This is a genomic window from Delftia sp. K82, from assembly GCF_002193035.1.
Taxonomy (GTDB): domain Bacteria; phylum Pseudomonadota; class Gammaproteobacteria; order Burkholderiales; family Burkholderiaceae_C; genus Comamonas; species Comamonas acidovorans.
Window position 1 is genome coordinate 1 of sequence record NZ_MYFL01000004.1, and the last position, 56,648, is coordinate 56,648.

Consider the following 56,648-nt stretch of genomic DNA (forward strand, 5'->3'; position numbering starts at 1 on the left):
CTTGCATTGTAGCACGTTTTTTAACGTTCTTGCAAAACCCTGGAAGCTTCACTTTCCAGACATTTGCATGTCATCGAGTGCAGGGGCGCAATTCTAGCACCAATCCTGGCGGATGACTGGCGTCATCCGCCAGGATTTTTTCAGGCCGTCGCCAGAGCCTGTTCCAGGGCATCGACGAAGAGGCTGGCCACGTCGCAGCCGGTCTGGTCGTAGATCTCCTGGAAGCAGGTGGGGCTGGTCACATTGATCTCGGTGATGCATTGCCCGATGACATCGACGCCCGCCAGCAGCAGTCCACGCTCCATGAGGATGGGACCGATCTCCTCGGCCATGGCCTTGTCGTGCTCGCTCAGTGGCTGGGCCACGCCCTTGCCGCCCGCTGCCAGGTTGCCACGCACTTCGTTGCCCTGGGGGATGCGTGCCAGGCAGTAGGGAACTGGCTTGCCTCCGATGACGAGCACACGCTTGTCGCCCTGGGTGATCTCAGGCAGGAACTTCTGCACCATGACGCTGCTGGCACCGCCCTGGTTCAGGGTTTCGATGATGCTGCCCAGGTTGCGGCCATCGGCGCCGACCCGGAAGATGCCCATGCCGCCCATGCCGTCCAGCGGCTTGAGGATGATGTCCTGGTGCTCTTCATGGAAGGCACGGATGTCCTGTGCACTGCGGGTGACCAGGGTGGGGCCGATGAATTGCGGGAATTCGAGGATGGCCAGCTTTTCCGGATGGTCGCGCAGCGCCCTGGGCTTGTTGAAGACCTTGGCGCCTTCACGCTCGGCCTGTTCGAGCAGGTGCGTGGAATAGAAGTATTCGGAATCGAAGGGCGGGTCCTTGCGCATGAGGATGGCGTCAAAGCCTGCCAGTTCAGCCAGCCCCTCCTGGGTTGTCTCGAACCACTGCTGCGCATCCCCCGTGAGTTGGATGTGCCGTACATGGGCGACGACCTTGCCGCCACGCTGCCAGGAAAGCTGCCTGGGTTCACAGGCCACGATGGAGTGGCCGCGCCGCTGTGCCTCCCTCATCATGGCGAAGGTGGTGTCCTTGTAGGTCTGGAACGATTCGAGCGGATCGGCAACGAAGAGGATTTGCATGGCTTGTGTGCGGAAGGCGGCGGCCCGTGCCTCGCCTATATATAGGAAGCAAAAGGGGGTGCCCGGGCCTGGGCCGCATGTCAGATGGCCCGTGCACGTCGGTAATGTTGCACAAATAGCGCCAGGCTGCCTGCGACCACGCCCCAAAACGCCGAGCCGACTCCGGCTATCACCACGCCGCTGAGCGTGACCAGGAAGGTGATCAGCGCCGCCTCCCGGTGCTCCTCTCCCTGCAGGGCCGTGGCCAGGCCGCTGCCGATGGAGCCCAGCAGGGCCAGCCCCGCAATGCAGACCACCAGTTCCCTGGGGAAGGCGGTGAGCAGCCCTGTGACCACGGCGCCGAAGATGCCGATGACTATATAGAAGAGGCCGCAGACGGCCGCCGCCGTATAGCGGCGTGATTTGTCCTCATGGGCCTCCGGCCCCATGCAGATGGCGGCGGTGATGGCGCTGAGGTTGAGTGCATATCCGCCAAAGGGGGCCAGCACCAGGGTGGCGATGCCGGTCATGCTGATGATGCGGGAGATGGGCAGGTTGTAGCCCGTGGCGCGGATGACGGCCACGCCGGGCAGGTTCTGCGAGGCCATGGTGACGACGAACAGGGGCAAGGCCAGGCTCACCAGGGCGGGCACGGAGAACTCGGGCATGGTGAAGACCGGCCAGGCAAGGCCTGCATGCACGGCAGACCATTGCATCTGGCCGGTGAGCGCCACCCAGGCGATGGAGACCGCCAGCGTGGCGATGACCGCATAGCGCGGTGCCAGGCGGCGCGACAGCAGATAGGTCAGCAGCATGACCAGCACCAGGGGCAGCGCGTGCCTGGCGGCGGCAAAGGCCTGCATGCCGAAGTTGGCCAGTACGCCCGCCAGGAGGGCGGCAGCGATTTCCATGGGAATGCGGTTCATGACGCGCTCGAACCAGCCTGTGGCACCCACCAGGATGATCAGCCCCGCGCTGATGATGAAGGCGCCGACGGCCTCGCCCATGGAAAAGCCTCCGGCAAGCCCCGCCGTGGCCAGCACGGCAGCGCCTGGCGTGGACCAGGCGACCATGACGGGCATGCGCAGTATCAGCGAGGGCAGCAAGGAGCACAGGCCCATGCCCAGCCCCAGCGCCCAGACCCAGGAGGTGATCTGCTCGGGTGTGGCATGGAAGGCCTGGGCGGCCTGGAAGACCAGGGCCACCGAGCTGGTGAAGCCCACGAGCACGGCCACGAAGCCGGCCGCAAAGGCGGAGGGACTCAAGTCACGGAGAAAGCGCATCGCGCGATTCTGTCACCACAGTCGCGGATCGTGCGATGCGCGGGCGACGCCTACAGCTCGATCTTGGAGCCCAGCTCCACCACGGAGTTGCTGGGCAGGTGCAGGAAGTCGGAGACACGGCTGGCGTTGCGGTGCATCTGGGCGAACAGCTTTTCGCGCCAGGGCGCCATGCGGTGGCTGATGCGCGGGATGATGACATCGCGCGACAAGAAGTAGCTGGTCTCCATGGCGTCGAGCTGGCAGCCCCGGGGGCGCAGCAGAGACAGCGCCGCCGGCACGTCGGGTTCGTTCTTGAAGCCGTAGTTGATGATGACCTGCCAGCAGTCGCTGCCCAGGGCCTCGATCTCGGTACGCTTGTCCAGGCCCACCCAGGGAATTTCGTGGTTGCGCACCGTGACGAAGATGTTCTGGCTGTGCAGCACCTTGTTGTGCTTGAGGTTGTGCAGCAGGGCGTTGGGCACGGTGCCAGGCTCGCCGGACAGGAAGACGGCCGTGCCCGGCACCCGCGCCGGGGGATGGCGCCAGACCGATTCGAGGAAGCTCTTGAGGTCGATGGCATCGGCCTGCAGCTTTTGGTGCAGCAGCTCGCGGCCCTTGCGCCAGGTCATCATCAGCGAGAACACCGTGCCGCCGATCAGCAGCGGGAACCAGCCGCCATCGAACAGCTTGAGCAGGTTGGACGAGAAGAAGGCCAGGTCCACCAGGAAGAAGAAGCCGGTGGCGGCAATGCACAGGGCCAGCGGGTAGTTCCAGCGGTAGCGGATCACGAAGAAGGTCAGCGTGGTGGTGATCAGCATGTCCAGCGTCACCGCAATGCCGTAGGCGGCCGCCAGGTTGCCGCTGGAGCGGAACAACACCACGGCCAGCGCAATCGCCACGAACAGGCTCCAGTTGACCAGGGGCATGTAGATCTGGCCGGCCTCGCGCACGCTGGTGTGGCGCACTTCCAGGCGCGGCAGATAGCCCAGCTGTATGACTTGGCGCGTGACGCTGAAGGCGCCCGTGATCAGGGCCTGCGAAGCGATGACCGTGGCCATGGTGGCCATCAGCACCAGGGGCAGCAGGGCCCAGGCCGGGGCCATCATGTAGAAGGGATTCTTCACGGCGGCCGGGTTGGCCAGCAGCAGCGCACCCTGGCCGAAGTAATTGAGCGTGAGGGCAGGCATGGCCACGGAGAACCAGGCCAGGCGGATGGGCTTCTTGCCGAAGTGGCCCAGGTCGGCGTAGAGCGCCTCCGCCCCGGTCACGCACAGCACGACGGCGCCCAGGATGATGAAGCTGGTGCCGGGGTTGTCCCAGATGAAGCGCACCGCGAAGTGCGGGCTGATGGCCGCCAGGATTTCCGGATGGCCGGCGATCTGGTGTATGCCCAGCGCGGCGATGGTGGCGAACCAGACCAGGGTGATGGGGCCGAAGAAGCGCCCTATCCCTGCCGTGCCATGCTTCTGGAACCAGAACAGCAGGAACAGGATGACCAGGGTCAGCGGGATCACCGCCTTGGTGAAGTGCGGGGACACCACCTCCAGGCCCTCGACGGCCGAAAGCACGGAGATGGCCGGCGTGATCACGCCGTCGCCATAGAACAGCGAGGTGCCGAAGATGCCGATGAGCAGCAGCACGCTGCGCAGGCGCGGCTTGTCCTTGACGGTCTGCGAGGCCAGGGCCAGCATGGCGACCAGGCCGCCTTCGCCGTTGTTGTCGGCGCGCAGCACCAGGACCACGTATTTGAGCGAGACGATGACCGTCAGCGTCCAGAACAGCAGCGACAGGACGCCGTAGATGTTCTCCTGGGTGAACGGCACATGGCCGGAGCCGAACACCTCCTTGACCGAATACAGCACGCTGGTGCCGATATCGCCATAGACCACGCCGATGGCGCCCAGGGTGAGCGCGGCCAACGAAGATTTGGTTTTCTGCACAGGTCTATGCGCCATCCCGTGGGGAGATGGCTTCAGTCAATTGAAATGCCGGCATTGTCCGCTGTCCTGATGACGAGCGCATCGGACAGCACCCCGATCAGTCGTAGATTTCCGCGTTGGGGTTGGTCGCCTCCAGCTCATAGCTGGCCGCCAGCATGGCGACCCGGGCCACCACGCCGTACATGTAGAAGCGATTGGGCATGCTGGCACCCGGGCGGGCGCCGATCTGGGGCAGCTGGGTGCTGTGCTGGAAGGCCAGCGGCACGAAGCCGGCACCGGGCGCGTTGAGGTTTTCGTCCACATCGCGCTCGGGGTGCATGCGGTAGAAGCCGCCGACCACGTAGCGGTCCATCATGTAGACCACGGGCTCGGCCACGGCGTTGTTCATGCGCTCCTGGGTGAGCACGCCTTCCTGGATGATCACGTCGTGCACGGTCTGCCCGTCCTTGATCATGCCCATCTTGTTGCGGCTCTTGCGCGGCAGCTCGGCCAGTTCCTTGGCGTCGCGCACGGTCATCACGCCCATGCCATAGGTGCCGTTGTCGGCCTTGACGATGGCAAACGGCTTTTCCTTGATGCCGTATTCCTTGTACTTGCGGCGCACCTTGGCCAGCAGCATATCGACCTGCTCGGCCAGGCCTTCCATGCCCACGCCATTGGCGAAGTCGATGCCTTCGCTGCGCCCGAACAGCGGGTTGATCAGCCAGGGATCGATGCCCAGCAGCTTGCCGAAGCGCTTGGCCACTTCCTCGTAGCTCTGGAAATGGCGGCTCTTGCGGCGCACGCTCCAGCCTGCATGCAGGGGCGGCAGCAGGTATTGCTCGTACAGCTCCTCGACGATGCCCGGCACGCCGGAGGACAGGTCGTTGTTGAGCAAGATGGTGCAGGGATCGAAATCCTTGAGGCCGATGCGGCGCTTGCTGCGGATCACCGGCTCCAGCGTCACCGTGTCGCCATGCGGCAGGGTGACGGTGGTGGTCTTCTTCACATCGGGGCTGATGGAGCCGATGCGCACGTTCAGACCGGCCATGTTGAAGATGCGCTTGAGCTGCACCACGTTGGCCAGGTAATGGGTGTTGCGCGTGTGGTTCTCGGGAATGATGAGCAGGTTGCGCGCTTCGGGGCAGATCTTCTCGATCGCCGCCATGGCCGCCTGCACGGCCAGCGGCAGCATTTCGTCGGTCAGGTTGTTCCAGCCGCCAGGAAACAGGTTGGTATCCACGGGCGCGAGCTTGAAGCCGGCGTTGCGGATGTCCACCGAGCAATAGAAAGGCGGCGTGTGTTCCATCCATTCGAGCCGGAACCAGCGCTCGATCGCCGGCATGGAGTCGAGGATGCGCTGCTCAAGCTCGTTGATCGGGCCTGTCAGGGCCGTGATGAGATGTGGAACCATAAAGACCCTCTGGGTACGGCGGTGGGGGGCAATTGTAGAGATTGGACCATGGTCTAAGTGTTTTCCCTAGTCTCTTCGGCATCATCGGCGCCAGAAAGCCGGGGAAAGCAGCGCCATGAAACTGAGGATTTCCAGGCGCCCCAGCAGCATGGCCAGGGTGCAGATCCAGGTCTGGAAGTCGGTGAGCACAGCATAGTTGGAGCTCGGCCCCAGCGCGCCCAGGCCCGGCCCCATGCAGTGCACGCTGGCCAGCACGGCGGAAAAGGCGGTCACCGGGTCCAGGTCGGTGAGCAGCAGCACCATGCTGAGCGTGATCACGGTGGCGCCATAGACCAGCATGAAGGCCAGCACCGAGAAGATCATGCGGTCGTCCACCACGCCGTTGCCCAGCCGCACGGGCTGCATGGCGCGCGGGTGCACGAGCCGCGTGAGCTCGCGCCGCGCCTGCTTGAGCAGGATGAGCATGCGCACCATCTTGATGCCGCCACCCGTGGAGCCCGCGCTGGTGGCCACGCCCGACAGCAGCAGCATGAGCACGGGCGCGAAGACGGGCCAGCTCAGGTAGTCGACGGTGGTGAAGCCCGTGGTCGTGGCCACCGAGACCACGTGGAAGATGCCATAGCGCAGCGCCTCGACAGGCCCGTACACGCCCTTGGCCCACAGCAGCAGCGCGACGATGAGCCCGCCGCCCAGCAGCACGGCCAGCGTGGCGCGCATTTCGGGGTCGCGCCAGAAGCCGTCCCAGCGGCCCTTGCGCATGGCCACGAAGTACAGCGCGAAGTTGCAGCTGGCCAGCAGCATGAAGACCAGGGCGATCAGCTCGATCAGCGGCGAGTCGAAGTAGGCGAAGCTGGCGTCGTGCGAGGACAGGCCACCCAGGCTCACCGTGGCGAACATGTGCATCAGCGCATCCAGCGGCTCCATGCCCGCGGCCCAGAAGGCCAGTGCACAGGCCAGCGAGAACACGCCGTAGACGCCCCACAGGCCCTTGGCGGTCTCGGTCATGCGCGGCGTCAGCTTGGTGTCCTTGATGGGGCCGGCGGCCTCGGCGCGGAACAGCTGGGCACCGCCCACGCCCAGCAGCGGCAGGATGGCCACGGCCAGGATCAGGATGCCCATGCCGCCCAGCCATTGCAGGAAAGTGCGCCAGACGTTGATGGACACGGGCAATGCATCCAGCCCCGTGAGCACGGTGGCGCCCGTCGTCGTCAGGCCCGAGACGGCCTCGAAATAGGCGTGGGTGAAGCTGATGCTCAGGCCCACATGGCCCAGGCCCAGCACCAGGGGCAGCATGGCGCACAGCGGCAGCACCACCCAGACCAGGGTGACGAGGATGACGCCGTGGCGCGGCTGCAGCTCGCGCCGGAAATGGTCCAGGCCTACCCACAGCGACAGCCCCGCCGCCGCCGTGATGCCGATGGCCCAGGGGTAGATGCGCCAGATGCCGTCGTCGGCAAACCAGGACACGGCAAAGGGCAGCAGCATGGACAGCGCGAACATGACCATGAGCATGCCAAGCACGCGCAGGACGGGGAACAGGTCGCGCATGGGTATGGGCTCAGAAGAAGGTGGCGCTGACGCGGAACAGGTTTTCCACGTCCCGCACCAGCCGCTTGTGGGGCAGGAAGAAGACCACGTGGTCGCCGCTCTCGATCACGGTGTTGCCGCGCGGGATGATGACCTCGGGCTCGGCGCCGGCCGCGATCTCGTCGGCCGGCACGCCTTCGGGAATGCCGCGCACGATGAGGCCGATGTGCGCATCCTCGGGCACGCGCAGGTCCTCGACCTTGCGGCCGACCACGCGCGAGCTCTTGCGGTCGCCGCGCGCCACGATCTCCAGCGCCTCGGCCACGCCCCGGCGCAGGCTGTGCACGGCCTGCACGTCGCCGCGGCGCACATAGGCCAGCAGCTCGCCGAGCATGGCCTGGGCCGGCGACAGCGCAATGTCGATCTGCGTGCCGTGCATCAGGTCGGCATAGGCGCGGCGCGTGATCAGCGAGAGCACGCGGCGCGCGCCCATGCGCTTGCCCAGCAGGCTGGCCATGATGTTGTTTTCGTCGTCGTCGGTGAGGGCCAGGAACAGGTCCACGTCCTCCACGCTTTCATCGGCCAGCAGGTCCTCGTCGGTGGCATCGCCGTGCAGCACCAGCACCTCGGCCGGCAGCAGCGAGGCCAGGTCCTGGCAGCGCTGCTCGTCGGGCTCGATGATCTTGATGTGAAAGCGGCCCGGCACGCGCGACAGCTGCAGCGCCAGGCGCAGGCTGACCTGGTCGCCACCGGCGATCATGATGCGGTAGACAGGGCGCGAAGGCCGGCCCGCGGGCTGGTGGATGGCGCGCAGCACCTCGGCCACATGCTCGCGCGCGGCCAGGATGAAGACCTCGTCGCCGGGCTCGATGCGGGTGTTGCCGTCGCAGCGCACGAAGCGGTCGGGCTCCTCCAGGAAACGCCGGTAGATGGCCACGATGCGCATGGCCAGCTCGGGCATGCAGTCGCGCAGCTCGCCGATGTGCTTGCCGACGGCGGGGGCGCCGTCGCGCGCACGCACCGAGGCCAGCGCGGCGCGTCCGCCCGCGAAGGCGCGCACCTGCATGGCTTCGGGGAACTCGATGAGCTTGCTGATGTAGTTGGTCAGCGATTCCTCGGGGCAGATGATGCGGTCCACGCCGAAGCCTTCCTTGCCCAGCAGCGTCTCGTCATCGCCAAAGCCCGAGGAGCGCACGCGCGCGATGCGGGTGGGAATCTCGAACAGCACCTGGGCCAGCTTGCAGCACACCAGGTTGGTTTCGTCGAGCGCGGCGCAGGCGATCAGCAGGTCCGTGTCCTTGGCTCCGGCCTCGGCCAGCACCTGGGGATCGATCCCGTTGCCCACGACGCCGCGCAGGTCGAACCGCGACTCCAGCTCGCGCAGGCGACGCGCATCGGTGTCGATCACCGTGATGTCGTTGCGTTCGGACACCAGGCTTTCGGCCACGCTGTAGCCCACACGGCCGGCGCCAAGAATGATGATTTTCATGGGTTCATTGCGGTGCTGCGGTGCCGGCGCGGGGCGTCCCGGCGCGGGGCGTCCCGGCCGGGTGCCTGCCGGCGCGCAGCACGGTCCGGTCAGGTGCGGACTTCGCCTTCACCCAGCACCACGTATTTGAGCGAGGTGAGACCTTCGATGCCCACAGGACCGCGCGCATGGAACTTGTCGGTGCTGATGCCGATTTCCGCGCCCAGGCCGTACTCGAAGCCATCGGCAAAGCGCGTGCTGGCATTGACCATGACGCTGGCCGAGTCCACCTCGCGCAGAAAGCGCTGGGCATGCATGTGGTCGCGCGTGAGGATGGCATCCGTGTGGTGGCTGGAGTAGCGGTTGATGTGGGCGATGGCTTCGTCCACACCCGCGACGATCTTGACGCTGATGATGGGCGCCAGGTATTCCTCGCTCCAGTCCTGCTCGGTGGCCTCGGCCAGCTGGGCACCGGCCACGGACTTCAGGATGGCCAGCGATTCGGGGCAGCCGCGCATCTCGACCCCCTTGGCGGCGTAGATGGCGCCGATCTGCGGCAGGAACTCGGCGGCCACGCCGCGCGCCACCAGCAGGCTCTCGCTGGCGTTGCAGGGGCTGTACTTGTTGGTCTTGGCGTTGTCGGCCACCTTGACGGCCATGGCGATGTCGCAGGGATCATCGACATAGGTGTGGCAATTGCCGTCCAGGTGCTTGATGACGGGCACCTTGGCCTCGCGGCTGATGCGCTCGATCAGGCCCTTGCCGCCGCGCGGGATGATGACGTCCACGTAGTCGGGCATGGAGATGAGCTGGCCCACGGCCTCGCGGTCCGTGGTCTGCACCAGCTGCACGCCGTGCTCGGGCAGGCCGGCCTCGGCCAGCGCCCGGGCCACGAGGGCGGCCAGTGCCTTGTTGGAGTCGATGGCTTCCGAGCCGCCGCGCAGGATGCAGGCGTTGCCGCTCTTGATGCTGAGGCTGGCCGCCTCGATGGTCACGTTGGGGCGGCTTTCGTAGATCATGCCGAACACGCCGATGGGCACGCGCATCTGGCCCACGCGGATGCCGCTGGGCATTTGCTTCATGCCGATGATCTCGCCGATCACGTCGGCCATGGATGCCAGCTGTTCGCAGCCCTGGGCACAGGTTTCAAGCACCTTGGGCGTCAGGCGCAGGCGGTCCACCATGGGAGCGGACAGGCCGTTGGCCACGGCGCGGTCGAGGTCACGGGCGTTGTCGGTCTGCAACGGCTCCACGTTCTCCCGCAGCAGGCGCGCCAGCGCCAGCAGGGCGCGGCTTTTGACGGCAGCCGAGGCTCGGGCCATCTGGGCGGAGGCCACTTTGGCCTGAACGCCCAGGTTGTGGGTGTATTCGACGATATTGAGCGCGTTCATTCCGAGATTCTCGCCGAGTTGCGCCCATTTGCGCACCGGGACCGGGCATGCCCCGCGCCGACATGCGGCTGCGACGCGGCCAGGAAGCGTCTGCGCACGCCCGCCAGAGGGCAAACCCCGCGTTGCGGCGGCCGGCAGGATGTCGCGGCCACCCTACACTGCTGCCCAGTACGCAGAGGTTTTCCCGCCATGTCCACCAGCCACGACACTCTTCTCGCCGCCCAGCAGCTCGCCCAGCTGCACGCCGGCTTCGCCCAACTGGCACAGCAGCAGCTGTCGGCCGCCGTGCTCGGACAGCAGGCCAGGGCCTCATCGGAGTTGCTGCAGGCCCTGCCGCCGCGCTACGGCGAAGTGCTGCTCAATCTGTTGGACCGACTGGAGTCCAGCGCGCTGTTCAGCGAGGAAAGCTGCTCCTTCAGCCAGAAGGACCTGCTGGACAATCTTGAGACCTGGGCCACCAAGGCCCAGGCGCAGCTGGAAAAGACGCGCTAGGAACGGTACGTCAGCCCTTGGCGCCGGCCTGGGCCAGGTCCACGGCCAGGCGGCGCAGGGCCTGCCAGCCGTCGCGCGGCCAGCCTTCGAAGGCCAGGCCCTTGACGATGCCGTCCACCGCGTGGGCCGATTGCAGCAGGCGCGCGGCCTGGGCGTCGGTGATGCGCGGCAGCAGGCGCTCGAACAAGCGTTCCTTGACGCCCCAGATGCGCTGGGCGCGCAGCGCCATCGGCAGGGGCTGGCCTGCGGCCATGGCGTCCCTCACGCGGCAGATGGCGCGGATGTCCTCGGCCAGGGTCCAGTGCACCAGCACCTCGGCCGTGCCTTCGGCCTGCAGGCCATCGAGCATGCGCGAGACGCGCGCCAGCTGCCCGCCCAGCACGGCCTCCGACAGCTTGAACACGTCGTAGCGCGCCACATTGAGCACGGCCTGCTCGACCTGGGCCTGGCTCAGTTCACCCTCGGGATGCAACAGCGCCAGCTTCTGGATTTCCTGGTGCGCGGCCAGCAGGTTGCCTTCGACGCGGTCGGCAAAGAACTGCAGCGTGCGCTGCCCTTCCTCGCCGGGTGCGACGCGCTGGCCCTGGGCCGCCAGCCGCTGGGCAATCCAGGCCGGCAACTGGGCGCGCTCAATGGGATCGATCTGCAGCGTCATGCCCTGGGCCTCCAGCGCGCTGAACCAGGCCCCCGTCTTGGTGGCCTTGTCCAGGCGCGGCAGCAGGACCAGGGTGAGCGTGCTGTCGTTGCCCCGCGCGGACTCGGCGATCTGCTGCAGCGCGGCGCCGCCGTCCTTGCCGGGCTTGCCCGAGGGAATGCGGATCTCGACGATCTGCCGGTCGGCGAACAGCGACAGCGAGCCACCGGCCGCCAGCACGGCGCTCCAGTCGAAATGCGCGCCGGCGACGGTATAGCTACTGCGCTCGGTATAGCCGGCCGCGCGCGCCGCGGCGCGGATGGCATCGGCCGCCTCCTGCTGCTGCAGCGGCTCGTCGCCGTGCAGCACATAGAGCGAGCGCAGGCCCTTGGCCAGATGGCCGCCGAGCTGGTTCAGGGCAAGCTGCATGGAACTCAGGTCAGGCTCTTGACGGCGGCCAGGCGGCGCAGCAACTGCTGCACGATGTCGGTGCGCATGTCCTTGTAGAGCATGGCTTCCTCGGCTTCCTTGGACAGCGCGTTGGTTTCGTTGTACGTCACATCGCGCTGCTGCAGGATTTCGGTCTCGGGAATCGGCTCGTCGCCATTGGGCGTGCGCAGCTTGAAGCGCACGCGCAGGCGCAGCTGCAACTCGCGCACCTGGCCCAGGGCGTTCATGCCGACGATGACCCGCTCCTGCCGCTCGCTGACGATCTGGAAGATTGCTTCGGCATCGTCGGGCGATGCCGGATCGCGCAGCACGGTCAGCTTGTCGCTGGCACTGGCCAGATTGCGCGACAGCTCCCGCGCTACCGGAGAGCCCCGGCCCGCCTGGATGTAGAGAGAGCGGAACACGAAGGTCGGCACCCCCCGCAGGCGAAAGCCGCAGGCCCCCAGCAGCGGAGCCAGGGCCAGGGCGGTGAGCAGGGTACGTTTTTGCATATCAGTTCTCCAAGGCGCTTGCGCCACTCACAGCCCTTGCAACGGTCGCGCCCAAAGCGAGGGACACCGAGCAAGGGCCGCCCCGCAGCGAGGGTGTCGTCCCCCCCGCGAAGCGAGAGGGGGAAGGCGCGCAGCGCCTCAGGGGGCATGCCATGGCCTAGACCACGACGTTGACCAGGCGGCCAGGCACCACGATCACCTTCTTGGGCACGGCACCGTTGGTGAACTTCTGGCATTCCTCGTTGGCCAGGGCGGTGCGCTCGATCTCGGCCTTGTCGGCCGTCGAGGACACCAGGATGGCCCCGCGCAGCTTGCCGTTGACCTGCAGCACCAGAGAGATCTCGTCCTGCACCAGTGCCTGCGGATCGACCTGGGGCCAGGGCGCATCCAGCACGTCGCCCAGGTGGGCGGCGTAGCCCAGCTCGCTCCACAGCGCATGGGCCAGGTGGGGCGTGGCCGGGTAGAGCACGCGCAGCAGGATGCCGAAGCCTTCGATCAGCGCCACCTGGGCGCCCGCGTCGTCGAAGGACTTGAAGTCCTCCAGCGCGTTGATCATCTTCATGGCGCCCGAGACCACGGTGTTGTACTGCATGCGCTGGTAGTCGTATTCCACCTGCTTGAGCACGGTGTGGATCTCCAGGCGCAGGGACTTGGCGGCCTTGCCGAACTCCACGTCGTCCAGCGACTTGGCGCCGGCCACGCTTTGCACGGCACCGGCCATGTCCATCTGCGACAGTTTGGCGCCGAAGTTGTAGACGCGGCGCAGGAAGCGGTAGCTGCCTTCGACGGCGGCATCGTTCCACTCCAGCGTCAGCTCGGGCGGCGCGGTGAACATGGTGTACAGGCGCGCGGTGTCGGCGCCGTACTTCTCGATCAGCTCCTGCGGATCGATGCCGTTGTTCTTGGACTTGGACATGGTGCCCACGCCCTCGTAGTCGATGTCCGTGCCCACGGGCAGCAGGCCATCGGCGCTGTCCACCTCGGCCTTGAGCTTGGCGCCCACGATCTTGCCGGTCTCGTCGAACACATGCTCGACATCCTTGGGCCAGAAGTACTCCTTGGCACCCTTGGCCGTGCGGCGGCTGTAGATGTGGTTGAGCACCATGCCCTGGGTCAGCAGCTTGGTGAAGGGCTCATCGACCTTGACCAGGCCCAGGTCACGCATGACCTTGGTCCAGAAGCGCGCGTACAGCAGGTGCAGGATGGCGTGCTCGATGCCGCCGATGTACTGGTCCATGCCGCTGCCGCCGGTGGCGGCATTCTGGTCCCGCATCCAGTACTCGGCACCTTCCGCCACCATCTGCTCGCTGTTCCTGGCGTCGCAATAGCGCATGAAGTACCAGGACGAGTCCACGAAGGTGTCCATAGTGTCGGTCTCGCGGCGCGCGCTCTTGCCGCAGCAGGGGCAGACCACGCCGGCGTGGAAGGCTTCGCTCTTGATCAGGGGGTTGCCCGAGCCATCGGGAACCAGGTCCTGGGGCAGGACCACGGGCAGGTCCTTGGCGGGCACGGGCTGGGCGCCGCAGTCCTCGCAGTGGATGATGGGGATCGGCGTGCCCCAGTAGCGCTGGCGGCTCACGCCCCAGTCGCGCAGGCGCCAGGTGGTTTTCTTCTCGCCAAGGCCCTTGGCGGCCAGCAGTTCGGCCACCTTGTCCACGGCCGCCACATGGGGCAGGCCGTCGAGTTCGCCGGATTCGATGCAGACAGCGCGCTGCTTGTCGCCGTACCAGTCGGCCCATGCCTCGGTGCTGAAGGTCTCGCCTTCGGCCGCGATGACCTGGCGGATGGCGATGCCGTACTTCTTCGCAAAGGCGAAGTCACGCTCGTCATGTGCGGGCACGCCCATGACGGCGCCGTCGCCGTAGCTCATGAGCACGTAGTTGCCAACCCAGACCTCGACCTGGGCGCCCGTCAGCGGATGCGTGACGAACAGGCCCGTGGGCAGGCCTTCCTTTTCCTTGACCGCGAGTTCGGCCTCGGTGGTGCCGCCCTTCTTGCACTCTTCGATGAAAGCGGCCAGCTTGGGGCTCGTGGCGGCGGCGTGCAGGGCCAGCGGATGCTCGGGCGCCACGGCGCAGAACGTCACGCCCATGATGGTGTCGGCACGCGTGGTGAACACGTACAGGCGGCCGTCCTGGATGGGCTGGCCGTCGGCGCCACGGATGTCGTGGGTGAACGCAAAGCGCACGCCGGAGCTCTTGCCGATCCAGTTTTCCTGCATCAGGCGGACTTTTTCAGGCCAGCCGGTCAGCGTGGCCTTGTCGCCGCCCACCTGGACATGGTCCAGCAGCTCCTGGGCGTAGTCGGTGATCTTCAGGTAGTAGCCGGGGATTTCGCGCTTTTCGACCGGCGCACCCGTGCGCCAGCCGCGGCCGTCGATGACCTGCTCGTTGGCCAGCACGGTCTGGTCCACCGGGTCCCAGTTCACGACCTGGGTCTTGCGGTAGGCAATGCCCTTTTCCAGCATCTTCAGGAACAGCCACTGATTCCACTTGTAGTAGTCGGGGTCGCAGGTGGCGATCTCGCGGCTCCAGTCGATGGCGAGCCCCATCGCCTGCATCTGCTTTTTCATGTAGGCGATGTTGTCGTAGGTCCACTGCGCGGGCGGCACCTTGTTCTTGAGCGCAGCGTTCTCGGCCGGCAGGCCGAAGGCGTCCCAGCCCATGGGCATGAGGACGTTGTAGCCCTTCATGCGCAGCTGGCGCGTCAGCATGTCGTTGATGGTGTAGTTGCGCACATGGCCCATGTGCAGCTTGCCGCTGGGGTAGGGCAGCATGGAGCAGGCGTAGAACTTGGGCTTGGCCTGGTCTTCGGTCACGCGGTAGGCGTCGCGGGCGGACCAGTGGTCTTGCGCTGCGCGCTCAACGTCGATGTGGTTGTATTTCTCTTGCATGGTGCTGCGGCCCCAAGGGCCGGACAAGGTGGCCGGACGAGCCGGATGGCCGGAATCAACCGACGATTTTAGGGCCCCGGCCCGCCGGTGCCGCAAGCAGCCCACAAGCCCGCAGGCGGTACTGCGCCATCGGCACCCGGTTGCCCGGCCGCCGCGCGGGGAAAAGCCGCGCTGCGTATGCTTGGCACCCTCTGTGGCAGTGCGCCGCAGACGTTCCGCCATCGCCAGCCCGGACTTGCGCAGGAACGGATACGGACATCCCGGGCATGCCGCTATCGCGCGGCAGGTTTTTCCGCGCCCTGGAGTTTTCTCTTGCTGAACTGGTCTTTGATTTCCGGCTGGGATCCCGTCATGCAGGCCCTGGCTGCGCTGTGCGCGCTGGTGCTGCTGGCCCGCTCCGCGGGTTTTGTCGTGCAATGGCTGCTGTTGCGCGTGCTGCCGCGCATGCGCAGCACGCTGGTGGAGATGGAGTGGGCCCAGGTGCTGCTGCACGACAGCGTGCTGCAGCGGCTGGCCAAGGCCGTGCCTTCGCTGGTCATGCAGTCCGGCGTGCAGGCCATACCGCAGCTGCAGCCGCAGTGGGCCACCCTGATCCTGAACCTGGCCATCGCCTGCACCATCTACCACGTGGCCCGCGTGATCAGCGCCCTGCTCAATGCCATGAACGAGGCGCACGACCTCAAGGAAGAGCGCAAGGCCACGCAGGCGCACTCGATCAAGAGCTATGTGCAGCTGGGCAAGCTGCTGGTGTTCCTGATTGCCATCGTGCTCATCGTCGCCACCCTGGTGGACCGCTCGCCGCTGCTGCTGCTGTCCGGCCTGGGCGCGGCCTCGGCCGTGCTGATGCTGATCTTCAAGGACACCATCATGTCCTTCGTGGCCGGCGTGCAGCTGGGCTCCAACGACATGCTGCGCGTGGGCGACTGGATCGAGATGCCCCAGGTCGGCGCCGACGGCTTCGTGATCGACATCGCGCTGCACACGGTCAAGGTGCAGAACTGGGACAAGACCATCACCACCATTCCGACTTGGCGGCTGATGAGCGACAGCTACAAGAACTGGCGCGGCATGTTCGAGTCGGGCGGGCGCCGCATCCGCCGCTCGCTGCACATAGACGCCCACACCATCCGCCTGCTGACGGCAGAGCAGCGGCAGAAATTGTCATTGCTCGAGCCCCTCAAGGACTATTGGAGCAGTGATGGCGGCCTGCGCATGGCCGATGCGCCGGCGGGCAGCGAGATGGCAGCGCAGCACCTGAGCAATCTGGCCGCGTTCAAGGCCTATGCATACGCCTACCTGCTGCGCCATCCGCACATCCACAAGACACCGAACATGTTCCTGCTGGTGCGCACCATGGAGCCTTCTCCCATGGGGGTGCCGCTGGAGCTGTTTTGCTACACCAGCACCACGGTCTGGGTGGAGTACGAGGCCATACAGGGCGCGATCTTCGATCACCTGATCGGCATGCTGCCGCTGTTCGGGCTCAGTCTGTACCAGCGCTCCTCGGACCATGGCCAGCATCTGCGGCTGGCGGGCAACGAGCGCTGGCCCGAAGGACAGGATTAGGTTCGCGGGCGCAGGCCCGGCGGCGCTTGAGCGCCTGATCGCTTCAGCGCCCGGCGCCGGTGGGACCCAGGACGGCTGCGGGTTTTCCATCCTGGTTTCGCGCCGGCTCGGCCACGAAGCCTATGCGCGTCAGCCCTGCCGCGTGGGCCCAGCCCATGAGTTCGGCCACGCGGCCATAGGGCACGGCCTGGTCGGCACGCAGTTGCAGTTCTGCCTGGGGGTTGCGCGCGCCGAGCTGAGCGAGGCGCTCACGCAGCGCATCCGCCGTGGCGGGCTGGCCCTGCATCCAGAGCGCGCCCTTCGCATCGACCTCCAGCAGCAGCGCATCGTCCTCGCCCGCGGCGGCCATGGGCTGGGTGCCCTGGGCCTGGGGCAATTGCACGCGCAGCGAGGCGGCCAGCATGGGTGCCGCGAGGATGAAGATGACGACGAGCACCAGCATCACATCCACCAGCGGGGTGACGTTGATGGCGTGCATGGGCTGGGAGGAGCTTTCCTTGCCGCTCAGTCGTCCAAAGGCCATGTGCGCTCCTGGCGAGCCGCCCCGTCAGGGCGCTTCCATGGGGCCGGCAGGCAGGCCGGCGACGGCCATGCCGTCATCGTGCGGCGCCTGCTCCGCCGGCAGGGTGCCGAACATGGCCTGCAGGTCATGGGCAAAGCCTTCCAGCAAGGCCTCCATCTGGGCCGCAGCCCTGCCCAGCAGGTTGTAGGCCAGCACGGCCGGCAGGGCCACGGCCAGTCCGGCCGCCGTCATCACCAGGGCCTCGCCCACCGGGCCGGCCAGTTGTTCGATGCCGATCTGCCCGCTGCCTGCCAACGTGGCTAGCGCGTGGTGAATGCCCCAGACGGTGCCCAGCAGGCCGACGAAGGGCGCCGTGGCGCCCACGGTGGCCAGCAGGGTCTGGCCCCATTGAAGCTGGTGGCTGGCCGACTGCAGCGCCTGACGCAGGCCACGCGTGAGGCGCACGGAGCGCGCTGCGCGCCCCGAGAGCGCCATGCCGCTGCTGCCCGTGGGCGCGAGGGCCTGGGACACGGCCCAGGCCATGGGCGCCACCAGTTGCTGGCGATCGCCCTCGGCCATGCGGGCCTGGCCCGTGGCCAGGTCCGGCGCACTCCAGAAGGCCGCAATGGCCTGTGGAACGCGGCGGCGGCTGGCGGCCATGAACCAGATCTTCCAGACGATGACCACCCAGCTGGCCACCGACAGCGCCAGCAGCAGCAGCGCCGTGCCGCGCGCGACGGCATCGCCTTGCTGCCACCAGAGCCAGAGTGGACCGCTCATGGTTTTACCTTGCCCGTGCTGCGAGCCTCTTCACAGGCCCAATACGGCGTACATGTCGTACTGGCCGCTGGTCTTGCCCGCCAGGAAGCGCGCGGCACGCAGGCTGCCCTGGGCATAGCCGGCACGGCTGCTGGACTTGTGCGAGATCTCGATGCGCTCGCCCGTGCCCGCGAACAGCACCGTGTGGTCGCCGATGATGTCGCCACCGCGCACGGTGGCAAAGCCGATGGTGTTGTCCTCGCGCGCGCCGGTGTGGCCGAAGCGCTCGTAGACGGCGCGGTCGGCCAGCTTCGTGCCCTGGGCTTCGGCGATGACCTCGCCCATCTTGAGGGCCGTGCCCGAGGGGGCATCGACCTTGTGGCGGTGGTGGGCCTCGACGATTTCGATGTCATAGCCGCTGGACAGCGCCTTGGCCGCCATCTCCAGCAGCTTGAAGGTGACGTTCACGCCCACGCTCATGTTGGGCGACAGCACCACGGCCGTGCGCTGGGCGTACTCGGCGATGCGGGCCTTTTGCTCGTCGCTGAAGCCCGTGGTGCCGATGACCAGCTTGACGCCCAGCTCGGCGCAGATGGCCAGGTGGTCCATCGTGCCTTCGGGGCGCGTGAAGTCGATCAGGCAATCGGCCTTGGACAGCGCGGCGCGCACATCGCTTTCGATGACGATGCCGCTGGGCTGGCCCAGGAAGGCCGAGGGATCGGTGCCCAGCGAAGGGCTGTCGGCGCGGTCCAGCGCGGCGGCCAGCGCAAGGTCATCGCTTTGCGCGATGGCCTCGATCAGCATGCGGCCCATGCGGCCGGAGGCGCCGGCCACGGCCACACGCAGGCGCTGGTTGTTGCTGGAGGAAGTGGCAGTCGTGGCGTTCATGTCGGGAAAGGGATGCACAAGCTCAATGCATGGACAGCAGGCAACAGGGGCGCCAGACAGGCGCCGCGGCGGCCGCCATCCACGGAAAAACGCCCGCATGCCTTGCGGCGCGCGGGCGGCGATATCAACGGGCGCCGGATTCCAGTGGCGGGTAGCTGGCCGCTGTGGGCGGCGGCTCGGCAGCCACGGGCTCTTGCACAGGCTTGGCGGCCGGGAACTTGGACAGCTGCTCCTCGCTGGCTTCCAGCTGAGGAATCTTGCCCAGCTTCTTCTTGGAGCCCAGGCTGGCGACGAATTCGGCCTCGGTGGGCATCTCGTCGCCTTCGGAGCGGGCAAACAGGTCGCCGTTGAAGAAGACGGTCAGCTTGCGCACCTGAGAATCGACGCCGGGGCGCTTGATGGTGAACACATATTCCCAGCGGTCGGCGTGGAATACGCTGGTGACCAGCGGCGTGCCGAGAATGTCGCGCACCTGCTGGCGGCTCATGCCGGGCTGCAGGGCCTCGACCTGTTCACGGGAGACGAAGTTGCCTTGGACGACCTCGACCTTGTAGGGAGTGACGACATTGGCGACTCGGTGCGCGGCGCCGTCGAGGCTGCTGCAGCCTGCCAGCGCCACCCCGATCGACAGCATCAGGGCCGCACTCGTGCGGCAACGGGCTTGAACATGCATTGGTATCAGCATAGGGATATGATCGTGGATCATTGTAGCGGCTGGTCCCGAGGGCTTGCGATCATGCGACGCCCCTGGCACCAGGGCCATTTTGTTCGCCGCCCCGCGCCTGCCATGGTGGCAGTCCAGCGGGCAGTCTCTGCCAAAGACCCAGACATGAAGAACATCGACGAACTCAAGAGTACCGGCCTGAAGGCCACGCTTCCCCGCCTGAAGATCCTGGAGATCTTCCAGACGGGTGCGCAACGCCACATGACGGCCGAAGACGTGTTCCGCGTGCTGCTGGACGAACGCTCGGACATCGGCTTGGCTACGGTCTACCGCGTGCTCACGCAGTTCGAGCAGGCCGGCATCCTCATCCGCAGCAATTTCGAGAGCGGCAAGGCCGTCTACGAACTCAATGAAGGCCAGCACCACGACCACTTCGTGTGCACCAGCTGCGGCAAGGTCGAGGAGTTCTACGATCCCGATATCGAAAAGCGCCAGAACCTGATCGCCAAGGCCAAGGGCTGGGTGATCCAGGACCATTCGATGGCCCTGTACGGACACTGCGCGGAGTGCGCAAGCCGGGCAAGCAAGTAAGGCCGGGTTCCTCAGAAAAAGCGGAGTGCTTCACACTCCGCTTTTTTTTGCCTTTTACTTTTTGCTACCGGCGCTTTACGGGGCGAAGCACATGGGTGGAGGATGCTGGCGTCCAATGGATGCCACCTACCCACCGAGACACCATGCGCCGCACATCGCCGTTCGCCATCGCTCTCACGTTCTGCGCCGTCACCCTGGCCACGGGCTGTGCGCCCCTGCAGGCGCCGCCCTCCTCCGCAACGCCTGCACTCCATGCCCTGCCCGATGCGCCCCTCACCGCCGCGCAGCGCCAGCAATGGCTGGACCGCGTGACCTGGGGCGCCACCGACAGCGAGGATGCACAGCTGCAGCGCCTGGGCCTCAAAGCCTGGCTGGCCCGGCAGTTGCAGCCCGGCCCCCGGCCGCTGCCGCCGCAGGCACAGCAGCGGATTGACCAGCTGGGCATCAGCCAGCGCCCCATGAACGAGGTGCTGCTGGAGCTGGAGACCCAGCGCAAGGCCGTGCAGGAGGCGGCATCGGCCGATGAAAAGGCCACGCTGCAGCAGACCTACCAGCGCACGCTGAACCAGTTGGGCAACGATGCCCAGAAGCGCTTCGTGATCCGTGCGCTGTACTCGCCGGCGCAGTTGCAGGAACAGATGACCTGGTTCTGGATGAACCATTTCAGCGTCAGCCTGCGCAAGGCCGATATCCGCGCCTGGGTGGGCGACTACGAGGAGCAGGCCATACGCCCGCATGCGCTGGGCAGCTTTCGCAGCCTGCTGGAAGCCTCGCTGCGCCACCCGGCCATGCTGCGCTACCTGGACAACGCCAGCAATGCGGCAGGCCGCATCAACGAGAACTACGCGCGCGAGCTGCTGGAGCTGCACACCATGGGCGTGGGCAGCGGCTACACCCAGGCCGATGTGCAGGAGATGGCGCGCATCCTGACCGGCGTGGGCATCAGCCTGCAGCCGGCCGGCACGCCGCCGCCGCGCATGCGCGCCGAGCGCCAGGGCGACTACCTGCGCTCGGGCTTTTTCGAGTTCAACCCCAACCGGCACGACTACGGCCCCAAGACCTTCCTGGGCCAGCCCATGCACGCACGCGGCATGGCCGAGGTCCAGGAGGCGCTGGACCGCATCGTCGCCTCGCCGGCCACGGCGCAGTTCATCGCGCGCAAGCTGGCGGTGTTCTTCATTGCCGACGATCCGCCGCCCGCCCTGGTGCAGCGCACGGCCCAGGCCTTCACGCGCAGCCGGGGCGATATCGCGGCCACCGTGGCGGCGCTGCTGACCGATCCGGAGGCCGCCCGCTTCGGCCGCAAGTTCCGCGATCCGCTGCACTACGTGCTGGCCGCCACGCGGCTGTCGGTGGACCAGCGCGTGGCGGCCGACGTGGCGCCGGTGCTGGGCTGGGTCAACCGGCTGGGGCAGAACCTCTATGCGCACGAGACGCCGGACGGCTATCCGCAGATGCAGTCCGACTGGGCCAGCTCGGGCCAGATGGCGGCGCGCTTCGAGGTGGCGCGCCAGATCGCCACGCGCAGCGCCGTGCTGTTCCGCGCCGACCCCGCAGACGCGCTGGAGAAGCCGCCCTACCCCACGCTGTCGGAATTGGCCAGCGTGCGCCAGCGCCTGCCGCAGTGGAGCCAGGCCACGCAGGCGGCACTGGCCCAGGCCCGCAATCCGGCGGACTGGAATACCTACTTCCTGTCCGCCCCCGAAATGATGTTCCGCTGACCCCCGGGAGACTGTCCATGCAGCGACGCCACGTTCTGTCCCTGGCTTCCACACTGCCCTTTGCCGCCCACCTGGGCCGGCTGCAGGCCGCCACGCCCCGGCCAGCCACGCCGCGCCTGCTGCTGGTGTTCCTGCGCGGCGCCTATGACAGCAGCAATCTGCTCGTGCCCACGCACAGCGACTTCTACTACGAGGCCCGCCCCAGCATCGCCATTGCCCGGCCCGGCGAGGCCCGGGGCGCCCTGGCGCTGGACGACCGCTGGGGCCTGCACCCGGTGCTGCAGGACAGCATCCACCCGCTGTTCCAGGCAGGCCAGGCCTGCTTTGTGCCCTTTGCGGGCACGCACGACCTGTCGCGCAGCCATTTCGAGACGCAGGACTCCATCGAGCTCGGCCAGGGCCTGGACGGGCGCCGCAGCTACCAGTCGGGCTTTTTGAACCGGCTGGCCCAGGTGCTGGGACAGGATGGCCGCACGGCGGTATCGCCCATGGCCTTCACGCCCCAGCTTCCACTGCTGCTGCGCGGCAGCCTGCCGGCCGCCAACATGGCGCTGGCATCCGTGGGCAAGGGCGGCCTGGACGATCGCCGCAGCCAGGCCATTGCCGCCATGTACGCGGGCACTGCCCTGGGCCCGGCCGTGCAGGAGGGCTTTGCGGTGCGCGATGCCGTGCAGCGCAGCGTGCAGGAGGAAATGGACCAGGCCGGGCGCAATGCCATCAGCGCACGCGGCTTTGCCCTGGTGGCGCAGCGCATGGCGGCCCTGATGCGCGAGCGCTTCGACCTGGGCTTTGTCGATGTAGGAGGCTGGGACACGCATGTGGCCCAGGGCGGCGCCACGGGTGCGCTGGCCGGGCGGCTGGACGAGCTGGGCCGGGGCCTGGCCGGCTTTGCCCAGGAGATCGGCCCCGAGGCCTGGCGGCATACGGTGGTGGTGGTGATCAGCGAGTTCGGCCGCACCTTCCGCGAGAACGGCAACAAGGGCACGGACCACGGCCACGGCACGACCTACTGGCTGCTGGGCGGCGGGCTGTCCTCGCATGCGGGCGGTCGCATCGTGGGCGAGCAGGTCGAGGTCAACCAGAAAAACCTGTTCCAGAACCGCGACCATCCCGTGCTCAACGAGTACCGCGCCGTGCTGGGCGGCCTGTTCCAGCGCATGTATGGATTGAGCCCGGCCCAGCTGCAGCGCGTGTTCGAGGGCGTCACGCCCCGCGATCTTCAGTTCATCTGACCCTCTGACTACGCTGCAGGGCCTGCCGGGAACGGCAATGGCGCCGGCACGGCCACGCCGGCCAGCTTGTCGGGGTTGCGCAGCGTGTAGATGCAGCGGATCAGGCCGTCCTCGACCAGCAGCGTCTGCACGGACTCCAGTTCGCCGTCGATGCAGCGCAGCAGGCCTGGCAGGCCGTTGACGCGCGCCAGATGCAGGCTCTGTTGCTGGCCGTTGCGCCGCATGCGGCGCGTGGTGGCGAAGTACAGCAGGGCCAGGCGCCGGCCCGTCTCCAGCACGCGGCCGAACGAGGGCACCTTGCCGCCGCCGTCGCTGATGAGTTCGGCATCGGGCGCGAACAGCGCCTGGATCTGCGCGAAGTTTCCCCCCTGCACGGCCTGCGCAAAGCGCTGCAGCAGCGCGGCATGGGCCTCGGGCGGCGCGGCAAAGCGCGGGCGGCCGGCCTGCACATGGCTGCGCGCGCGGTGCACCAGCTGGCGGCAGGCGGCCTCGCTGCGGCCCAGGGCCTGGGCCAGCTCGGCATAGTCGGCATCGAAGATCTCGCGCAGCAGGAAGGCCGCACGTTCGTCGGGGGTGAGCTGCTCCAGCACGAACATCAGGGCCGTGGACACGTCGTGGGCCCGCTCCAGCAGGTCTTCGGCCGAGGGTGCGGCCTCCTCGGCCCAGGGCTGGACCAGGGGCTCGGGCAGCCAGAAGCCCTGGTAGTGCTCGCGCTCGGCGCGCAGGCGGCGCAGCCGGTCTATGGCCAGGCGCGTGGTCACGGAGACCAGCCAGGCCTCGGGCTGCTCTATGCCGGCGCGCTCGGCGCCATGCCAGCGCAGCCAGGCTTCCTGGACCAGGTCTTCGGCATCGGCGCGCTGGCCCAGCATGCGGTAGGCCAGGCCGAACAGGCGCGGGCGGTGGCGCTCGAACAGCGCCAGGGGATCGTCAGGGGCGGAGGAGGTCTGCATGCCATCAAGACGCGGGAGCGTGGCGTTTTGTGACAGACAGGGCCGGCATGGTGCTCGGTGCCTTGGTGACTCAGTGGGGCTGCGGAGCCTGCATCACGCTGGGATCGGTATGGATCAGCTCCAGCGGGTAGCGGCGGCCGGCCAGGTAGTCCTCGATGCTTTGCATCACCAGCGGGCTGCGGTGCTGGGCTGCGCAGGCCTTGAGTTCGTCCAGCGTCATCCAGACCGTGCGCAGGATGCCGTCGTCCAGCGGCTGGCCGGGCCGGAAGTCGCCCAGCTCGCCCGTGAACGCAAAACGCAGATAGGTGATGTCCGAACCCGTGCGCGTGCGCACGAAGCGGTTCAGGTAAATGCCGACCAGGGCCGTGGGCACGAAGTCGTGCGCGGTTTCCTCATCGACCTCGCGCACGCAGGCGGCGATGGGCGACTCGGCCGGGTCGAGATGGCCTGCGGGCGTGTTGTAGCGCACGCCATCGGCCGTGTCTTCTTCCACCAGCAGAAAACGGCCATCGCGCTCAATGATGGCCGCCACAGTGACATTGGGTTTCCAGCGATCGGGCATGGCGCGCATTATGACCAGAGGCGGCCAGCACGTCCCCGGCCAAAACCCCATCAACACGCCCTCAACACGCCCTGCCGGCCACCCACGCGACACCGCGCCCTACAGCGGCCGGACCATGTACAGCGCACCATCGCCATAGCTGTCCAGGCGCTGCTGCTGCAGCGGGTTCACCAGCGCCTGCACGGCATAGCCATGGCGCTCCCAGTAGCCGCGTGAGCCCTGCACCGAGACCAGGGCCGTGTGGCGCAGGCCCTCGGCACGCGCCCTGTCCCACAGCGGCGCCAGCAGCGCGCGCGCCAGGCCCTGGCCTGCAGCGTCGGGGTGCACGGCCATGTCGTGCAGGTAGAGGGTGTCAGCCTGCTCCACGGCTTCGAAGTCACCGTGCAGCGGGGTGATCTTGGCCATCCGGCTGCGGTAGGCCGCGAGGTAGGCGCGCACCCGGCCGCCCTGCTCCAGCGCCAGCGAGCAGTTCGCCGCGCTGGCCAGGCGCCGCGCAAAGACCTCGCCGCTCTCGGCATAGTCCGCGCCATAGCAGGCCAGCTGGATGTGCAGCAGGTCGGACAGGTCGGCAGCGGTCAGTGCGCGGACATGGAAGCGGTCAGCGAGGGGCGGGGGAGAAGACATGGACAAGTCATTTGAGCGCCGATGGCAGGCCCGCCAGGGTAAGCGATGGCCCATGCCCCAGCATGCCCTGCCGGAATCGGTGCTGCCGGTGCAGTCAATCCTTCCAGCGCTCGCGTATGTCTTCCAGCTGCGGGCGCAGGCCGATGAACAGCGGCACCAGGCGCGGGTCGAAGTGGGCGCCGGCCTGCTGCTCTATGTGCTCCATGGCGTCGTCCACGGTCCAGGCGTGCTTGTAGGGGCGCTCCGTGGTGAGCGCGTCGAACACGTCGGCCACGGCCACGATGCGCGAGGCAAGCGGAATGTCCTCGCCCGCCAGGCCCTGCGGGTAGCCCGTGCCGTCCCATTTCTCGTGATGGGTCAGCGCAATGCTGTAGGCCATCTGCAGCACCTGGGAGTCGTGCTCGCCAATGATCTCGGCGCCGATCTGCGGATGACGGCGCATGACCGTCCATTCCTCGGCCGTCAGCGGGCCGTTCTTGAGCAGGATGGCGTCGGGGATGCCGATCTTGCCCACGTCGTGCATGGGCGCGGCGTTGAGCAGGTCGTCCGCCCACTCGTCCGTGCAGCCGGCCGCCAGCGCCAACGTCTTTGCGTAGTGGCTCATGCGGATCACGTGCATGCCGGTTTCGTTGTCGCGGTACTCGGCCGCGCGGCCCAGGCGCTGCACGATCTGCAGGCGGGTGCTGCGCAACTCGTCGAGCTTGACCAGCGACAGGTGGTTGCGCACCCGCGCGCGCACCACGGGCGCACGCACGGGCTTGACGATGTAGTCCACCGCGCCGGAGGCAAAGCCCAGCGCCTCGTCCTGCCCGTCCGACAGGGCCGTGATGAAGATCACCGGGATGCGGGCGGTGTCGGCCTGTGCCTTGAGCTGGCGGCACACGGCGTAGCCGTCCAGCTCGGGCATCATGATGTCCAGCAGGATCAGGTCCGGCTGGTGCTGTGCCAGCTGCAGTGCCTTGCGCCCGTCCGTGGCGAACGAGAGCCGGTAGTCCTCGCCCAGGATCTGGCGCAGCACATGCAGGTTGGTCGGGTCGTCATCGACCAGCAGCAGGCGCGGGCGCTTGTCCGTTGCCAGTAGATTGGGCGCATTCATGCTCTGTCTCCATCGATCGAGGGCAGTTGCTGCTGCAGCTGCTGGGCGCATTCCTGCGCACGCTCGAAGTCGAAATTATCCAGTGCCTGCTGCAGTGGTTGCAGCTGTTCGGCCGTCAGCATGCGCACCAGGGCCTGCATGGCCTGCCCGTCCAGCTCCCCGCTTTGCAATGCGGCAACGATGCGCTCCAGCCAGGGCCGGGCATCGGCCGGCAGGCAGGACGCGCCGCCCTGCGGCCCGGCATCGGCCACGGGCGGCGCCGGTGCCGTGCCGCCGGGCAGCGCCTGGCCCGCGACCTCGGCCACCGGCATGGCGGCCGGATGGCGCTGGCGCAGCTCCTGCGTCACGGCATCCAGCGCCTGCTGCAACTGGTCGATGAGGGCAAGCAGCTGGGGCTGCGGGGCGCCATCCTGCGCATGGCCTTCCAGGCGCGATGCCAGGCGGTACACGGCCTGCAGCCCCAGGTTGCCTGCCGCGCCGCGCACGCGGTGCGCCAGGCCCACCAGGGCTTCGGTCCCCGGGCGCTGCAGGGCACGGCGCAGGCGATCGGCCAGGTCAAGCTGCTCATTCAGAAAGCGCCGAATGGCGGCCACCAGCGGATCGACCCGGCCCCACAGCGCAATGCCCGAGGCCCAGTCCACCGTGACATCGGGCAGCCCCGCCTGGGCACTGGCGGGCGCAGGCGGCCTGGCCTCCTTGAGTGCCACCTGCAGCGACAGCAGCCGCGCGATCTCGGCCTGCAGCCGCGCCATGTCCAGCGGTTTGGAGGCAAAGCCGTCCATGCCGGCGGCGCTGGCGTCGCTGCGGTCCTTCTCCAGCACGCTGGCCGACAGCGCGACGATGGGCACGGGCCGGCGCTGCAGTTGCCGCTCCCAGACGCGGATGGCGCGCGCCGCCGCCAGGCCGTCCATGCCCGGCATCTGCAGGTCCATCAGCACCACGTCGAAGGGCGGCTCCTGTGCCTGCACGCAGCGCAGCGCCTCGGCGCCGTCATGCGCCAGCGCCATCTGGTGGTTCTGGCTGGAGAAGTTGATCTGCAGCAGCTCCAGGTTCTCGGGCACATCGTCCACGGCCAGGATGTGCAGCGGCGGCAGGCCGCGGCTGGCCGCGCCGCGCTCGGACAGCGGGCTCTCGCCGACCGGCAGGGGCAGGCGCACCTCGAACACCGTGCCCACGCCCACCGTGCTGTGCAGCTGGATGCTGCCGCCCATGAGCTCGGCCAGCTGGCGCGAGATGGTCGTGCCCAGGCCCGTGCCGCCAAAGCGCCGCGTGGTCGAGGCATCGGCCTGGGCGAAGGGGTCGAAGATGCGGTGAATCTTCTCGGGCGCGATGCCGATGCCCGTGTCATGCACATCGAGCTGCAGCACGCCCTGCTCGTAGCGCACGCGCAGCAGCACATGGCCACGCTCGGTGAACTTCACGGCATTGCCCAGCAGGTTCACCAGGATCTGCTGCACGCGCATGCCGTCGCCACGCAGGGCCGCCGGTGTGTGCGGGTCGTAGTCCAGGCGCAGGTCCAGGCCCTTGCGGTCGGCCGTGATGCGCAGCGACGCCAGGATCTGCTGGCACAGCTCGCGCACCGAGAAATCCTCGATCTCCAGCTCCACCGCGCCCTTGTCGAGCTTGGCCGTGTCCAGGATGTCATTGAGCAGGCGCAGCATGGAGCGCGCCGCGTAGTGCACCGTGTCCAGGTAGCGCGCCTGCGTGGGCTGCAGGGCGGTTTCGCGCAGCGCCTCGGTGAAGCCGATGATGGCGTTCATGGGCGTGCGGATTTCGTGGCTCATGTTGGCCAGGAAGGTGCTGCGCGCGGCGGCGGCGGCCTCGGCATGCTCCTTGGCCAGCACCAGCTCCTGGGCCAGCTTGCGCTGGGCGCTGATGTCGGTGAGCAGCTTGACGATCTTGTAGGGCCGGCCGTCGGCGTCGCGTATGGGGTTGTAGGTGGCCTGCACCCAGATGCGCCGCCCCTCGCGCCCGCAGCGCAGGAATTCGCCGGCCTGGAACTCGCCCTCGGCCAGCCGGCGCCAGAACTGCACATGCTCGGGCGTGTGGGCATAGCCGGGCTCGCAGAACATGCCGTGGTGGCGGCCCGCGACCTCGTCGAGCCGGTAGCCGAACAGGTCCAGGAAATTGCGGTTGGCGCGCAGCACTTGGCCCATCAGGTCGTACTCGATGGTAGCCAGCGACAGGTCGATGGCGCGCACCGTGCCCTCGAACTCGGCATTGCGCGCGCGCGCCGCCGTCTGGTCCATGATCACGCCGTCGATCCAGGTCAGCTCGTCGTGCTCGTTGAAGACGCCGCGCCCGGTCTCGGACACCCAGCGGGTGCTGCCGTCGCGGTGCAGCAGGCGGTAGTCGGCGTTGTAGGTCTGGCGCCGTGACAGCGAATGCGAGACCGCAGCCTCCAGCCGGTCGCGGTCCTCGGCATGGATGAGCCGGTCCCAGCCCGTGAGTCCGTCCGTGAAGTCCTGCTCCGTCCAGCCGGTCAGCTCCTTGATGGAGCGGCTGAGCAGCAGCGGCGTCCACTTGCCGTCGTACAGGCAGCGGAAGGTGGTGCCCGGCACGTTGTTGATCAGGGTGCGGTACTGCTCCTCGCTGCGGCGCAGCGACTGCAGCATCTGGCGGCGCTCGCGGATGTCGGTCACAAAGCCCACGAACAGCGGATCGCCCGCAATCGCCACACGGCCCACGGCCAGGCGCACGGCGATCTGCGTGCCGTCCTTGTGCAGGGCATGGACATCGCGGCTGGAGCCGAGCAGGCCTGCAAAGCCCGCGGCCAGCTGCTTTTCCAGCGAGCCGCCCTCACCATCGCAGCCCGACGCGGGCATGAGCAGGCTGGCGCTGCGGCCCAGCACCTCCTGCGCCGTCCAGCCCAGCAGCCGCTCGGCCGCGCCGTTGAACGAGACGATGCTGCCGCGCCCGTCGATCATCACGATGCCGTCCACCGCCGTATCCACCACGGCGCGCAGGCGCGACTCGCTGCGCTGGACCTGCCGGTAGATCTGGCGGTAGCGCAGCGTCATGTTGACCGCGAGCACCAGGCCGAAGACCAGCACCACCACGCCCACGATGGAGAACACCAGCAGCGCATGCGTGGGCGCCTCCTGCTGCGCCAGCGCATCGATACCGGGCTTGAGGCGCAGTGCGTACAGGCCCGCATAGTGCATGCAGGAAATGGCCAGGCCCATGACTATGCCGGCCACCAGGGTGGGCCACAGGCGGCCCGTGTTGCCCAGCCGAAAGCGCACCCACAGCGACAGCATGGCCATGGTGGCGGCCACGATCACCGACAGCAGCACGCCCCAGGGGTCGTAGAGCATCAGGCTCCAGGTCTGGGCCGCCGCCATGCCGATGTAGTGCATGGAGCCAATGCCCAGCCCCATGAGCACGCCGCCGCCGACCAGCGCCTGGGCGGACAGCCGGGGCCGCACCATCAGCGTCAGCGCCAGCCAGGACGCCAGCATGCTGGGCAGCATGGACAGCGCGGTGATCCAGGGGTCGTAGTCGCCGAAGGTGCAGGGCACAAAGGCGAGCATGCCGATGAAGTGCATGGCCCAGATGCCGGCGCCCAGGCAGAAGGCTCCGGTCAGCACGCCGGTGCGGCGTATCCGGGGCGAGGCGGCATTGCGCGCCAGCCCCGCGATCTGCATGGCCATCATCGACGTGGCCACGGCCACCACCACCGACAGCGTCACCAGGCCCGGATGCAGCCACTGGAACCACTGCGGATGGGGTGCCCATCCGATCACGAAGATCTCGTCCCAATTCATGGCGCCCCCCCTGAATGGCACAGGGCCACGGCACCTGCCTGCCCGCCATCGATAGTCTTCATGTCTTTGATATTCATTTTCGATTGGCCGCAGCTATTGATCACACCTAGCATGGAGTCTCATCACGAGAAAAGCCCCGAGGAAAGCCCCATGACCCGCATCCGCCAGACCTTGCACCACCACCGCCACACGCTGATGAAAACCGCCAGCTACTACGTCATCCACGTCACGGTGGCGGCGGCCGTGGCCTATGCCGTGACCCGCAACCTCTGGGCCGCGCTGACGCTCAGCCTGCTGGAGCCCACCGTCCAGGCCGTGGCCTTCTTCTTCCATGAAAAGCTCTGGGAACGGGGCCTGCGCCGCCGTGCCGATGCCGCCGCCGCGATGGCGCCGCCCACGGCTGCAGCCTGAGCCTGCCGGTAGCACGGAGATGAACATGCCCTTGCCCATGCCCATGCCGACAGCCATGCAGCCCCTTGGCGCAGACTCATTCGGGAAATGGCTGGCCGAGACCCTGGCCAGGATGGTCGATGGCGGCACGGGCTGAAACCCGGCCCTGCCGTGGCGGCAAGAGAGGTGGACATGGCGGCGCATGGTGGCAAGAACCCGGGAAATGCGAAATCGTTGGTATCAAGGCGCTGCTCGTACGGCCCAGGGCCGACACGGAATCCATGCATGCATGTCGGCGCAATCGGGGCGGACTGAAGCCCTGGCCCCGGCCACAATGCCAAACATTGTCAAGCGCATACGCTGCAAAAACCTGAGTACAAGCTGTGCAAAAACCTGTGCACATCCTGATATCAAACCTGTGAATTTCCTCTTTCCAAGGCTGTGATGAACCCGTTCATCCATGGTGCACGGCCAGCAGGGCGTCAATGAAGACCCGGGCTGCACGCCCAGGGGCCACGGCATTGCGCCAGACGGCGAAGAAATCGCACAGATAGAAAAAGCGGTGCGGTGCCACGGCCTGCAGCAGGCCCTGGTCCTGCATGGCCTGTGCATAGTGATCGGGCAGAAAGCCAAGGTAGCGGCCCGATCGCACCAGCATGGCAATGGCCTCCTGGTCAAAACCCGTGGCCTGGCGTTGCAGGCCGGCCTGGTGGCTGAGCGCCATGTTGGGCGACTGGTAGCCCAGGCCTGCAAAGGCATGTGCGCCCAGGCTGTCCCAGTCCAGCCCGCCATGGTCGGCGCCATGCAGCGGATGGCCGGGGGCGCAGTACAGCTGCATGCGCTCGCCAAACAGCCGGGCGCTGTCCAGCGCGCCCGAACTGGGTGCCGATGGCAGCACGCCCACCTGCCAGCGCCCCTCCATCAGCCCGCGCTCGATGGCCTGGATGGAGGCCACATGCAGGCGCAGATGCAGCTGCGGCGCCTGGTCGTGCAAAACGCCGATCGCCTCGGGTATGCGCGACTGCGGATTGCCCACGGTCTTGTCGAACAGCGCCACGTCCAGCGTGCCGGCCAGCCGACCATGGATGTCGTCCACCTGGCCCAGGAAGCCTTCCACGCCACCGAGCAGTTGCAAGGTGGCCTCGTAGATGCGATGGCCTTCGGGCGTGAGCGCGAAGCCCGCGCGCCCGCGCCGGCACAGCGTCAGGCCCAGGCGCTCCTCCAGGTCCTTCATATGGCGACTCAGCGTGGAGCTGCCGATGTTCAGCTCCAGCTCGGCAGCCGACATGCCGCCGCACTCGACCACGGCCTTGAACACGCGCAGCAGGCGCAGGTCCATGTCGCCCAACTGGCCCAGCGCGGCGCGCGCGCGCCCGTCCCGCGCCGGGCGGCCTGGGGTGCTGTCCATCGAAAAATCCGCCATCGCCCTTCGCCTCCCGGTGCCCGCCTGAACCGGCCACCACTACAGGGGAGCCACTATAGGCGAGCACCAGGGCGGAGACGGCCATGGATTCCCACAATGCGCGCTCTCCGGGCCCGGAGCGGCAAGCCCTTGTTCACTTGCAGGAATCCGCAAGTGAACCTCGATATCACGCACTTCGAGAAATCAAAAGGCACGATCACAATGGGCCGGTTCCTTTATTTCTTTCCCGGCCCGAGGAGATCACCATGACCCTGGTTCCCACCGAACAAGGCACTGCAGCCGCCACGCGCACCGATGCCGCCTGGCTTGACGCCCACTGGATGCCCTTCACCGGCAACCGCGAGTTCAAGGCGCGCCCGCGCATGATCACCAGCGCCCAGGGCGCCTACTACACCGATGCCGACGGCCGCAAGATCTTCGACGGCCTGTCGGGCCTGTGGTGCTCGGGCCTGGGCCATGGCCGCCGCGAGATCGCCGAAGCCATCGGCCGCGCGGCCCAGCAGCTGGACTATGCGCCGGCCTTCCAGTTCGGCCACCCGGCCTCGTTCGCGCTGGCCAACAAGATCAAGGAGCTGACGCCTGCAGGCCTGGACCATGTGTTCTTCACGGGCTCGGGCTCGGAGGCGGCCGACACGGCGCTGAAGATGGCACGCGCCTACTGGCGCGCCAAGGGCCAGGGCGGCAAGACCCGGCTGATCGGGCGCGAGAAGGGCTACCACGGCGTGAACTTCGGCGGCATCTCCGTCGGCGGCATGGTGGGCAACCGCAAGACCTTCGGCCAGGGCGTGGAGGCCGACCATCTGCCGCACACGCAGCCGGCGCTGGGGTCCTTCCACAAAGGCATGCCCACCACCGATGGCCGCGCGCTGGCCGACCGGCTGCTGGACCTGATCGCACTGCATGACGCCAGCAACATCGCGGCCGTCATCGTCGAGCCCTTCTCGGGCTCGGCCGGCGTGGTGATTCCGCCGGCCGGCTACCTGCAGCGCCTGCGCGAGATCTGCACGCAGAACAACATCCTGCTGATCTTCGACGAGGTCATCACGGGCTTCGGCCGCTGCGGCGCCATGACGGGGGCCGAGGCCTTCGGCGTCACGCCCGACATCATGAACATCGCCAAGCAGGTGACCAATGGCGCCCAACCCCTGGGCGCCGTGGTGGCCAGCAAGGAGATCTACGACACCTTCATGGCAGCGGGCGGCCCCGAGTACATGCTGGAGTTCCCGCACGGCTACACCTACTCGGCCCACCCCATTGCCTGCGCAGCAGGCGTGGCCGCGCTGGACCTGCTGCAGCGCGAGGACGGCCCGGGCCGCGTGCGCGCGCTGGCCCCGTTCTTCGAGCAGGCCGTGCACAGCCTCAAGGGAGCAAAGCATGTGGCCGACATCCGCAACTTCGGCCTGGCTGCGGGCTTCACCATCGAGTCGCTGCCCGGCGAGCCGGCCCGCCGTCCCTACGAGATCGCCATGAAGTGCTGGGACAAGGGCTTTTACGTGCGCTACGGCGGCGACACCATCCAGATAGCGCCGCCCTTCATCAGCGAGAAGGCCGAGATCGAGCGGCTGGTCAGCGCCCTGGGCGATGCCCTGACGGAAACGAACTGAGCATCTCCGGCACATGAGAAAAGCCCCTGGGCCGTGAGGCCGCAGGGGCTTTTTACATGGCAACGGCAAGGCTGCGAAATCAGTCCAGCGTGATGCCCGCGTTCTTGATCACATCGCGCCACTTGTCCACTTCCACGCGCAGGAACTGGGCCGAGGCATCGGGCTTGAGGCCCGAGGGCAGCACGCCCATGGCGTCCAGCTTTTCCTTGACCTCGGGCGCGGGCAGGGCCTTGGCGATCTCGGCGTAGAGCCTGTCCACGATGGGCTTGGGCGTGCCTGCGGGCACGGCCGCGAGGAACCAGGCATCGGCCGTGAAGTCCTTGAGGCCGGCCTCGGACATGGTGGGCACGTCGGGCATGGACTGCAGGCGTTCGTTGTGGGCCACGGCCAGGGCGCGCACCTTGCCGGCCTTGAGCTGCGCGGCAATCGTCACGGCCGTGAGAAAGCCGAAGTCGGTCTCACCGGCGGCCAGCGACACCACGGAAGGCGCACTGCCCTTGTAGGGCACATGGCCGATCTTGACCTTGGCCTGCATGGCATACAGCTCGGCGCCCAGGTGGTTGGGGCCGCCCGTGCCCGACGAGGGGTAGTTGAGCTTGCCGGGCTGGGCCTGCGCCGCCGCCGTCAGCTCCTTGAGCGAGTGGAACGGGCTTTGCGCGCCCACGGTGAGCACCAGCGGGCTGCGTGCCACCAGGCTGATGGGCGCGAAGTCGCGCAGCGGGTCATAGGGCAGCTTGGTGTACAGGCCCTTGGCCATGGCCATGCAGCCCACATCGCCCAGCACCACGGTGTAGCCGTCGGCCGGCGCCTTGGCCACCAGGTCGCAGCCGATGGTGCCGTTGGCGCCGGGCTTGTTGTCCACCACCACCGTGGTGTGCATGCTCTCGCCCATCTTTTGCGCCAGCAGGCGGCCCAGGATGTCGGTGGAGCCGCCAGGCGCAAAGGGCACGACCAGGCGAATGGTCTTGGACGGATAGCTGCCTGCGCCCTGGGCATGGGCAAGGGGCGCCGCCAGCGTGGCCGCCAGCGCCAGGCCGCCGGCCAGGGCGCGCCACAGGGCAGGGGTACGGGAAGATGCGAAAGGGGTTTGTCTCATGCTGTTGTCTCGTGAGGGGGGTGGAATGCGTGAAGGCCGAGCGCGCGGCAGCATACCAGCAGCGGGCGGCGCGAAACGCGTGGCGCGGGGCGGCAATGACCGGCGCGGGACAGTTCAGGAGGCCGCGCGCTTGCGTGCGGCGGCGGGACGCACGGAAGGTGGCGTGGCGGGCGCCTTTGGAGGTGCCTTCGGAGCCGCCTTTGCAGTGGGCTTTGCATTGGTCTTTGCGACGGCTTTTGCGGTGGTCTCTGCGGCCGGCCTTGCCGTTGTTTTTGGCGCCGTCTTTGCTGCCGTTCTGGGTGCCGACTCTGCTGCCTTTTTTGGTGCAGTCCTTGGCACTGCCATCGCCGGCTTTTCTACCGGCTGCACGGCGCGTTGCGGACGCGGGCTGCGCAGGCTGTCGGCATCCAGGATGAGCCGCCCCTGGATGCGGCCCTTCATGCGCTTGACGCTGCTGGCTGCATCCCGCATGTGCTGCTGCATCAGCGCATGCACCTTCACGGCATCGCGTTCGCGTGCGGCCTGCACGATGTCGCGGTGGATCCGGGCATTGGCCTCGCCAAAGCGCCGGTGCTCGGACTGGGGCGTGCGGTTGGCGAAGACGATGAGCTGGCGAATCATCTCGTTGATGAGCTCGCAGGTGAAGCGCAGGAAGGGGTTGGGATTGGCCGCTGCAAGGATGTCGTGGAAGTTCACGTCCTCGCGCCGCTGGCTCACCAGGTCCTCGCTGCTTTGCGTGGGGTCGCAGCAGGCGATGCTGTGCTCCAGCGCGTCGAAATCCGCCTCGGTCAGATGGGGCACGGCGCCTGCCGCCAGTTCGGGCTCCAGCATCTGGCGCACCGTGTAGATGTCGTCGATGGTCACCTCCTGGAAGAACAGGTAGTTCTGCATGAACTGCAGCGTGCGGTCCAGCGGCACCTCGACGACCGTGCCACCGCCCGAAGGGCCGGTGGAGATGGTGATCAGCCCCTGCACTTCCAGCGATTTGAGGGCCTCGCGGATCGTGCCCTTGCTGACCTGGAACTGTGCCTGCAGCTCGCTTTCGCGCGGCAGGCGGTCGCCGGGGCTGAGGTTCTTTTCGGTGATCAGGCGCTTGATCTCCTGGGCCACGAGATCCGGGCGCTTGAGCTGCCGGATTGCCAGGGAGGGCGACTTGGGTGTATCCATTGTTGTGTTCTCCGGAAGGGCACCGGATCGTGTCCGCGCCCAGTCTGCATGCGGGTTTGGTGCAGTATGCACCGCCATGGCGCGTGGCCGTGCCCGCCTAGGGTTAGCACGCGCCCTATTTCTTCTATTTATCACTATAAATATGAATCAAGGAGCCTGCACGCACCCATTTCGACTGGCATGCAACTTGCTCTGAAAAGCGTACCCGGGCCGCCGCGCCTTCAGTTCCCATCACGGAGATCCCATGCAACGTCGTCACCTCCTGCAACTCTCGGCACTGGGCGCATTGCCCGCATCGCTGGGCCTGGGCCGCAGCGTCTGGGCACAGTCCAAGGACAGCATCCAGTTCGCCTGCCCCGTGCCCATGTCGGGCGCCTTCGCGGCCAACGGAAAGTATGCGGACCTGGGCATGAAGCTGGCCATAGAGCAGTACGGCAAGGCGCTGGGCCGTCCGCTGGCCTACACCGTGCTGGACACCGAGGGCAAGCCCGCCACGGCCGTGCGCAAGCTGCAGGAGTCTTCGCAGCAGCAGGGCACGCGCTTCTTCGCAGGCGGCATCCTGTCGTCGGAGGCACTGGCCATGGGCAAGGAGGCCGAGAAGACCGGCGGCATCTTCATCACCACCGCAGGCGCCGACGAGATCACGGGCAAGGACTGCAACAGCGCCACCTTCCGCTGGTCGGCGCCCACCTTCGGCGCCATCGAGCAGACCGTGCGCCCGCTGGTCGAATCCCTGCCCAAGGCCAAGCGCTGGTACACCATCACGCCGCAGTACGTGTTCGGCGACGGCCTGCTGACGGCGGCCAAGAACATCTTCAAGGAAAAGGGCATCGAGCATGTGGGCAACAGCTACCACTCGCTGACCGAAAAGGAGTTCAGCGGCTACCTGACCAATGCCGTGGCCGCCAAGCCCGACGTGCTGCTGCTGCTGAACTTCGGCGCCCAGTCCTCGGACACGCTGCGCCAGGCCATCAGCTTCGGCATGAACAAGAACATGACCATCCTGATCGCCTGGGCCTCGGGGCTGGAGCAGTTCGAATCGCTGGGCGCCGACCTGTGCGACGGCGTGTACTTCGGCGCCCAGTACTGGCACACGGTGGACACGCCGCTCAACCGCGACCTGGTGCAGCGCTGCAACGACAAGTTCAAGGCCAATCCCAACTACAGCCTGGCCGGCCACTACATCTGCACCAAGCTGATGATCGACGCCATCATCAAGGCCGGCACGGCCGACCCCAAGGCCGTTGTCGCCGCGCTGGAAGGCATGAAGTACCAGGGCCTGACGGGCGAGGAAGAAGTGCGCAAGGCCGACCACCAGGTGCTCAAGAGCTACTACCTGCTCAAGGGCAAGGCCAAGTCCAAGATGAAGAACAAGGACGACTACGTGGATGTGGTGAGTTCGGGCAAGTCCTTCCTCCCCATTGATCAGACCGGCTGCAAGCTGGTCTGAGATGAAAGGCACCCCCTGAGGCGCTGCGCGCCTTCCCCCTCTCTCGCTTCGCGGGAGGGGGACGACACCCTCGGTGCGGGGCGGCCCTTCCTCGGTGTCCCTCACTTAGGCCGCGCCAGTTTCATAGGCACAGCACCATGACCGGCGTGCTTCAGAGCCACCGGGCACTTCGCCTCCTTCGTCCATCGTTTCGGACCCTGTATGAGCATCTATCTGCTTCAGACCATCAACGGGATCGGCATAGGCATGCTGTATTTCCTGTTGGCCGTGGGCCTGTCCATCGTTTTCGGCCTGCTGCGTTTCGTGAATTTCGCGCACGGTGCCTTCTACCTGCTGGGCGCCTATTTCTGCTACCAGATGACGCGCTGGGGCATGAGCTTCTGGCTGTCCCTGGTCGTGGTGCCGCTGGCCGTGGGCGCGCTGGGCTGGCTGGTGGAAAAGCTCATGCTGCGCCATGTGTATGCCAAGGCGCATGAGTTCCACATCATCGTCACCGTGGGCCTGGCCCTGGTGGTGCAGGAGCTGGTGATCGTGCAATGGGGCCCGCTGGGCGACAGCGTGGCCGTGCCCGATCTGCTGCAGGGCGTGGTGATGTGGGGCAGCTTCGTCTATCCCAAGTACCGGCTGTTCGTGATCGGCTTCACTGCCGTGCTGGCCGTGCTGCTGTGGTGGCTGCTGGAGGGCACGCGGCTGGGCAGCGCGGTGCGCGCGGGCAGCGAATCGACCGAGATGGTGTCCCTGCTGGGCGTGAACGTGCTGCGCATCTTCAGCCTGGTGTTCGCGCTGGGCGCGGCCACGGCGGCGCTGGCCGGCGTGCTGGCCGCGCCCATACGCGGCGCCGAGCCCTTCATGGGCGTGGAGGCGCTGGGCGTGGCCTTCGTGATCGTGGTCGTGGGCGGGCTGGGCAGCTTCGGCGGCGCCCTGGTCGGCGGCCTGCTGATCGGCATCGTGCAAAGCGTGATGAGCACGCTGTGGCCCGAGGGCGCGCGCCTGATGATCTACGTGGCCATGGCCGCGGTGCTGCTGCTGCGACCCCATGGCCTGCTGGGCCGCAAAGGATGAAGACCATGACCAGGCATTCCCATCTCCTTCTCGCGCTGGCCATCGTGGTGGCCATGCCGCTGTGCATGCAGTCGGGCTCGCTGGCCAGCGAGGTGCTGATCTTCGGCCTCGCGGCCATGGGCTGCAATCTGCTGCTGGGCTACACGGGGCTGCTGTCCTTCGGGCAGGGCATCTTCTTCGGCCTGGGCAGCTACACCATCGCCCTGCTGCTGACGCGCTGGCCCCTGCCCATGCCGCTGGCCCTGCTGGCCGCCACGGCCATGGGAGCCGTGGGCGCGGCCATCGTCGGCTGGGTGGCCATACGCCAGCGTGGCACCTACTTCGTGATGCTGACCTTGGCGTTTGCGCAGATGTTCTACTTCATCGCCTACTCGGCCACGGACATCACCGGCGGCGACAACGGCCTGCTCGATGTGCCCCGCCCCGCCCTCGCGGTGGCCGGCCAGACGCTGTGGCCGCTGGCCACGCCCTGGCAGTACTACGGCTTTGTGGCCGTGCTCTTTCTGGTGGTGTTCTGGCTGCTGCGCCGCGTCTGCGACTCCATGTTCGGCCGCACCCTGCTGGCCGTGCGCGACAACGAGGAGCGCGCCGCCGCCGTGGGCTACGACCTGAGGCTGCTGAAGCTGCAGGCCTTCGTGATCTCGGGCGCGGTCACGGGCCTGGCCGGCGCGCTGCACGCCATGATGACGGGCATCGCCCCGCTGTCCAACGCCGAGTACCACACCAGCGAAATGATCCTGGTGATGACCGTGATCGGTGGCACGGGCAACCTGCTGGCCTCGGTGCTGGGCGCGGCCTTCTATGTGCTGCTGGGCGACTGGCTGTCCACCCTGTGGCCGCGCTGGCTGCTACTGCTGGGCGTGGTGCTGATGATCGTGAGCCTGGGCCTGCAGCGCGGCCTGTGGGGCCTGGGCGAGAGCCTGTGGGCCCTGGTGCGCCGCAAAGGGCCGGCAGATGCCGAGGCGGCCGCTGCAGAAACCAAAGGAGGCCAGGCATGAGCGCCGCAGCATCTCCCATCCTGCTCGAAGCCGTGGGCGTCGAGAAACGCTATGACAAGTTCGTCGCCCTGGGCGGCGTGGACCTCAAGGTCCGCGCCCACACCGTGCACTCGGTGATCGGCCCCAACGGCGCGGGCAAGACCACGCTGTTCCACATGCTCACTGGCACCAAGAGCGTGAGCGGCGGGCGCATCGTCTTCGACGGCCACGACGTGACGCGCGAGCCCGACCACCGCCGCGTGCGCCGTGGCATGGCACGGTCCTTTCAGGTCACCAGCCTGTTCCTGACCCTGCCCGTGCGCGAGAACCTGCGCCTGGCCGCGCAGGGCGTGGCGCCCGCCAGGGCGCTGGACTGCTGGAATGCGCCCGTGGGTGCTCGCGCCCTGGCCGACACCGTGGCCAGCGTGCTGTCGCGCCTGGGCCTGGAGCGCCACGCGGACACGCCGGCCGGCAACCTCTCGCACGGCCAGCAGCGGCGGCTGGAGGTGGGCATGGCCCTGGCCGCACGGCCCAAGGCCATCTTCCTGGACGAGCCGACCTCGGGCATGGGCATCGACGACCTGGACGAGATGAAGCGCCTGATCCAGGGCCTCAGGGACGAGCACACCGTGGTCCTCATCGAACACAACATGAACATCGTCATGGACATCTCCGACACCATCACCGTCATGCAGCAAGGCCGCGTGCTGGCCGAAGGACTGCCCCACGAGATCCGCGCCGACGAGCGCGTGCGCAGCGCCTATCTGGGCAACATGATCACGGGAGGAAAGGCATGAGCGGTCCCCTGCTTTCGGTCGAGGGCATACACGCCCACTACGGCAAGAGCCATGTGCTGCAGGGCGTGTCGCTGCAGGTGCAGGACGGCGAGCTGGTCACGCTGCTGGGCCGCAACGGCGCGGGCAAGACCACCACGCTCAAGTCCATCGCGGGGGTAATGCAGCCCTCGCAGGGGCAGATCCGCTTCGGCGGTGAACCCGTGCACCGGCTGGCCACACACCAGGTGGCCCAGCGCGGCATCTGCCTGGTGCCAGAGCACCGCGGCATCTTCAAGCTGCTCACGGTGGAGGAGAACCTGCTGCTGGGCCAGCGCAAACGCTCGCCCTGGCAGCTGGCCGACATCTACCGCATCTTCCCGCGCCTCAAGGAGCGGCGCGGCAACGGCGGCGGGCAGTTGTCGGGCGGCGAGCAGCAGATGCTGGCCATAGGCCGCGCCCTGATGAACGCGCCGCGCCTGCTCATGCTGGACGAGCCCGTCGAGGGCCTGGCGCCCGTGATCGTGGAGGAGATCGTGGCCCAGCTCAAGACCATCAAGGCCGCTGGCGTGGCGATCTTGCTGGTGGAGCAGAACCTGGAGGTCTGCACCCAGCTGGCCGACCGCCACTACATCATCGAACAGGGTGCGATTGCGCACGAGGCAGGCAATGCCGCTTTCCTGGCCGATGACGCCATCAAGGACCGGTATCTCGGTGTAGGGATCGCCTGATCCACCGCTTTTCGCATTCCCAGGAGTCATTCATGGATCTCAGTACCCCTCTTGCCGCCACCGCCGTTGCGGCCGGGCTGCGCACCGACGGCGCCCGCCTGTGGCAATCGCTGATGGACCTGGCGCGCATAGGCGCCACACCCAAGGGCGGCGTGTGCCGCCTGGCGCTGACGGACCTGGACCGCCAGGGGCGCGATCTCTTCGTGCAGTGGGCGCGCGAGGCCGGCTGCAGCATCCGCGTCGATGCCATCGGCAACATCTTCGCGCGGCGCGCGGGCCTGGACGATTCGCTGCCGCCCGTGATGACGGGCAGCCACATCGACACCCAGCCCACGGGCGGCAAGTTCGACGGCAACTACGGCGTGCTGGCCGGGCTGGAGGTGCTGCGCACGCTCAACGATGGCGGTGTGCGCACGCGCGCCCCGGTGGAAGTGGCCGTGTGGACCAACGAGGAAGGCTCGCGCTTCGTGCCCGTGATGATGGGCTCGGGCGTGTTCGTCAATGCCTTCACGCTGGAGCATGCGCTGGCCCAGCGCGATGCCCAGGGCGTGAGCGTGGACGAGGCGCTGCGCGCCATCGGCTATGCCGGGCCGGCCGGCCCGGCGCCCGCGGTAGGCGCGTATTTCGAAGCCCATATCGAGCAGGGCCCGGTGCTGGAAAACCATGAACGCGTGATCGGCGTGGTCAGCGCCGCGCTGGGCCAGCGCTGGTACGACGTCAGCGTGCAGGGCATGGAGGCCCATGCCGGCCCCACGCCCATGGAGCTGCGCCACGACGCCCTGCTGGCCGCCAGCTGCATCGTGGCCGAGGTCAACCGCATCGCCCTGGACCGCCTGCCGCATGCGCGCGGCACCGTGGGATCGCTGGAGGTGTTTCCCAACTCGCGCAACGTGATCCCGGGCGGGGTCAAGCTCAGCGTGGACCTGCGCGCGCCGGACGACGACCAGTTGCTGGACATGGACGCCGCACTGCGCGCGGCCTGCGAGCGCATTGCGGCCGCGCGTGGCGTGACCATTGGCGTGGAGCAGGTCGTCTACTTCCCGCCCCAGCCCTTCACGCCGCACCTGGTGGAGGCCGTGCGCACCAATGCCGCCGACCTGGGCTACAGCGCCATGGACGTGGTCAGCGGCGCGGGCCACGATGCCGTCTACCTGGCCCGCGTGGCGCCTGCGGCCATGATCTTCGTGCCCTGCGCCGACGGCATCAGCCACAACGAGATCGAGGATGCCGAGCCCGCCCACCTGGAGGCCGGCTGCAACGTGCTGCTGCGCGCCATGCTGGCGGCCGCGGGCGTGGTGCAGGCAGCGGACGGCGGGGTGCCGGCATGAAGATCCTGATTGCCCGGCTCAACCACGAGACCAATACTTTCTCGCCCGTACCCACGCCCATCGAGGCGTTTGCGCCCACCTATGGCGAGGCGGCCTACGCAGCCAACAAGGGCATGCGCACGGCCATGGCCGCCTTCATCGACCTGGCCGAGGCGGCGGGCGCCACCCTGGTCACGCCGGTATCGGCCACATCCAATCCCAGCGGCCCCGTGCATGCGGCCGCCTACGACGAACTCACGCACCGCATCGTGGCGGCCGCGCCGGGCTGCGATGCCATCTTGCTGGACCTGCACGGCGCCATGGTGGCCGAGAACAGCGCCGACGGCGAAGGCGACCTGCTCGAACGCGTGCGCGCCGCCGCGCCCGGCGTGCCCGTTGGCGTGGCGCTGGACCTTCACGGCAACATCACCGAAAAAATGGTGGGCAATGCCGATGTGATGGTCGGCTTCAAGACCTATCCGCACATCGACATGTACGAGACCGGCGAGCACGCGGGCCGCCTGCTGCTGGACATGCTGGCCGGCCGCGCGCGCTATGCCGTGTGCTGGCACCGCCTGCCCCTGATGAGCCACACGCTGCGCAGCACCACGCTGGACGGCCCCATGCTGGACGCCGTGAACGCAGCGCGCGCCCTGGAAGCGGAGGGCCTGCCCGCGGTCTCGGTGTTCGGCGGCTTTTCGCTGGCCGACATCGCCGCGCCCTGCGTGAGCGTGGTCGCCACCTGTCGCACCGACAAGCGCGCGGCCACCCAGGCGAGCGTGGACGCGCTGGCCGCCCGGATCTGGCAGCGCCGCGCCGACTTCATCTACCGCAGCGAGCCGCTGGCCGATTCGCTGCGCCGCGCCCAGGCCCTGGCCGAAGGCGCCGACCGCCCCGTGCTGCTGCTCGACCATGGCGACAACTGCATGTCCGGCGGCACCTGCGACACCATGGACGTGCTGCAGACCGCGCTGGAGCTGGGCCTGTCAGGCATTGCCGTGGGCCCGCTGTGCGACCCCGAAGCGGTTGCCTCGCTCACGGCGGCCGGCGAAGGCGCCGAAGTGGAGATCGCGCTGGGCAACAAGGTATCGCTGGAGCACATAGGCCTGCACAAGCAGCCGCTGCGGCTGCGCGGCACGGTGCGCGCCGTCAGCGACGGCGCCTACACGGTCAGCGGCCCCATCTACACGGGCCAGCGCTGCCACATGGGCCGCACGGTCTGCCTGGACACGGGCGCAGCGCAGATCGTGATCACCGAGCAGACGCACGAGCCCTGGGACCTGGGCGTGTTCCACTGCGTGGGCATGGACCCGACGCGCTTTCGCTTCGTGCTGCTCAAGTCGCGCATGTACTGCCGGCCCGTCTTCGTGCCGCTGTCCGCCGGCCTGGTCGAGTGCGACAGCCCCGGCGTGACCACCTCGGACTATTCGCGCTTTCCGTTCGCCCGGATCAGCCGCCCGGTGTTTCCGCTGGACGCCATCTGATGGACGCCATGTGATTGCCCGGCTTTGCGGCGGCGCGCAAGCAAAGACCGCCGCCGCCGCGGGGCATTGGGCAACCAGGCATCACAACAGTTTCACAGCAGGGCCCGGCTATTGCCTGTCGGCCTACAATCGGTTCCCCCCTACCTCGGCCGACGGCACGCGGGCTGATCCGCGCGTGCGTTGGCCATGCCTTCGCTGGAGACGCTTGATGTCCGACAACACGGCCCCGACCCCTTCCGATAAACGTGCCCAGCTGCGCCGTGCCGCACTCGAGTACCACGAGTTTCCCAAGCCCGGCAAGTTGACCATCGTGCCGACCAAGCCCATGGCCAACCAGCATGACCTGGCCCTGGCCTACTCGCCCGGCGTGGCAGCGCCCTGCGAAGAGATCGTCAAGGACCCGGCCGCCGCCTTCAAGTACACGGCGCGCGGCAACCTGGTGGCCGTGATCTCCAACGGCACCGCCGTGCTGGGACTGGGCGACATCGGCGCCCTGGCCTCCAAGCCGGTGATGGAAGGCAAGGCCGTCCTGTTCAAGAAGTTCGCGGGCGTGGACGTCTTCGACATCGAGATCAACGAGAAGGACCCGCAAAAGCTGGTCGATGTGATCGCCGCGCTGGAGCCCACCTTCGGCGCCATCAACCTGGAAGACATCAAGGCACCCGAGTGCTTCTTCGTGGAGCGCGAGCTGCGCCGCCGCCTGAAGATCCCGGTCTTCCACGATGACCAGCACGGCACGGCCATCACCGTGGCAGCGGCCATGGTCAACGCGCTCAAGGTGGCCGGCAAGAAGATCGAGGAGGTCCGTCTCGTGGCCTCGGGCGCGGGCGCCGCCGCCCTGGCCTGCCTGAACCTGCTGCTCAAGGTCGGCCTGCGCCGCGAGAACGTGTTCGTCACCGACCTGGCCGGCGTGGTCTACGAGGGCCGCACCGAGCTGATGGACGAGGACAAGGCCCAGTTCGCGCGCGCCACCGAGCTGCGCACGCTGGGCCAGGTCATTGAAGGCGCCGACGTCTTCCTGGGCCTGTCGGCCGGCGGCGTGCTCAAGCAGGACATGGTGGTCAAGATGGCCGCGCGTCCGGTGATCTTCGCGCTGGCCAACCCCAACCCCGAGATCATTCCCGAAGACGTGAAGGCCGTGCGCAGCGACGCCATCATCGCCACGGGCCGCTCGGACTACCCCAACCAGGTCAACAACGTCCTGTGCTTCCCGTACATCTTCCGCGGTGCCCTGGACTGCGGCGCGACCACCATCACCACCGAGATGGAAATCGCCACCGTCCACGCCATCGCCGAACTGGCCCAGGCCGAGCAAAGCGAGGAAGTGGCGGCCGCCTACGTGGGCGAGCAACTGACTTTCGGCCCTGAGTACCTGATCCCCAAGCCCTTCGATCCGCGCCTGATGATGAAGATCGCATCGGCCGTGGCCCAGGCTGCCGCCGAGTGCGGCGTGGCCCAGCGCCCGATCCAGGACATGGATGCCTACCGCGCCCACCTGCAGACCTTCGTCTACGCCTCGGGCACCATGATGAAGCCGCTGTTCGCCGCGGCCAAGAAGGCCGCCAAGAAGCGCGTGGCCTACGCCGAGGGCGAGGAAGAGCGCATCCTGCGCGCCACGCAGATCGTGGTGGACGAGCGCATTGCGCGCCCCACGCTGATCGGCCGCCCGGCCATCATTGCCCAGCGCATCGAGAAATTCGGCCTGCGCCTGAAGGAAGGCACGGACTACGACGTGGTCAACGTCGAGCACGACGAGCGCTACCGCGACTTCTGGCAGACCTACCACCGCATGACCGAGCGCAAGGGCATCACCGTGCCCATCGCCCGGATCGAGATGCGCCGCCGCCTGACCCTGATCGGCTCCATGCTGCTGCACAAGGGCGAAGTCGATGGCCTGATCACCGGCACCTGGGGCCAGACATCGCACCACCTGCAGTATGTGGACCAGGTGATCGGCCGCCGCGCCGGCGTGCAGACCTATGCCTGCATGAACGGCCTGCTGCTGCCCGACCGCCAGGTCTTCCTGGTGGACACCCACGTCAACTACGACCCCACGGCCGAGCAGCTGGCCGAGATCACCATCATGGCCGCCGAGGAAATGATGCGTTTCGGCGTCAAGCCCAAGGCCGCCCTGCTGTCGCACTCCAACTACGGCTCCAGCAACCAGCCCAGCGCCGTCAAGATGCGCCAGACCCTGGAGCTGCTGCGCGAGCAGGCCCCGTGGCTGGAAGTGGACGGCGAGATGCACGGCGACGTGGCCCTGGACGGCAAGGCCCGCGCCCAGCTCATGCCCAACAGCACGCTGCTGGGCAACGCCAACCTGCTGGTCATGCCCAACATCGACGCGGCCAACATCAGCTACAACCTGCTCAAGCAGGCCGCTGGCGGCGGCATTGCCATCGGCCCCGTGCTGCTGGGCGCCGCCCGTCCCGTGCACATCCTCACGCCGAGCACGACGGTGCGCCGCATCGTCAACATGACGGCGCTGACGGTGGCGGACGCTAACGCTAACCGTTAAGCACCCCCTGAGCCGCTTCGCGGCTTCCCCCTCTCTACCCGCTTCGCGGGGGAGGGGGACGGCGCCCTCGCCGCGAGGCGGCTCTCGCTCGGCGCCCCTGGTTTTTTGGCCGCGCGCGCTTTTTTTGACAACGGGCGGCATCTTCATTGAATAGCAGGCAACTCAGGCGCAGAGTTGCCTGCCCACTGTTCAATCCCCAGACATTTCCTTGGTCAAGCTGCCTGTTTTTTGGGCAGAACTTGCATTTTGAGGGGTGTTCCGTCACACTAGCGGGTCGAGATTTCAGGGCTTCCCTGGATTTCTGAAAGGTGTAGTTGATGCTGAAGGCAGCCGCCGCCAAGGCGTACCAGTCCGGTCTAGCGCTCATCGTCGGGGCCGCCTTTGTGCTGTCGCCCTCGCTCGCTGATGCGCGCCGCTCGGCGCCCGAGAGCGTGGAGACGACGGCGGCCGTGGCCACCGTCGCTCTGTCCGAGTTGCCGCGCGAAGGCCGTTCCACGTATACGCTGATCCTGCGCGGCGGGCCTTTTGCCCACGACAAGGACGGCACGGTGTTCGGCAACCGCGAGCGCATCCTGCCGCGCCAGTCGCGCGGCTATTACCGTGAGTACACGGTGCGCACGCCCGGTTCGCGTGACCGTGGAGCCCGCCGCATCGTCTGCGGCGGAGAGCCCCAGCAGCCCGATGCCTGCTACTACACCAGCGACCACTACAGCAGCTTTCGCAAGATCATCGAATGACCTCGACCCAGTCTCTACAGCCAGTTCGACCCTCCGTGTCCGACGCAGTGCGCTGGCAGGGGTCTGCATTTCATCCACAGCCCAGGGATACCGAAGGCCTTGAGCCCGTCCCCGCAGGCCACATCCACGTTAGAGAAAGAGCCACGGAGATGGATGCACCACTTCGTAAGATCCCCGACACCCCTTTGCGGAACGTGCGCGCCAACATCGTGCAGTCGATCCGCGCCTACAGGGTGGAGGATCTGCAACAGGCGGCCGAGACGCTGGGGTGCCATTTTCTGTATGCCAACCTGGCCCATGCGCAGACCAAGGCCGACATCCTGGAACTGCTGGCCACGCAGTTCTTCTTCCCCGCGCATTTCGGCAAGAACTTCGACGCGCTCTACGACTGCCTGACCGACCCCATCCACAAGGCCGGCCCGCAGCCGGGCTTTGTGCTCGTGCTCGACCAGATCCCGACCACGCCCAAGTTCGACAAGGAAGTGCGCGAGCAGCTGCTGGACAGCTTCCGCGACGCGGCCGAGTACTGGGCCGAGCGCAAGATTCCGTTCCGCTGCTTCTACTCGTTCCTGTAAGCGCAGGACATTGATTGCCCAGAGCCCACAGCGCCCAATCGGGTGCTGTGGGCTCTGCAGTCGCTGGGCGCCGTGCCTAGGCGCGCGTAAACCGGGCGGCGAGTGCCTCGTATTCGGACACCGGCACTTCCTCGGCGCGGCGCTGCAGGTCGAATTCCCCGTCAAATCCCTTGGCTTCCAGCCAGCGCCCCAGCGTGTTGCGCAGGATCTTGCGCCGCTGGCTGAAGGCCACCTGCACCATCTCCTCCAGCAGCTTCGCGTCCAGGGCCGCCGGCGCCTCGCGCGGGACCATGCGCACGACGGCGCTGTCCACCTTGGGCGGCGGATTGAAGCTCTCGGGCGGCACGTACAGCACGCTCTCCATCGCATAGCGCCACTGCAGCATGACCGTCAGCCGCCCATAGGCGGCCGTGGAGGGCGACGCCACCATGCGGTCGATGACCTCCTTTTGCAGCATGAAATGCTGGTCCTCGACCACGTCCACCTGCTCGAGCAGGTGAAAGAGGATGGGGCTGGAGATGTTGTAGGGCAGGTTGCCCGCAATGCGCAGCTTGGGCACGCCCAGGCGCGCGGCAATGGCACGGAAGTCCACCTTGAGCACGTCGGACTCGACCACGTCGAGCTGCTCGTGCAGGCGCAGGCGCACGGCCAGGTCGCGGTCCAGCTCGATCACGGTGAGCCGGCCCAGGCGTTCGACCAGGGGCTGGGTCAGGGCCATCAGGCCCGGCCCGATCTCGACCATGGACTGGCCCGGCCGGGGGTCGATGGCGCTCACGATGCCGTCGATGATGCCGTCATCGGTCAGGAAGTTCTGGCCGAAGCGTTTGCGAGGAATGTGTTTCATAGAAAAAGCAAGGCGGTGCGCCATGGCACCGCCTTCCATTGTGGACTGCCGCAGCCGCAGCTGCTCGGGGGGTGTCTTATTGCGGAGGCTCGCGGTACTCGACATAGGCGCGGCCACGCAGTTCCTGAAGCCAGGTCTGGTAGTCGGTTTCGAGCTTGCGCTCGCGCACCACGTTGCGCACCATGTCGCGCTGCTCGCGGGGCGTCAGCGCAGCCTGGCGGCGCTCGATGAGCTGGATCAGGTGCACACCGAAGCGCGAGACCAGCGGGTCGCTGACCTGGCCGGGCTGCAGCGCATTGAGCACCTGCTCGAACTCGGGCACGAACTGGCCGGGCGAGGCCCAGCCCAGGTCGCCGCCGTTGCGCGCGCTGCCGTCCTGCGAGAACTCGCGGGCCAGCGATTCGAAGCTGGCCTGGCCGCTGTCCACGCGGCGCTTGTAGTCGGCCAGGCGCTTGGCGGCATCGGCCTCGGTCATCTGGTCGCCAATGCGCAGCAGGATGTGGCGCGCATGGTTTTGCGTGACCACGGACGGCATGCCGGCCTGCGACTTCTCCAGCACCTTGAGCACGTGAAAGCCCGCGCCCGAACGGAAGGGGCCGACGATGCCGCCCTGCGCCGTCTGGCCCACGGCCTTGGTGAACAGCTCGGGATAGCGGTCCAGAGGGCGCATGCCCATGGCGCCGCCGCCCTGGCCGTCGGGCACATCGGAGAACTCCTTGACCACGGCCAGGAAGTCGCCTTGCGTGCGGGCGGCCTCGGCGGCCTGCTTGGCGCGGGCCTCGCGCTCGGCCACTTCGGCGGGGCTGGCGTTCTCGGGCACGGAAATCAGGATGTGGCCCAGGTTCACGGCGGCCGGTGCCTTGTCGGCACCGCCGCTGCGCTGCTCAGCCAGGTAGCGATCGATGTCGGCATCGGTGACGCGCACGCGGCCGTCCACATCGCGCTCGCGCAGACGTTGCAGCGTGATCTGGCGGCGCAGCTCTTCACGGAACTGCTTTTCGTTCACGCCTTCGGCCCGCAGGCGGGACTGCAGGCCAGCCTTGTCCAGGCCGTTTTGCCGAGCCACATTGGTCAGCGCCTGGTCCACGGCGTAGTCATCCACGCGCAGGCCCGTGTCCTTGGCTTCCTGCAGCTGGGCCTTTTCGACGATCAGGCGCTCCAGCACCTCGCGGGCCAGCAGCGCCTCGGGCGGCATCTGGCCGCCCTGCTCGGCAATGTTCTGCGCCACGCGCGCCATGCGGGCACGCACTTCGTTGTTGGTCACGGGCTCGGAGTTGACCACGGCGACGATGTAATCGGCCGAGCGCACGCCTGCCTTGGTGCCGCGATCGCGCGACGAGGGCAGGTTGGTGGCGTCCAGCGCACGCGAGACGGAGGCATCGCCGGCCTGGGGCGCCCTGGACTGGCCCGGAACACGCAGGCCTTGCGCCTGGGCTGTGGTGGCCAGCAAGGCCAGCGCCACAGCGGCAGCTGCGCAGCAATGGGTCTGGGAAAGAAAACGCATGGGAGAGATGCCTTGCAAAAAGCGTGTTTGGAGCGTTGGCTCTAATCGTAGTTGGTGAAGCGGCTGGGAGGCGTCACGGACTCGCGCAGGTACTGGTAGCGCGGCACATTCTGCTTGAGGCTGCGCTGCGGGTCTGCACCCAGGCTCAGCCGCGAGAAGCCGACGAACTCGATCTGGAACAGCAGCCGGGTGTTGGACTGGGTGATGGAGCTTTGCAGGCGCTCCAGCACCACGCGGCCAATCCAGCAGCAGCCGTCGTACTCCAGTCCGACCACGGTATCGACGAGCTTGCGGTCCTTCAGACTGTAGTTCAGCCGGCCCACCGTGTACCAGCGCCCGCCGCCCTGGCCACGGCCGGCACCCAGGTCGCGCCCCTTGTCGCCCCACAGGTCGTTGATGGGCCATTGCCAGCCCACATCGACCAGCTTGCTGGCGTCGGTACGCGCCACGGTGTCGTACTGGGTACGGTAGGCCACGTTCACCGTGCGGTAGGAGCTGGGGCTGTAGCGCGCACCAAAGGTGGTACGCACCGAGCGGTTGAGGTCGCGGTTGTACTGGGTCGTGCCTTCGGTGGACCAGGCATCGGTCCAGTTGATGGCCGCGCCCAGCAGCACGTCGGACAGGCGGCTGGTGGCCGGCACCTCGCCGGGCAAGATGACCTTCTGGTCGGAGAAACGCACGCGCTGCGCAATGCCGAAGCGCGCCTTTTCCGCACCCGTGGCCCCGTCGATCAGGCGCGTGGTCGCACCCAGGGTCAGCAGGTGGTTGTCGGCAATGCGGTCCTGGCCGTTGTAGTCGTTCTCGGAGTAGATGCTCGCGAAGTTGAAGTCGTTGCGCGCCGTGTCATACAGCGGCAGAAAGCTCTGGTCGCGGTAGGGCGTGTAGGTGTAGAAGGCGCGCGGCTCGAAGGTCTGCAGCAGCTGGCGGCCGAACAGCGTGGTGTCGCGCTCGAACACCAGCCCGCTGTCCACGCTGACCGTGGGAAGCGTGCGCGAGGCATTGCGGCTGCCGTTGCTCATCAGGCTGTCCACCTGGTAGTTGCTGGTGTGCAACTGGATCCTGGGCGTGATGAAGGCGCCCGGCGACAGGAAGGGGCGGCTCACCTGGGCCAGCATGTAGCTGCGCTGGCCGTTGTTGTAGGTCATGCCGGCCAGGGGCTTGTCGATCTCGAAGCGCGTGGTGTCGGCCACAAAGCTGAAGTCCAGGCCGTGCGGCAGGTCCAGCGGCGTGTAGCGCCATTGCAGCTGCGGCTTCATGCCGTAGGGCGGGGCAATGGGCGCCGATGCATCCTGCATGGTCTGCCAGTACAGGGTGCGCAGGGTCAGCACATTGTCGCCACGTGCCCAGGACAGGTTCACATCGTTGGGCAGCAGGCGCTCGCGCAGCGTTTTGGCGGCCAGCGGGAAGTCGCGCCAGTAGTTGTCGTCGCTGACGCGGTTGAGGTTCATGTTCAACCCCAGGCCACCGATGGGCGAGTCGATGACGCCCCGGTGCTGCAGCGAGTAGGCCCAGCGGTCCCGGTCACGCTGGCGGTCGCCGGGCATGTAGGCCGCATAGGCCTCGCCCGAATAGGTCGGCTCCAGGTAGCGGAACTGGGCGCCCAGGTTGACGCCGCGCTTGCTCATGACCGAGGGATACAGGGTCATGTCGCGGTTGGGCGCAAGGTTCCAGTAGTAGGGCTGCGTGTATTCGATGCCGCTGAGCTTGTCCAGGCCCATGGTGGGAGGCAGCAGGCCCGACTTGCGCTTGTCCGACAGCGGAAAGCTCATGCGCGGCACGGGCAGCACGGTCACGCCCTTGAACTGCAGGGCAGCGCCCTCGGCCACGCCCACTTCCTCGGCCATATCGATGTGCAGGGTCCGGGCGCGCAGCATCCAGGCCGGCTCCCAGCTGGCCTCGTCGTCGCGCTGGCAGGTGGTGTAGGTGGCATCGTGGACCACGGCATGGTCGCGGTCGATGAAGTCCACGCGCGAGGATTTGCCGTAGGCGCCATTGGCCAGGAAGCGATATCCGGCGTTGTCGAAAAAGCCCTTGAAGGCATCGACCTCCAGGTCCAGCTGCGTGCCCTCGTAGACATTGCCGGCCTGGTTGATGTGCACCGCGCCCGAGGCATTGACGCGGTCGTCGGGCACCTGGTATTCGAGCCGGTCGGCGCGGATCATGGTGTCGCCGCGGCGCAGTTCGGCATTGCCCTCGACCACCGAGTTGATGTCCGGCTGGCCGCTGAGCGCGTCACCGCGCACATAGACGGGCTGCTGGGAGCGCACCGCCTCGGGATAGGTTTCCTGCATCAGCGTGCTGGGGCGCAGCGGGCGGACTTGCTGCAGCCGGCCTTCGTCGGCTGCAGCGGGCTGGGCCTGGGCCATCGTGGAGCCACCGGCCCATGCGAGAGCCACAAGCCAGGCCAGCGGGCGTACAGCGGGGCGCGCGGGCGCGCGGGCAGCCAGCGGATCGGGGAGCGGCGGTCGGAGGTACACGGTGGTCAACAGCGGCGGGTGGACAAAGGCGCAAGCCTAGCATCACCGCCGGGCATTCGCCGGGGTGGCGGTTTGTAGAATCGCGATTATCCATGAGCCATCCAAACACCCCCACGGCCGGCGTTGTCTGGGCCGACCCCGCCCGCCACGCCGCCTTCGACGCCTGGCTGGCCCCGCTGTCCGCCCGCCACGCGCTGCGCCCCGAAACCCTGCGCCCTGCCTCGGCCGATGCCAGCTTTCGCCGCTATCTGCGCCTGGACACCAGCGCGGGCGCCAGCCTCATCGTCATGGATGCCCCGCCGGACAAGGAAGATTGCGCGCCCTTCGCCAAGGTGCAGGCGCTGATGGCCTCGGCCGGGCTGGCCGTGCCGCAGATCCTGGACTGGGATGCGGCGCACGGCTTCATGCTGCTGTCCGACCTGGGCGGCCACACCGTCATCGAGGCGCTGGACCCGGAAAAGCCCCAGGACGCGGAAGCCTGGTACCGCTCGGCGCTGGAGGTGCTGCTGGCCTGGCAGACCGCCTCGCGCCCCGACGTGCTGCCCGCCTATGACGACGCCCTGCTGCGCCGCGAGTTGCAGCTGTTCCCCGACTGGTACATCGCGCGCCACCGCGAAACCGTGCTCGACGACAGGCAGCAGGCCACGCTGGCCAAGGCCTTCGACCAGATCGTGGCCCATAACCTGGCGGCACCCAGCGTCTTCGTGCACCGCGACTTCATGACGCGCAATCTCATGCAGCCCGTGACCGCCAGCGGCCCGCTGGGCGTGCTGGACTTCCAGGATGCGGTCTATGGCCCGGTGACCTATGACATCGCCAGCCTGCTGCGCGATGCCTTCATCAGCTGGGAAGAGGACTTTGTCATCGACATTACCGTGCGTTACTGGGAGAAGGCGCGCAAGTCGGGATTGGTCGGCGCGCGCAGCCAAAGCGGCTGGGGCGACGATTTCGGTGAGTTCTACCGGGGCGTGGAGTGGATGGGCCTGCAGCGCCATCTCAAGGTGGCCGGCATCTTCGCGCGGCTGACGCTGCGCGACGGCAAGCCCCGCTACCTGGCCGATGCACCGCGCTTCATCCACTACATCCGCTCCACCTGCAGCCGCTACCGCGAGCTGACGCCGCTGTTGCGCCTGGTGGACCAGATCGAAAACATCCAGCCCCAGGTCGGCTGGGCCTACGGGCGCGTCTGAGAACGGATACGCCATGCCACGCTTTCACTGCCCCATTGCGCTGCGCAGCGGCGCCGACATCGACCTGCCGTCCGGCGCGGCGCGCCATGTGCAGGTGCTGCGCCTGCAGCCCGGCGACGGCATCACCCTCTTCGAAGGCCGCGCCGGCGAAGGCTTCAGCGGCGGCGAGTTCGAGGCCACCGTGCTGCGCATGGGCCGCAGCGACGTGGCCGTGCGCATAGGCGCGCACCACGCCGTGGAACGCGAGCCCCTGCGCCCCGTGCACCTGCTGGCCGGCATCACGGCCAACGAACGCATGGACTGGCTGGTGGAGAAGGCCGCCGAGTTGGGCGCCGCCAGCATCACCCCGCTGGTGGCCGAGCGCAGCGTGCTCAAGCTCAAGGGCGAGCGCGCCGAGAAAAAACTCGCCCACTGGCAGGCCGTGGCCGTATCGGCCTGCGAGCAGTGCACGCGCAACCGCATTCCCCCGCTGCACACCCCGGCAGACCTGGAGGACTGGCTGGAGGGCGGTGCGAAACAGCTGCCGCCCGGCACGCTGCGCCTGCTGCTGTCGCTGGGCGAGGGCACGCGGCCGCTGGGTGATATCCTGGATGCCACGGCCGAGGATGCACCCGTGGTCTTTCTCTCCGGCCCCGAGGGCGGCCTGTCGCCCGCCGAGGAGGCCCTGGCCCGCGCCCAGGGCTTTGTACCCGTCACGCTGGGGCCACGCGTGCTGCGCGCGGAAACCGCGCCCCTGGCCGCGCTGGCGGCGCTCACGCTGGCCTGAAGCGGCCCAGCCAGTCGCGCAGCCGCGCGAACACGGGCGCGGCGAAGTCATCGCGCTCGTTGAACAGCTCGTGGTAGGCGCCGTCAAAGCGCTGCGCCTGTACCACGGCTGGCGGCGCGCGGTCGGAAAAGGCCTGGCTGCCGGCCGGCGCCACCAGCCTGTCATCCCCCGCCCACAGCAACAGGCTGGGCACGCTCCACTGCCCCGCGCGGGCCAGCACCTGCGGGCCGCCCTGCGCCAGAAACCGCGCCAGCCGCGCGCAGATGCGGTCATGGCACAGCGGATCGGCACGGTAGGCATCGCAGACCGCCGCGTCATGCGAGAGATAGGGAATCTGCAGGCCGTTGGACACGCGCAGGTCGGGCACCAGGCGCGGCAGCGTGCCCACGAGCAGTTTCTGGATGGACGACAGGCCCACGTCGAAGGCTGGCGAAGACAGCACCAGCGCATCGACAGGCCGGATGGCACGCGCCACGAACAACGCAGCCACCAGGCCGCCCAGGCTGTGGCCCAGCAGCACCAGAGGCTGGCCAGCGGGCTGCTGGGCACGCGTGGCATCGACCACGGTCGCAAGGTCATCCAGCAGCCGGCCATCGGCCGTCAAGCCGCCGCGCGGCCCTGCCGAGCGCCCATGGCCGTATTGGTCGTAGCCGCGCACCGCATAGCCCCAGGCATTGAGGCGCCGGGCCAGCGCCTCATAGCGGCCGATGTACTCGCCCAGGCCGTGCACCAGCAGCACGGTGGCGCGCGCCTGGCCCCCGTCCACGGGCCAGTCGCGCAGTGACAGCTCGGCGCCGTCGCTGGACGCAAGGCGCGTGACCTGGCCTTGCGAGGCAGGTGCGGGAACGGGTGCGGGGGCCGGCGCTGCCATCACGCCACGCCAGCAGCGCCAGCCTCGGCGGCTGCCTGCGCCCCGGCCATGGCGGCGATCACCTGGGCGACGGCGGCCGTGAGCTTCTTGGCATAGGGCACGTGCAGGAATTCATTGGGACCGTGGGCATTGCTCTTGGGACCGAGCACGCCGCAGACCATCATCTGGGCCTTGGGAAAGCCCTGGCTGAGCATGTTCATCAGCGGAATCGTGCCGCCCTGGCCGATGTAGCCGCAGGAGGCGCCGAAATGCGCCTGGCTTGCCGCGTTGAGCGCGTCCTCGAACCAGCCGTCCATGGCTGGCGCATTCCAGCCGCTGGCGCCCGACAGGCCCTGCCAGGTCACACGGGCCTGGTAGGGCGCGTTGTCCTCCAGCAGCGCCTTCATTTCCTGCACGCAGGCAGCGGCATCGACCAGAGGCGGCAGGCGCAGGCTGAGCTTGAAGGCGGTATAGGGGCGCAGCACGTTGCCGGCGTCCTGCAGCGCGGGCAGGCCCTCGGCGCCGGTCACGCTCAACGTGGGCTCCCAGGTGCGCTTGACCAGGGCCTGGACCGGGTCGGTGGTGGTGGGCAGGGCGAACAGCGTGGAGCCGCCGCAGTCGTAGTGCGCCCAGGGGAAGCGGGCATAGGTTTCCTCGCCCAGGATGGCCGCCGTGTCGCGCATCTGCGCCATGCGCTCGGCCGGCACCTCGCAGTGGAAGCTGGCAGGCAGCAGGCGCCCGGTCTTGCTGTCCTCCAGCCGGTCCAGCACCTGGCGCAGGATGCGGAAGGACGACGGCACGACGCCCGAGGCATCGCCCGAATGCACGCCCTCGGTGAGGATTTCCACCTTCAGCGTGCCGCTGGCCATGCCGCGCAGGCTGGTGGTCAGCCACAGCTGGTCGTAGTTGCCGGCGCCGCTGTCCAGGCAGATCACCAGACCCACATCGCCCAGGCGCGGACGCAGGGCATCGACATAGGGCAGCAGGTCGCGCGAGCCGCTTTCCTCGCAGGTCTCGATCAGGCCCAGGATGCGCGGGTGCGGCACGCCCTGGCGCTTGAGCTCCTGCACGGCCGCGATGCTGGCGTAGACCGCATAGCCGTCGTCGGCGCCGCCACGGCCATAGAGCTTGCCGTTCTCATACTTGGGCGTCCACGGGCCCAGGTCGCTGCGCCAGCCGTCGAACTCGGGCTGCTTGTCCAGGTGGCCGTACATCAGCACCGTGGGGCTGGAGGCCGCCTTGTCCTGCGTGCCTTCCACCTCGAAGAACAGCACCGGCGTGCGGCCCGGCTGGCGCACGATCTCCAGCGTCAGGCCGGCCACCTTCTGCGCCAGCACCCAGTCGGCCGCATTGCGCAGCACGGTCTCCAGGTGGCCCTGCTGCTCCCAGTCGGGCGCGAACATGGGCGACTTGGCGGGAATGGCGATGTACTCGGTCAGCGCCGGGACGATGCGCTCGTCCCAGGAGCGGCTGATCTGGTCAAGCGCGGCTGCGGGCTGCAGCAGTTGCGAAGGGGTGCGTGCGTTCATGGCGGGTCCTCGTGTCATGGGTCGGCGCACCGTTCGAGCGAAGCCAGCGCCGCGATCCGGTCATTGTGCGCCAAGGCGGCACGGACCCCGGGCACCCCGCCGCCAACGACTACGATCGCGCCATGTATATCGGAGAACTCGCCCGACGCGCCGGCTGCTCGCCCAAGGCCGTCCGGCTGTATGAATCACGGGGCCTGCTCGGCGCCGTGGCACGGGCAGGCAGCTACCGCATCTATGGCGAGCAGGACCTGGTGCTTGTGC

47 protein-coding genes (1 of these 47 running past the window's edge) are annotated in these 56,648 nt (G+C 67.7%); 20 read left to right on the top strand and 27 right to left on the bottom strand.

Translation table 11 applies throughout. The annotated features are described in order from the left end of the window. Window positions 1-140 precede the first annotated feature (140 nt). The 7 genes from gshB to KDK82_RS23450 all read right to left on the bottom strand — a co-directional run bounded on the left by gshB (window position 141) and on the right by KDK82_RS23450 (window position 10,051). Entirely contained in the window at window positions 141-1,091 is a 951-nt protein-coding gene (gene gshB / locus KDK82_RS23420) for a glutathione synthase (protein ID WP_012207791.1), read from the bottom strand. Between the two features lie 80 nt (window positions 1,092-1,171). Continuing rightward, on the bottom strand, window positions 1,172-2,353 hold the full coding sequence (locus KDK82_RS23425) for a benzoate/H(+) symporter BenE family transporter (protein ID WP_034397426.1): 1,182 nt from the start codon (window positions 2,351-2,353) through the stop codon (window positions 1,172-1,174). Between the two features lie 50 nt (window positions 2,354-2,403). Next, complete coding sequence (locus tag KDK82_RS23430; RefSeq protein ID WP_034397428.1) at window positions 2,404-4,272, bottom strand: potassium transporter Kup; 1,869 nt, start codon at window positions 4,270-4,272, stop codon at window positions 2,404-2,406. A gap of 97 nt (window positions 4,273-4,369) precedes the next feature. Continuing rightward, on the bottom strand, window positions 4,370-5,665 hold the full coding sequence (gene gshA, locus KDK82_RS23435) for a glutamate--cysteine ligase (RefSeq protein ID WP_088166370.1): 1,296 nt from the start codon (window positions 5,663-5,665) through the stop codon (window positions 4,370-4,372). An 81-nt stretch (window positions 5,666-5,746) separates the two neighbouring features. Next, window positions 5,747-7,213, bottom strand: a complete 1,467-nt coding sequence (locus tag KDK82_RS23440) for a TrkH family potassium uptake protein (protein WP_013804766.1) — start codon at window positions 7,211-7,213, stop codon at window positions 5,747-5,749. A gap of 10 nt (window positions 7,214-7,223) precedes the next feature. Next, on the bottom strand, window positions 7,224-8,681 hold the full coding sequence (trkA, locus tag KDK82_RS23445; RefSeq protein WP_012207796.1) for a Trk system potassium transporter TrkA: 1,458 nt from the start codon (window positions 8,679-8,681) through the stop codon (window positions 7,224-7,226). Window positions 8,682-8,770: 89 nt separating this feature from the next. Continuing rightward, on the bottom strand, window positions 8,771-10,051 hold the full coding sequence (locus KDK82_RS23450; RefSeq protein WP_088166371.1) for a glutamate-5-semialdehyde dehydrogenase: 1,281 nt from the start codon (window positions 10,049-10,051) through the stop codon (window positions 8,771-8,773). 189 nt (window positions 10,052-10,240) lie between these two features. On the opposite strand from KDK82_RS23450, the gene KDK82_RS23455 reads away from it, so the two are divergent. Continuing rightward, window positions 10,241-10,543, top strand: a complete 303-nt coding sequence (locus KDK82_RS23455; RefSeq protein WP_013804767.1) for a hypothetical protein — start codon at window positions 10,241-10,243, stop codon at window positions 10,541-10,543. Between the two features lie 10 nt (window positions 10,544-10,553). On the opposite strand, the gene holA is transcribed toward KDK82_RS23455, so the two are convergent. The 3 genes from holA to leuS all read right to left on the bottom strand — a co-directional run bounded on the left by holA (window position 10,554) and on the right by leuS (window position 15,011). Continuing rightward, window positions 10,554-11,606: a DNA polymerase III subunit delta gene (holA, locus tag KDK82_RS23460; protein WP_088166372.1), complete on the bottom strand. Its 1,053-nt coding sequence runs from the start codon at window positions 11,604-11,606 to the stop codon at window positions 10,554-10,556. Window positions 11,607-11,611: 5 nt separating this feature from the next. Next, complete coding sequence (lptE, locus tag KDK82_RS23465; RefSeq protein WP_012207799.1) at window positions 11,612-12,118, bottom strand: LPS assembly lipoprotein LptE; 507 nt, start codon at window positions 12,116-12,118, stop codon at window positions 11,612-11,614. A gap of 157 nt (window positions 12,119-12,275) precedes the next feature. Beyond that, complete coding sequence (leuS, locus tag KDK82_RS23470; protein ID WP_088166373.1) at window positions 12,276-15,011, bottom strand: leucine--tRNA ligase; 2,736 nt, start codon at window positions 15,009-15,011, stop codon at window positions 12,276-12,278. A 351-nt stretch (window positions 15,012-15,362) separates the two neighbouring features. Here leuS and KDK82_RS23475 point away from each other — a divergent pair, with 351 nt between their 5' ends. Continuing rightward, entirely contained in the window at window positions 15,363-16,577 is a 1,215-nt protein-coding gene (locus KDK82_RS23475) for a mechanosensitive ion channel family protein (protein WP_016447208.1), read from the top strand. Window positions 16,578-16,620: 43 nt separating this feature from the next. Here KDK82_RS23475 and KDK82_RS23480 read toward each other — a convergent pair whose 3' ends face one another. The 4 genes from KDK82_RS23480 to KDK82_RS23495 all read right to left on the bottom strand — a co-directional run bounded on the left by KDK82_RS23480 (window position 16,621) and on the right by KDK82_RS23495 (window position 19,399). Then, window positions 16,621-17,100 (bottom strand): biopolymer transporter ExbD, encoded by a 480-nt coding sequence (locus tag KDK82_RS23480; RefSeq protein WP_016447209.1) that lies wholly within the window; start codon window positions 17,098-17,100, stop codon window positions 16,621-16,623. A gap of 24 nt (window positions 17,101-17,124) precedes the next feature. Then, window positions 17,125-17,859, bottom strand: a complete 735-nt coding sequence (locus KDK82_RS23485) for a MotA/TolQ/ExbB proton channel family protein (protein ID WP_088166374.1) — start codon at window positions 17,857-17,859, stop codon at window positions 17,125-17,127. Window positions 17,860-17,889: 30 nt separating this feature from the next. Further along, window positions 17,890-18,726, bottom strand: coding sequence for a 4-hydroxy-tetrahydrodipicolinate reductase (gene dapB, locus KDK82_RS23490; RefSeq protein WP_088166375.1), 837 nt, complete (start codon window positions 18,724-18,726; stop codon window positions 17,890-17,892). Window positions 18,727-18,850: 124 nt separating this feature from the next. Then, window positions 18,851-19,399: an outer membrane protein assembly factor BamE gene (locus KDK82_RS23495; protein ID WP_088166376.1), complete on the bottom strand. Its 549-nt coding sequence runs from the start codon at window positions 19,397-19,399 to the stop codon at window positions 18,851-18,853. A 156-nt stretch (window positions 19,400-19,555) separates the two neighbouring features. Here KDK82_RS23495 and fur point away from each other — a divergent pair, with 156 nt between their 5' ends. The 3 genes from fur (at window position 19,556) to KDK82_RS23510 (ending at window position 22,934) form a co-directional block, all read left to right on the top strand. After that, complete coding sequence (fur, locus tag KDK82_RS23500) at window positions 19,556-19,981, top strand: ferric iron uptake transcriptional regulator (protein ID WP_034397437.1); 426 nt, start codon at window positions 19,556-19,558, stop codon at window positions 19,979-19,981. Window positions 19,982-20,124: 143 nt separating this feature from the next. Beyond that, window positions 20,125-21,702 (top strand): DUF1800 domain-containing protein, encoded by a 1,578-nt coding sequence (locus KDK82_RS23505; RefSeq protein ID WP_088166377.1) that lies wholly within the window; start codon window positions 20,125-20,127, stop codon window positions 21,700-21,702. 17 nt (window positions 21,703-21,719) lie between these two features. Further along, window positions 21,720-22,934, top strand: a complete 1,215-nt coding sequence (locus KDK82_RS23510; RefSeq protein WP_088166378.1) for a DUF1501 domain-containing protein — start codon at window positions 21,720-21,722, stop codon at window positions 22,932-22,934. 8 nt (window positions 22,935-22,942) lie between these two features. Here KDK82_RS23510 and sigJ read toward each other — a convergent pair whose 3' ends face one another. The 5 genes from sigJ to KDK82_RS23535 form a co-directional block, all read right to left on the bottom strand. Continuing rightward, entirely contained in the window at window positions 22,943-23,884 is a 942-nt protein-coding gene (gene sigJ / locus KDK82_RS23515; RefSeq protein ID WP_088166379.1) for an RNA polymerase sigma factor SigJ, read from the bottom strand. A gap of 70 nt (window positions 23,885-23,954) precedes the next feature. Beyond that, a complete protein-coding gene (locus tag KDK82_RS23520; RefSeq protein WP_012207810.1) occupies window positions 23,955-24,455 on the bottom strand; it encodes an NUDIX hydrolase in 501 nt (166 codons plus the stop codon). A 90-nt stretch (window positions 24,456-24,545) separates the two neighbouring features. Next, complete coding sequence (locus tag KDK82_RS23525) at window positions 24,546-25,070, bottom strand: GNAT family N-acetyltransferase (RefSeq protein WP_179217968.1); 525 nt, start codon at window positions 25,068-25,070, stop codon at window positions 24,546-24,548. 94 nt (window positions 25,071-25,164) lie between these two features. Beyond that, on the bottom strand, window positions 25,165-26,166 hold the full coding sequence (locus KDK82_RS23530) for an HD-GYP domain-containing protein (protein ID WP_012207812.1): 1,002 nt from the start codon (window positions 26,164-26,166) through the stop codon (window positions 25,165-25,167). Beyond that, the gene (locus KDK82_RS23535; RefSeq protein ID WP_088166381.1) at window positions 26,163-29,933 is read right to left on the bottom strand and encodes a PAS domain S-box protein; all 3,771 of its coding nucleotides are present in this window, start codon (window positions 29,931-29,933) and stop codon (window positions 26,163-26,165) included. The genes KDK82_RS23530 and KDK82_RS23535 overlap by 4 nt, the downstream gene beginning before the upstream one ends. Before the next feature lie 150 nt (window positions 29,934-30,083). Here KDK82_RS23535 and KDK82_RS23540 point away from each other — a divergent pair, with 150 nt between their 5' ends. Next, the gene (locus tag KDK82_RS23540) at window positions 30,084-30,344 is read left to right on the top strand and encodes a DUF2061 domain-containing protein (protein ID WP_013804781.1); all 261 of its coding nucleotides are present in this window, start codon (window positions 30,084-30,086) and stop codon (window positions 30,342-30,344) included. 433 nt (window positions 30,345-30,777) lie between these two features. Here KDK82_RS23540 and KDK82_RS23545 read toward each other — a convergent pair whose 3' ends face one another. Then, a complete protein-coding gene (locus tag KDK82_RS23545; protein WP_088166382.1) occupies window positions 30,778-31,746 on the bottom strand; it encodes a LysR family transcriptional regulator in 969 nt (322 codons plus the stop codon). A 245-nt stretch (window positions 31,747-31,991) separates the two neighbouring features. On the opposite strand from KDK82_RS23545, the gene KDK82_RS23550 reads away from it, so the two are divergent. Next, the gene (locus KDK82_RS23550; RefSeq protein ID WP_088166383.1) at window positions 31,992-33,350 is read left to right on the top strand and encodes an aspartate aminotransferase family protein; all 1,359 of its coding nucleotides are present in this window, start codon (window positions 31,992-31,994) and stop codon (window positions 33,348-33,350) included. A gap of 79 nt (window positions 33,351-33,429) precedes the next feature. Here the strand turns inward: KDK82_RS23550 and KDK82_RS23555 are convergent, their stop codons facing one another. Continuing rightward, window positions 33,430-34,446 carry a tripartite tricarboxylate transporter substrate binding protein gene (locus KDK82_RS23555; protein ID WP_013804784.1) on the bottom strand — a complete coding sequence of 339 codons (1,017 nt, stop codon included), beginning with the start codon at window positions 34,444-34,446 and terminating at the stop codon, window positions 33,430-33,432. 114 nt (window positions 34,447-34,560) lie between these two features. After that, window positions 34,561-35,613 (bottom strand): FCD domain-containing protein, encoded by a 1,053-nt coding sequence (locus KDK82_RS23560; RefSeq protein ID WP_088166384.1) that lies wholly within the window; start codon window positions 35,611-35,613, stop codon window positions 34,561-34,563. A gap of 244 nt (window positions 35,614-35,857) precedes the next feature. Here KDK82_RS23560 and KDK82_RS23565 point away from each other — a divergent pair, with 244 nt between their 5' ends. From KDK82_RS23565 to KDK82_RS23610, 10 genes are all read left to right on the top strand, one after another. Then, the gene (locus tag KDK82_RS23565) at window positions 35,858-37,063 is read left to right on the top strand and encodes an ABC transporter substrate-binding protein (protein WP_088166385.1); all 1,206 of its coding nucleotides are present in this window, start codon (window positions 35,858-35,860) and stop codon (window positions 37,061-37,063) included. Window positions 37,064-37,264: 201 nt separating this feature from the next. After that, window positions 37,265-38,125: a branched-chain amino acid ABC transporter permease gene (locus tag KDK82_RS23570; protein ID WP_012207821.1), complete on the top strand. Its 861-nt coding sequence runs from the start codon at window positions 37,265-37,267 to the stop codon at window positions 38,123-38,125. Window positions 38,126-38,130: 5 nt separating this feature from the next. After that, a complete protein-coding gene (locus KDK82_RS23575; protein WP_016447228.1) occupies window positions 38,131-39,123 on the top strand; it encodes a branched-chain amino acid ABC transporter permease in 993 nt (330 codons plus the stop codon). Then, a complete protein-coding gene (locus tag KDK82_RS23580; RefSeq protein ID WP_012207823.1) occupies window positions 39,120-39,899 on the top strand; it encodes an ABC transporter ATP-binding protein in 780 nt (259 codons plus the stop codon). Before KDK82_RS23575 ends, KDK82_RS23580 begins: the two co-directional genes overlap by 4 nt. Beyond that, on the top strand, window positions 39,896-40,606 hold the full coding sequence (locus KDK82_RS23585) for an ABC transporter ATP-binding protein (RefSeq protein ID WP_013804788.1): 711 nt from the start codon (window positions 39,896-39,898) through the stop codon (window positions 40,604-40,606). The genes KDK82_RS23580 and KDK82_RS23585 overlap by 4 nt, the downstream gene beginning before the upstream one ends. Window positions 40,607-40,638: 32 nt before the next feature. Beyond that, entirely contained in the window at window positions 40,639-41,934 is a 1,296-nt protein-coding gene (locus KDK82_RS23590; protein ID WP_088166386.1) for a Zn-dependent hydrolase, read from the top strand. Further along, window positions 41,931-43,397, top strand: coding sequence for a M81 family metallopeptidase (locus KDK82_RS23595; protein WP_088166387.1), 1,467 nt, complete (start codon window positions 41,931-41,933; stop codon window positions 43,395-43,397). Before KDK82_RS23590 ends, KDK82_RS23595 begins: the two co-directional genes overlap by 4 nt. A 208-nt stretch (window positions 43,398-43,605) precedes the next feature. Beyond that, window positions 43,606-45,915, top strand: coding sequence for an NADP-dependent malic enzyme (locus tag KDK82_RS23600; RefSeq protein WP_012207827.1), 2,310 nt, complete (start codon window positions 43,606-43,608; stop codon window positions 45,913-45,915). Window positions 45,916-46,232: 317 nt separating this feature from the next. After that, the gene (locus KDK82_RS23605; protein WP_013804791.1) at window positions 46,233-46,652 is read left to right on the top strand and encodes a ribonuclease domain-containing protein; all 420 of its coding nucleotides are present in this window, start codon (window positions 46,233-46,235) and stop codon (window positions 46,650-46,652) included. 149 nt (window positions 46,653-46,801) lie between these two features. Beyond that, entirely contained in the window at window positions 46,802-47,227 is a 426-nt protein-coding gene (locus KDK82_RS23610) for a barstar family protein (RefSeq protein WP_013804792.1), read from the top strand. Window positions 47,228-47,303: 76 nt separating this feature from the next. Here the strand turns inward: KDK82_RS23610 and rsmA are convergent, their stop codons facing one another. From rsmA to KDK82_RS23625, 3 genes are all read right to left on the bottom strand, one after another. After that, window positions 47,304-48,071, bottom strand: a complete 768-nt coding sequence (gene rsmA, locus KDK82_RS23615; protein WP_034397468.1) for a 16S rRNA (adenine(1518)-N(6)/adenine(1519)-N(6))-dimethyltransferase RsmA — start codon at window positions 48,069-48,071, stop codon at window positions 47,304-47,306. A gap of 76 nt (window positions 48,072-48,147) precedes the next feature. Next, window positions 48,148-49,575, bottom strand: a complete 1,428-nt coding sequence (locus KDK82_RS23620; RefSeq protein WP_088166388.1) for a peptidylprolyl isomerase — start codon at window positions 49,573-49,575, stop codon at window positions 48,148-48,150. Window positions 49,576-49,616: 41 nt separating this feature from the next. Continuing rightward, the gene (locus KDK82_RS23625) at window positions 49,617-52,052 is read right to left on the bottom strand and encodes an LPS-assembly protein LptD (protein ID WP_088166680.1); all 2,436 of its coding nucleotides are present in this window, start codon (window positions 52,050-52,052) and stop codon (window positions 49,617-49,619) included. A gap of 92 nt (window positions 52,053-52,144) precedes the next feature. Between KDK82_RS23625 and KDK82_RS23630 the strand changes: the two genes are divergently transcribed. Then, window positions 52,145-53,242, top strand: coding sequence for an aminoglycoside phosphotransferase family protein (locus tag KDK82_RS23630; RefSeq protein WP_013804796.1), 1,098 nt, complete (start codon window positions 52,145-52,147; stop codon window positions 53,240-53,242). A 13-nt stretch (window positions 53,243-53,255) separates the two neighbouring features. Beyond that, complete coding sequence (locus KDK82_RS23635; protein ID WP_088166389.1) at window positions 53,256-54,008, top strand: 16S rRNA (uracil(1498)-N(3))-methyltransferase; 753 nt, start codon at window positions 53,256-53,258, stop codon at window positions 54,006-54,008. Here the strand turns inward: KDK82_RS23635 and KDK82_RS23640 are convergent. Together KDK82_RS23640 and KDK82_RS23645 are read right to left on the bottom strand one after the other, a co-directional pair. Beyond that, complete coding sequence (locus KDK82_RS23640) at window positions 53,995-54,879, bottom strand: alpha/beta hydrolase (protein WP_088166390.1); 885 nt, start codon at window positions 54,877-54,879, stop codon at window positions 53,995-53,997. The two genes, KDK82_RS23635 and KDK82_RS23640, sit on opposite strands and share 14 nt — an antisense overlap. After that, entirely contained in the window at window positions 54,879-56,387 is a 1,509-nt protein-coding gene (locus tag KDK82_RS23645; RefSeq protein WP_013804799.1) for a M20 family metallopeptidase, read from the bottom strand. Before KDK82_RS23645 ends, KDK82_RS23640 begins: the two co-directional genes overlap by 1 nt. 122 nt (window positions 56,388-56,509) lie before the next feature. On the opposite strand from KDK82_RS23645, the gene KDK82_RS23650 reads away from it, so the two are divergent. Next, window positions 56,510-56,648 carry the 5' portion of a MerR family transcriptional regulator gene (locus tag KDK82_RS23650; RefSeq protein WP_012207837.1) on the top strand. 248 nt of this gene lie beyond the right edge of the window, so the window shows 139 of its 387 coding nt (coding positions 1-139); its start codon is at window positions 56,510-56,512; its stop codon lies beyond the right edge, outside the window.

What these genes read in the sequence shown, in the direction of transcription:
- KDK82_RS23645 (WP_013804799.1), bottom strand. Translation starts at nt 56,387, where the DNA reads ATGAACGCACGCACCCCTTCGCAACTGCTGCAGCCCGCAGCCGCGCTT.
- KDK82_RS23590 (WP_088166386.1), top strand. Translation starts at nt 40,639, where the DNA reads ATGGATCTCAGTACCCCTCTTGCCGCCACCGCCGTTGCGGCCGGGCTG.
- KDK82_RS23610 (WP_013804792.1), top strand. Translation starts at nt 46,802, where the DNA reads ATGGATGCACCACTTCGTAAGATCCCCGACACCCCTTTGCGGAACGTG.
- KDK82_RS23505 (WP_088166377.1), top strand. Translation starts at nt 20,125, where the DNA reads ATGCGCCGCACATCGCCGTTCGCCATCGCTCTCACGTTCTGCGCCGTC.
- KDK82_RS23425 (WP_034397426.1), bottom strand. Translation starts at nt 2,353, where the DNA reads ATGCGCTTTCTCCGTGACTTGAGTCCCTCCGCCTTTGCGGCCGGCTTC.
- sigJ (WP_088166379.1), bottom strand. Translation starts at nt 23,884, where the DNA reads ATGCAGACCTCCTCCGCCCCTGACGATCCCCTGGCGCTGTTCGAGCGC.
- KDK82_RS23440 (WP_013804766.1), bottom strand. Translation starts at nt 7,213, where the DNA reads ATGCGCGACCTGTTCCCCGTCCTGCGCGTGCTTGGCATGCTCATGGTC.
- leuS (WP_088166373.1), bottom strand. Translation starts at nt 15,011, where the DNA reads ATGCAAGAGAAATACAACCACATCGACGTTGAGCGCGCAGCGCAAGAC.
- KDK82_RS23600 (WP_012207827.1), top strand. Translation starts at nt 43,606, where the DNA reads ATGTCCGACAACACGGCCCCGACCCCTTCCGATAAACGTGCCCAGCTG.
- KDK82_RS23580 (WP_012207823.1), top strand. Translation starts at nt 39,120, where the DNA reads ATGAGCGCCGCAGCATCTCCCATCCTGCTCGAAGCCGTGGGCGTCGAG.
- KDK82_RS23545 (WP_088166382.1), bottom strand. Translation starts at nt 31,746, where the DNA reads ATGGCGGATTTTTCGATGGACAGCACCCCAGGCCGCCCGGCGCGGGAC.
- gshB (WP_012207791.1), bottom strand. Translation starts at nt 1,091, where the DNA reads ATGCAAATCCTCTTCGTTGCCGATCCGCTCGAATCGTTCCAGACCTAC.
- KDK82_RS23525 (WP_179217968.1), bottom strand. Translation starts at nt 25,070, where the DNA reads ATGTCTTCTCCCCCGCCCCTCGCTGACCGCTTCCATGTCCGCGCACTG.
- lptE (WP_012207799.1), bottom strand. Translation starts at nt 12,118, where the DNA reads ATGCAAAAACGTACCCTGCTCACCGCCCTGGCCCTGGCTCCGCTGCTG.
- KDK82_RS23560 (WP_088166384.1), bottom strand. Translation starts at nt 35,613, where the DNA reads ATGGATACACCCAAGTCGCCCTCCCTGGCAATCCGGCAGCTCAAGCGC.
- KDK82_RS23640 (WP_088166390.1), bottom strand. Translation starts at nt 54,879, where the DNA reads ATGGCAGCGCCGGCCCCCGCACCCGTTCCCGCACCTGCCTCGCAAGGC.
- KDK82_RS23475 (WP_016447208.1), top strand. Translation starts at nt 15,363, where the DNA reads ATGCAGGCCCTGGCTGCGCTGTGCGCGCTGGTGCTGCTGGCCCGCTCC.
- KDK82_RS23495 (WP_088166376.1), bottom strand. Translation starts at nt 19,399, where the DNA reads ATGCATGTTCAAGCCCGTTGCCGCACGAGTGCGGCCCTGATGCTGTCG.
- KDK82_RS23510 (WP_088166378.1), top strand. Translation starts at nt 21,720, where the DNA reads ATGCAGCGACGCCACGTTCTGTCCCTGGCTTCCACACTGCCCTTTGCC.
- KDK82_RS23585 (WP_013804788.1), top strand. Translation starts at nt 39,896, where the DNA reads ATGAGCGGTCCCCTGCTTTCGGTCGAGGGCATACACGCCCACTACGGC.
- KDK82_RS23635 (WP_088166389.1), top strand. Translation starts at nt 53,256, where the DNA reads ATGCCACGCTTTCACTGCCCCATTGCGCTGCGCAGCGGCGCCGACATC.
- KDK82_RS23455 (WP_013804767.1), top strand. Translation starts at nt 10,241, where the DNA reads ATGTCCACCAGCCACGACACTCTTCTCGCCGCCCAGCAGCTCGCCCAG.
- rsmA (WP_034397468.1), bottom strand. Translation starts at nt 48,071, where the DNA reads ATGAAACACATTCCTCGCAAACGCTTCGGCCAGAACTTCCTGACCGAT.
- KDK82_RS23530 (WP_012207812.1), bottom strand. Translation starts at nt 26,166, where the DNA reads ATGAATGCGCCCAATCTACTGGCAACGGACAAGCGCCCGCGCCTGCTG.
- KDK82_RS23630 (WP_013804796.1), top strand. Translation starts at nt 52,145, where the DNA reads ATGAGCCATCCAAACACCCCCACGGCCGGCGTTGTCTGGGCCGACCCC.
- holA (WP_088166372.1), bottom strand. Translation starts at nt 11,606, where the DNA reads ATGCAGCTTGCCCTGAACCAGCTCGGCGGCCATCTGGCCAAGGGCCTG.
- gshA (WP_088166370.1), bottom strand. Translation starts at nt 5,665, where the DNA reads ATGGTTCCACATCTCATCACGGCCCTGACAGGCCCGATCAACGAGCTT.
- KDK82_RS23605 (WP_013804791.1), top strand. Translation starts at nt 46,233, where the DNA reads ATGCTGAAGGCAGCCGCCGCCAAGGCGTACCAGTCCGGTCTAGCGCTC.
- KDK82_RS23540 (WP_013804781.1), top strand. Translation starts at nt 30,084, where the DNA reads ATGACCCGCATCCGCCAGACCTTGCACCACCACCGCCACACGCTGATG.
- fur (WP_034397437.1), top strand. Translation starts at nt 19,556, where the DNA reads ATGAAGAACATCGACGAACTCAAGAGTACCGGCCTGAAGGCCACGCTT.
- KDK82_RS23520 (WP_012207810.1), bottom strand. Translation starts at nt 24,455, where the DNA reads ATGCGCGCCATGCCCGATCGCTGGAAACCCAATGTCACTGTGGCGGCC.
- KDK82_RS23565 (WP_088166385.1), top strand. Translation starts at nt 35,858, where the DNA reads ATGCAACGTCGTCACCTCCTGCAACTCTCGGCACTGGGCGCATTGCCC.
- KDK82_RS23595 (WP_088166387.1), top strand. Translation starts at nt 41,931, where the DNA reads ATGAAGATCCTGATTGCCCGGCTCAACCACGAGACCAATACTTTCTCG.
- KDK82_RS23550 (WP_088166383.1), top strand. Translation starts at nt 31,992, where the DNA reads ATGACCCTGGTTCCCACCGAACAAGGCACTGCAGCCGCCACGCGCACC.
- KDK82_RS23535 (WP_088166381.1), bottom strand. Translation starts at nt 29,933, where the DNA reads ATGAATTGGGACGAGATCTTCGTGATCGGATGGGCACCCCATCCGCAG.
- KDK82_RS23485 (WP_088166374.1), bottom strand. Translation starts at nt 17,859, where the DNA reads ATGAGCGGTCCACTCTGGCTCTGGTGGCAGCAAGGCGATGCCGTCGCG.
- KDK82_RS23555 (WP_013804784.1), bottom strand. Translation starts at nt 34,446, where the DNA reads ATGAGACAAACCCCTTTCGCATCTTCCCGTACCCCTGCCCTGTGGCGC.
- KDK82_RS23480 (WP_016447209.1), bottom strand. Translation starts at nt 17,100, where the DNA reads ATGGCCTTTGGACGACTGAGCGGCAAGGAAAGCTCCTCCCAGCCCATG.
- dapB (WP_088166375.1), bottom strand. Translation starts at nt 18,726, where the DNA reads ATGAACGCCACGACTGCCACTTCCTCCAGCAACAACCAGCGCCTGCGT.
- trkA (WP_012207796.1), bottom strand. Translation starts at nt 8,681, where the DNA reads ATGAAAATCATCATTCTTGGCGCCGGCCGTGTGGGCTACAGCGTGGCC.
- KDK82_RS23450 (WP_088166371.1), bottom strand. Translation starts at nt 10,051, where the DNA reads ATGAACGCGCTCAATATCGTCGAATACACCCACAACCTGGGCGTTCAG.
- KDK82_RS23570 (WP_012207821.1), top strand. Translation starts at nt 37,265, where the DNA reads ATGAGCATCTATCTGCTTCAGACCATCAACGGGATCGGCATAGGCATG.
- KDK82_RS23575 (WP_016447228.1), top strand. Translation starts at nt 38,131, where the DNA reads ATGACCAGGCATTCCCATCTCCTTCTCGCGCTGGCCATCGTGGTGGCC.
- KDK82_RS23620 (WP_088166388.1), bottom strand. Translation starts at nt 49,575, where the DNA reads ATGCGTTTTCTTTCCCAGACCCATTGCTGCGCAGCTGCCGCTGTGGCG.